Raw genomic sequence first — 57671 nt, forward strand, 5'->3', positions numbered from 1 at the left:
GAATTTAAAAAAGATGACTCCTGTTGGATACAGAAATCATCTTCTTGATGTTGCCTAACTTTTTTCAAAATGTCCTTTACAAAGGGTACAGATTACTATGAACAGGCTACCTTTTTATTATTTAAATGTATCCCGCATGAACGGGAAAATAAGTTAGTTTTCGGGATTAACTACCCGTAAAAGCCCGAATGCTTCAACTTTATTATGACTTAATATGTATACCTTGTTTCTTTATTTCTGCATCCAAATGCCTACTATACTTTTCCACGAAGTTAATTATACTGTCGAATTCTTCCTCGGTTACTTGCTCAAATACAGCTTTATCCCGCTCTTGAAACTCTTTGTGCAGTTCTTCATGAATTTTATAAACTTCTTTCCCTTGTTCGGTAAGCCTAAAATAAATTTCTTTCTTATTTTTCGACTTTTGATAGCTTTCAATAAGGCCTTTTTTTATGAGCTTCTTAGTCATTCTACTTATTGCACCGCGAGTCACATAAAAAGCCTCTGCAAGTTGTGTCACGTTAGAATCTGTATTGTTTTCAATATATTCAATACAATGTACTTCAGAAGACTTAAAACCCTTCAGACCTGCTTCCATCTTATCCTTATTTAGCCAAACCATCTTATTATATAATTCCCTGAAACCGTTCATGACCTGTTCTTCCTTATTCATGGCCTATCCTCCTAACAGCTCATTCATACATTAAAACCATTATATTAAATTTCTGTTTCTGTTTCGACAATATTGATATAATTATTTGAGTTATCTTTGAATAGAGACGATTACATATAATAATTTACTATACAGTAGACAAAAAGTAAGAGCTAAGATTAGTTTTCTTAGCTCTGCTTTCATAAAATTTATGTTATTTAAATACTATTTCACTTCATTAGCTACAAAAAATTGCTCACAAACACTTGATATACGTTGCAAGTCTACGTTCCCACCAGATATAACCGCTACTACTTTTTTCCCTTTTATATATGTATCCACTTTCCCTGCAAGTAGAGCAGCAGTAGCTAATGCACCTGCACCTTCTACAACGGCTTTACCACGCTGTAATAAGTCTTTCATCGCTACTTCTAATTCACCTTCTGACACTGTTACAATATCATCTACTAATTCTTTTACAACTTCAAAAGTTAAATCACCTGGTATTTTAACTGCGCAACCATCTGCTATAGTAGGTGCCTCATAATGTTCTACGATTGTCCCTTTATCATAAGATGCCTTCATCCCATGAACATTTTCAGCTTGTACACCAATTATATTGATTGATGGATTAAAAGACTTTAATGCAACAGCAATTCCAGAAATAATTCCACCTCCGCCAATTGGTACAATGACCGTATCAACATCCCACATATCATCAAGAATGTCCAAACCAATTGTACCTTGACCAGCCATTACCTCTACATCATCATATGGATGTAAGTATGTTTCACCTGTTTTCCTAATAATCTCCTCACATTTTGCCTTCGCATCATCAAAAGTTTCACCATATAAAATCACTTCTGATCCGTATCCTCTAGTTGCTTCAACTTTCGCCTTCGGTGCAGAAATCGGCATCACAATTTTACTCTTAATACCAAGTAAATGAGCAGATAAAGCAACTCCTTGCGCATGATTACCAGCGGAACAAGCAATTACGCCTCGCTCTTTTTCTTGATCTGTCAACTGTGACATTTTATTAAACGCACCACGAAATTTAAAAGAACCCGTTAATTGCATATTTTCTAATTTCAAGTGAATTTCTCCGCCTGTTTTACTAGTCAAATAAAATGATTTTACTAAAGGAGTTTTACGAGCATTTCTTTCTAAAATGTTTTGAGCTTTTTTAATGTCTGTTATATGTAATGGTAGTTTTTTAGTTATCATGCTAACACCTCTTCTAATAATTTATAATCTACTGTTTGTCTCATTTTTAAGTTTTCGTAAGTAATAATCCCTTTATACGCAACCAACTATGTTCAAAAATCATTGCTCATATATGTACGCCATTCTTTAATGTACATCTGTGTAAACAATTCAACATCCTTTTCATATCACGTTCTTTGTAATGATTCAGGCATGCAATTTGGATCCAGTTATTCTTTTGTAAATACGCTGATTCATAATGAACAATATATCCTTGTAATGCTAACGCATCACCTAGCTCCTTAGAAGACTGATCTTCATTTAATTGAATGGTAACTATAATTGGCGCGGCATGTTCTTTAGGTGAAACAAGATTTAAACCCATAGTAGTAATAGCTTGTTCAATATATGTATACGTCTCTTTTATTTTTTTAAATACCATTTCATCTTCAAGTATTTTTAATGCTTCTTGCAATGCATAAATTAAATTCCATGAATGGGAGTATGGGATACTTTCATTTTCTTCGTACATACCAATGTCCATATAAGCAGGTACTGCCTCGTTTACTTTTACAATTGAAAGTAAACGAATTTCATATACGTTTTCTCCATGTTCTTGCAAGTAAAAATCTAAATTTGAAATTTTATGATCTAATGAGAATGGTCGTTTTCCTCGCAACGCAACCATACCTACTAACTTATCACCATCTAAACAAATTAAATAAGTATTTTCTTCATGAAAACGATCTATACGAACATGCTCTTTCGTTTCTTCATGTTACGGAATTTCTTCTACAAATGTTTTATAATTCAATTTATGTATACTTTCAAATTCCCAAGCTTGATCAGCAACTTTATAAATTAACCCCATGTTGTATCTCCTTTATGTATTTAATAAAAATTATAAGTGGAGATTAACTCCACTTATTAAAAGTTCATTTCATTCTCGATTTACATATAAAATAAGTACAATGATAAGTGCACTTAAAATAGTCGTAACAATAGAGTAAGAATACAAAATCATGCAAACTGGTAAACAAGCGATTGTAATTAGTCCGGGCTTAGTAAATCCTTTAAAGATTAAATAAAATATAATGAAAACAGCAATAAGAGTAAGCGCTATCAAATAATCAAATGCAATTAACCCTCCAATAAATGTTGAAATGCCTTTTCCGCCCTTGCCTTTAAATAAAATTGGGTAAATATGTCCAAGTATAACAGCCAGTAAAGCTAACATTACAAATGTAGAATCTTCAAAAAGGTATTTTGCAATAGAAACTACGATTGCCCCTTTGATCGCATCACCTAAAAATGTAGCGACGAAATACCCTTTTCCATATACGCGCCCCATATTTCTTGCGCCAGGATTACCACTTCCTTCTTCACGAATATCAACATTATGTTTCCATTTCGTTACTATATAAGCGGTCAATATGTTTCCAAATAAATAAGAAGCCACCAAATACAAAAATTGCATACTATTAATCATGTAATCATTCACTTTCTACATGGGAGTACTTATACAATATTCAATGACTATGTATATTGTACTTTTTCTTGCTTTACATCCCTTTGTATATTTTAACATCATATTTTTACAAATCATACAAAAATTCTCATACTTCTATTTTATAAAATATACACCCTTCATTAAATGATATGTTCCTTTCACTGCCATTTCTGATGGTGATACGAATATAACTTCTCTCATACTTTTCTCACAGCATTTCTTAAATTCAGCATATATCTCAGGAACGAAACGCAATATACTGCCACTTACTGCAATTAAAGGTGATAAATCAAACTGCATCTTGTTGTAAATATTCACCGTAATTATCGTTAATTCCTTAGCCGCTTGCAGAATAATTTTATGTGCATCATCATTCTCATTCCTCGCTTCCTCTATAATTAATGGTGCAATTGCTGCAACTTTATCTTTTGAAGAACTATATACTAGTCTTTTTATATGAGATGATGTTAAAAGTCGAAACTCGTCTTGAATCCTTAAGCTTAATGGACAAAGTCTAACTCCTTGATCAAATTGATTTGCCATTCTCTTTAAACCTTGTAACGCAATCCAATATCCGCTTCCTTCATCGCCTAAAATATGTCCCCATCCACCACTATACTCGTACACTTCTCCTTTCTTTCCAATACAAATTGCGCCTGTACCGCCAATCGTTAAAATTCCATCCTTCCCTTTTAAAGCAGCTGCATGTGCAATCACTGCGTCATTAAAAACTTCAATTTTCGTTTCATATTTCTTTATTAATCGTAATGTTAATTCATTTGTATTCGCTCCACTTATACCCGCTAACCCTAAACAAATACAAACGCAATGCCCATCAATTAAAGCTTTCTTGCATTGATCGATCGCCTCCATAATATGCGAAACTGCTTTTTCATAATCTATTAATATATTTCCAAACCCACTCGTACCTCTTACAACTTCGTTTCCGTCTTGATCAAATGCAATTGCTTCTGTCTTCGTGCCTCCACCATCTACTCCAATCATATACTTCATATGTCCGCCTCATTTTCATCATCTTATTGGAGGGAATGTTATATTCCCTAAAACTACAGATTGCTTTGCACCTGTTGCGCTTGGCACATTACTCGGATTACGATGATGCGTTTCGTTTGCTAATATCGCAAAGGCGATTGCTTCTTTCGCCTCTGAAGAATAGCCTATATCTTCTTGAATGAATATCGCGCACTTTTCTTCATTCAATCCATTTCGTATCATGTCAACAAGTGTACGATTATAACTGCCCCCACCACCTAAAATTACTTCATCGATTTCATAATACGGCAGAATAAACTCCTTATAATGATGAACAATTGAACTTGCTGTAAACATCGTGACAGTCGTCAAAAGATTTTCTTTACCATGCTTTTCAAACCGCTTCAATAATTCACTTACAAACTCTTCTCCAAACTGTTCTCTACCAGTTGATTTCGGTGGATTCATTTTCAAAAATGGATGGTTCATACAATATGTCAAAATTTCATCTACAACTACTCCTTGTTTTGCAATCCTACCATTTTGATCATATGGCAACTGAAATAATCTTTGACATACATCATCGATTACCATATTTCCTGGGCCAGTATCAAAAGCAATTACACTCTTATTACTTCGTTTACTTGGAATCACTGTAACATTACCAATCCCGCCAATATTTTGTAGTAATCTATTTTTAGTTTGATGGCGATACAAAATGACCTCTGAATATGGCACAAGTGGTGCACCTTGTCCCCCTGCTGCCATATCCATTGTTCGAAAATTAGAGATAACCGTAGTGTTCGTTTCATATGCTATAACTGCTGGTTTTCCAATTTGCAATGTCGAAGAAATACTATTGCCTTCTTGCTTTGGCTGATGATAAATCGTTTGTCCGTGAGAACCTATTAAATCTAATTGTTCCAATGACAAATCAGCCTTTTTACAAACTTCCTTCACAGCATTAGCAAAACATAAACCAAGCTTAAAGTTCAAACTGCATATCAATTGAACATTAGATGTATCAATTGATAAAGCCTGCAGTATCTCATTTTTTATATCCTTACAAAATGGAACAGTAGTAAAATGAATGAGTTCGACCTTAGAATCTACACCGTTCCCTTCTATATGAACGAGCGCTACATCTATTCCATCTAACGATGTACCGGACATTATCCCTGCAATATACATAAAATGCATGCCCCCTATTCACTAAAAAACAATTATGTAAGTAAACAACGTACAACCTACAGAAAACAATATAAATCTAATAAACAACTGGACTTTCGATACAAATGTGCCATCAATGAAAGAAACAACGATCGTAAGCAAAACACTTGCCGCAATGCTTGTAACGATCCATATACTATGCATTTGTGATAGATTTAGCATTCTTAATAAAGGTACGAAAAGTAAATTCGCACATATCACTCCAAATAACAATAAAAATACACCTTTATAGCTAAATTTTATATTCATTCCATTTCACCCTCTCTGGACTTAATGTGAAAGAAGTGATAGACAAAATGCCTATCACTCAAAAATAAAATATAAAACTTACGGATTAACAGATTCCCCATCACCATTTTTCTCAATTTCAAGCATGTTTTTGTCGTACATTTTAAAGAATGGTAAATAAATAAGGAATGATATTGCTATGTTTATAAAAACTAATACAATTGCACGCCAATCTCCACCTGTGGCTAAATATGCACCAATTGGAGCTGGTAATGTCCATGGAGGCATTATATGTGTTGGTGTAACAAACCCCATCGCAGTTGCTGAGTATGCAATAGTTGCTGTTACTAGTGGTGTAATGATAAATGGGATAATTAAAATTGGGTTTAGTACAATTGGCAATCCAAAAATAACAGGTTCATTAATATTAAAGATACCAGGCACAATACAAGTTCTTGATAATGCCTTCGAATATTTTGATCGACCAAATACAATCATAGCTAATACAAGTCCTAACGTCGCACCAGAACCACCAATCCATATAAACCATTGGTATAATGGTTCTGGTGAAATGAATGGCAACTGATTTGCTCCACTAGCAACTGCTTCACCATTTTTCCCTAAATATACTTCCCATAATGGCCGGGCAACAGTTCCAACAACCGACACACCATGGATTCCGAATGACCAAAAAAATGTAATTAAAAATACTGGAATGATTACACCGAAGTAACTATCACCAGCTTTTACTAACGGTGCCGCTAATTTATCAACTACATGATGTAAATCAATACTAAAAACGACAGTTACTAAACTCATTAAAATAATTACGAATGCAGCAGGTATAAGTGCTTCAAACGAACGTGAAACAGACGGCGGTACTTGTTCTGGCATTTTAATCATTACATTTTTCGTCTTACAAAATCTTAAAATCTCTACTGATAAAATAGATACGATCATCGTTACGAATAATCCATGCCCCCCGAGATTTGTCATCGGAAGCATAAATCCTTTTTTATCGATTAATTCGGGCGTCAATGTTAAAAGTAGTGAGCATACTGCTAACTGTGCCCCTGATAAAGCATCTAACTTATAACTTTTCGCTAAATTGTATCCTATACCAAATGCTATATATAAAGACATAATAAACATCGTTAAACGATATGGTATTAATATACTTGTTTGATTTTTCAATGCCCAAACTGATATGAAACTATCTTTCGGTAATGGTGGAAATGCTACTATTAAAAAGAAACTCCCTACGATAATAAATGGTAACGCCGAAATAACTCCATCACGGATTGCTTGTAAATGCCTCTGTTCAGAAAGCCTTGCCATCGGTCCAGATAAGTTTTTATCAAGAAACGTGACAAACTTATTCATAACGCTTCCCCCTAACTAATTAATTCATTTACAGTTTTTAATAAAGTCGGTCCACCAAGCGGCGTGTATGCTTGCGGCGGAATAATACCGCACGGAATAGATTCTTGTTCTGTAAGTTTTTTTACAGCGTCAAATCGATGTCTAACTTGAGGTGCAACCATTACAACATCCCAACCATTCTTTACTTCTTCCTCCACCTCACTTGTTCCAATAGCATGCACTTCCATGTTCATACCTTTTTTCTCTGCTTCTTTTTTTAAAGCGTTTACAACAATTGCGCTGGACATTCCTCCAGAACAAACGAATAAAACTTTCATTATTGAATCCTCCTATACTTATAAATTGTTTCTTTCAAATGAAAGAAAGTTTCACTTTACTAACAAGCATATGAAGAAATGAAACGATTTAGTTATACTGAAAGTAAATTTCACTAAAAATATTTTTCCTATTAAATTAATGTTTCAATATTTATTTTTCTCAATTGCAGTGCCAACCTAACATCATATATTATTTTAAATAATCGTATAATAGGGAGGCGTATAAATGATTATGAAACGTTTAGTAATGATGTGCTGTATCGTCATATTGTTTACTCCTTTCTCTTTCATTTCCCCTCACTCTACTTATGCTGAAGTAAATACTACTTACAAAAAACATGAATTACGCGCTGTATGGATAGCATCTGTTCTCAACATTGATTGGCCTTCAAAAACTGGCTTACCTATTGAAAAGCAAAAACAAGAATTTATAAGACTATTAGACGATGTAAAAAACACTGGTATGAATGCAGTCGTTGTACAAATTAAACCGACTGCTGATGCTTTCTATCCTTCAAATTACGGTCCTTGGTCTGAATACATTACGGGTACACAAGGAAAAGACCCTGGATACGACCCGCTCGCATTTATGATTGAAGAAGCACATAAAAGAAATATAGAATTCCACGCATGGATTAATCCATACCGAATAACGATGAATCACACTGATATAAATCGATTATCAAATAATCACCCTGCAAGACAACATCCCGATTGGGTTGTGCCTTACGGCGGGAAGCTATATTACAACCCTGGTATTCCAGATGTGAAAAACTTTATAACGGAAGGCGCTTTAGAAATCGTAAAAAATTATGATGTTGATGCAATTCATATGGACGATTATTTTTATCCTTATAAAGTAGGTGGCGAAGAATTTCCTGATCAAAAAACATTTGAATCATATAATAATGGGAATTTTTCAACTATCGAAGATTGGCGTCGCAATAATGTAAATGAACTCGTAAAAGGTTTAAATACTGCTATAAAACAAGAAAAATCATACGTAAAATTTGGCATTAGTCCATTTGGCGTATGGCGAAATATAGCTGATGATCCAACTGGCTCTAACACAACTGCAGGTCAAAGAAACTTTGATGACCTTTACGCTGACACACGTGAGTGGATACAAAAAGGATATATTGACTACATTACACCGCAAATATATTGGAATATAGGTTTTACACCTGCTGCATATGATATATTAGTAGATTGGTGGGTAAAAGAAACCAATAATAAACCCATTCACCTATACATCGGTCAGGCGGCCTATAAAATTAATAACAGCTCTGTCCCTGCTTGGTCTGATCCTGAAGAATATCCAAAGCAAATCGCTTTAAACCATCAATATCCACAAATAAAAGGTAGTATGCATTTCAGTTTAAAAGATATAAATAACAATCCACTTGGAATTAAAGATAGACTCTCAAAAGACATATATAAACACCCTGCATTAATTCCACCTATGCCTTGGCTTAATCATGATCCACCAAAACAACCTACTTTAAAAGGTGCCATTCCAAGAGATGAAGGTATTGCTATAGGTATCATTGATGATAGAGAGAATGACTCTGCTTATTACGCAATTTACCGTGTGAATGGAAAAAATGAAGTGGATATACAAAACCCAAAACATTTACTTACTACTGTAAGAAAAACAAAACTTGGAGAAATTTACGTAGATAAAACGGCTATTTCTGGAGAAACGTATACGTATGTGGTAACTGCAGTTGATCGATTGCATAATGAAAGTATTCCTTCTAGTTTTACTACCGTTAAGGCAAAATGAAATCTCAAAAAAAAACGCCTTAAAGCTGAGAAATACTTAGCTTTTAAGGCGCCTTTTTTATTTATTCTTAAACTTCTCAGTCGCTGCTCTCATCTTCACATTCAAATCATGATCAATGGAGTCACGAATATCACGCTCTACTACTTCCATTTCTTTTTGGAAATTTTGCAAGTAGATTTTTAATTCTTCTTCTTTTTCAGGACGTTGTGATGGTGGTAATTGTACCACTAATGATAACATCGCTGTTAAATCTTTCATTAAGAACGTTTCAAGTTTATGTTGTTGTTCAAACATACGTTGTTCTTGATAGTACGGAAGTGCATTTAATACTGAAATTGTAATGTCATCAACCGTTCTTTGTAGTGAAGGATTAATCGAGCGTTTATATGCTTGAATTGTATTTAATGCATCTGGATATCGATCATAGAAATACAATTTATAAAACGATAAGTCTGTCGGTTTAGCAGTTTGCTGTGATTCTTGTCTCAAGAAATCTTTCACTTTCATTGTTGCAATATCAATATCTTCATTCGTAAGCTTTTTCGTTGTTTTTGCCATCACATGCACTTTTTTCTGCTTTTCTTTCGGTAACATTGAGAAAACTTGCTCTCTCGTACGTTGGCCCGATGAACAGAAAAGTGTATTTAATGTATTTTGTTCTTTTTTCCCTTCTGTACGAATCCAGCGATAAAAGAGTGGGTGCTGCGTAAATTCTTGTAAAAACGGTGTTGATTTGTTCGATAATTTTTCAATAGAATCTTGCGCTCTCTTATATGGTTTCGTCCATGAAAAATAAAGTTTACGTCCGAAGTATACAACTAAAACAACGACAGTAAATGCGATTAAAAGTAATGATCCTAATAGTAATAATACTCCTTGAATGAAACTCATTTTTTCACCTCCTCTAAAAGTCTGTTATTTCCTTGGACGCTGAATGAGTTTCTGCTTCATCTCATCATTAAATGTATCTAGTTCAATTACAAATTTCTTACTAGACTCAATAATACGTTCTGACGATTTCTCAGATGCTTCAATAGCGGCAAATACATTTTGGAATGATTCACGTAATTTATCCATGCTAATTGCAGGATTTTCAAGGAGTTTTGTTGTTTCTTCTGTATTTTGTTTTAATGCTTGTGAATTGCTTAATACCATTGATTCAATCGCTTCATTTGTTGCATTAACAGCATCAATTGTTTTACGTTGATTTGTTAATGCAAGCTGTATTGCAGCGGAAACCGTTACAACGTTTTGCGTCATCGTAATTGCATTACGAATTGCCTCTGATAGCTTTTCATTATTTTTCTTAATGATGTCTACAGATGCGATAGATTGTAATAATACACTTTTTGCTTGTTGCATATTACGAGTACGCACAAGTATCTTTTCTAATGCATCATTTATTAACGGAATATCCCTTTGACGTTCTGGATTTTGTTTCTCAGCTTCAAGCATACCAGCAAGTTTTCTTCCTAAGTATACTTGTTTATCAAGAGCGTGAATTTTATCGTGTGATTGCTCTTTTAACATTTCAAGACCAACCGTATCCTCTTGCAAGTTATCACGGCCAATGAGAAGTGACCTTATAATCTCCTCGATTTGCTTATCTATAGATTGATATTTATGCACGTAATTTTCAAGCGGATTTTTCTTAAACACTTTAAACATAAGTTTCTTCATACCAGTTGCTTTTAATGAGTTTGGATCAAGTTCTGATACCACTTTTCGTAATTCTAACAATGTATTTGGAATTTCTTCATTCTTTCCATTCATCATCGCTGTCACAGGACGTTTTAAAGCTGATAGCGTTTGTCCTGCCGCTTGCTGCTCTTTATCCCCTAAGTCTCCAAGCTGCGACAATACTTTTGATAAATCTGTATTTTGCTCGCTATTCAACTTTTGTACATAAAGATCTGCTTCTTTATTCAGTTCTTCAAGTTCTGCATCTTTTATTACTGTATCCACTACTACTTCTACATTATTATCTTTCACAATCGATACAGGTTCTTTTTTCTCGAGTTCAGTCAACAAAATCGCTCCTTTATTTATATGTGCGAATTTATGTGCACTATATTTCATCTAATATATCGTATTTCATATACATTTTTGCTTGCTTGAAATCGATTTTTCAAGAAATACCTGCTTATGCAGTCATTCCCTGTTTCATAGTATAAGTATACCTGTTCTCGTCATTATTTTCCTCAGACTTAAGACCTAGAGAACAACATGCTGAAGACGGATTCTTCACAGCTTACCTTACTTATCACCACTGACTATTAATTTGAAATTCCATTTAGTTACCTTCTTAAATTCATACAATGCTCTATCTTTTGACATATACTATCTTTCAATGTGATAATTATATTAGGTCCACTTCTAATTATTCTTCCGCGCAACAAATGCTCCCTTTTGAAAAGCTAATAACACGGTTTCAAACGTAACGTCTTCTTCAATCATCTTTATAAATCCAGCTAATTCCCCCGCATGAGAAGTTGCATTATCAATTACAAGAAAACCTTTTGGCTCTAAAATACGTTTTATATGTTCCCACCACCACATGTATTGCGTGCGCTCTGAATCTAGGAAAATAAAATCAAATGAACGATCTACTTGCGAATCTAAAAATGCCCCAGCCTCTTGATTATGAATATCGATTCTCTGTGTAAGATTTGCCCTTTCAAAATTTCCAAGTGCCTCTCCAACCCGTTCTGAAGAAAGTTCTACAGTTATAACATTTCCATTTGTTTCTTCTACCGCATTTGCTAGCCACAATGTAGAATAGCCATTTGAAGTTCCAATTTCTAAAATTTTTTTTGCATTGCACCCCTTTACTAATACTGATAAAAACTGCCCCATTTCACGAGAAATATTTCTTAATTTTTCTTCTCTTTTTTCTTTATTTCGATCATGCTCTTCTCCATATTGTTCAAGTTGCAATAATAATGAATCTAGAGTATTCATTTTCTCCATCGCCTTTCCAAGCAATATGATGAAAAAGTACATGATGCCCGTCTACTTTTCATTATATGCGAAATGCACCCCTTTTTCCTGTTATACGACAAAGAATTAAAATTTTTTATAGCATATTGTTTCGTTTTTTGGTAAAGTTAATTTCTACGTGCAATTATTTAATTCACATTATTTTACAATCAGTTTTCAATTATAAGATAATCTAAACCCCATTTAAATGAATCGGTATTTCTAATTCAACTAAGCGCCCTTTTCGGACGCATTTTCTTTTGTTTATATATTTCTGTAAGAAAGGATGCTTACACATGAACGTGATTAACTTAGATGCTGCTAGAAGACGTAAACAGCATAAAAAACTAATGATAACTATACCGATTATTAAACGCATTTATGAAGAAGACGGGGAAATTAAATTCGAGGTAGCCGGCGAAAAAGATGTACCTCTTGAAATGTTAGAAAAATAAAAAAAAGACGCACTTCTAAAGAAATGCGTCTTTTTTATACTATTACATTTAAGTGCATAAGTTTTTCAGGATTAACCATCATATAAATGTTTGAAATTTTCTCATCCTCAAATATGAATGAAAGTACATACGTCACTTTATTATTTATTGTAACTATAACGCCTGGTGCACCATTTACTATTTTGAAATCAACACTATACTTTTCTGGCAATCGTTTTGCAATTCCAAAGAACAAACGTATAATTTTATCTGCAGAATAAATCGGATTAATTGCAGTTGTAACTTTACCACCACCATCTGCTTTAAATATCGCATCTGTTTTTAAAACTTCTAACATACCTTGCGTATCCCCACACTGTAATGATGATACAAACTTTTCCACATAGGCAGCCATTTTCTTCGTACTTAATGTTGATTGCTTCGGCTTATCTAAAATACTTTTTCGTGCGCGTTGAAAGATCTTCCGGCAATTCACACTACTCTTATCAACAATTGAAGCTATTTCCTCGTAGTCATAACTGAAAACCTCTCTTAATATGAAAACAACCCTTTCTACCTCAGACAATTGTTGTAAAAGTAATAAATATGCCGTAGAAATTGATTCTTTCATTACAAATGACTCTACTGGCTCATCAGACTCTTCCACAAATGGCTCTGGTAACCACATCCCTACATATACATTACGTTTATGCGCTGTCGAACGTAATGTATCAATTGAACGATTTGTCGCCATTTTACACAAATATGCTTTCATATTTTCTATAGATTGAACATCCTCTATATTATTTACCGCGATAAATATGTCATGAACGATATCTTCAGCGTCCATAACACTCCCAAGGATTCTATATGCTAATGAAAATAATAATGGTTGATACGCTTCATATAATTGCTCCGTTTCCATGATGAACTGCCTCACTTTCTAATTGCTTTAAAATGTGTAACGCTGCACGTTTCCCGCTTGCTACCGCAGCATCAGCTAATATTTCATCATGCCCAGCCCAATCTCCTGCAACGTAAACACCTGGCATTTCAGGTATATTAGGGCCCGGTTTTTCAACACGGTCAATATGAGGAAAATCATGTACTACCGTTATTTTCGGTAAATATTGCTTTGCAACAACTTCTCTTTTCCAATTAGGATGTAGCAATTCCATCGTATTTTCTAACTGTTCTTGATCATCATGAAAATGATTTATCTCAAGCATAGGATTATGGTACTTAATTAAACTCACTACAAGTGCTCCATCTTCACTTAATTTGGCTGCTCTTGATTGATTCGTGAAAAATATAGGTTGATCTAATCCCAATGCAAAATGATGCAAAGGATTCGGTAATTGTTTTAAACCAATATCTAACGCTGCCACGGTCACTTGTATGGATTGTTCACTCCATTTTTGCAAACTTGTTCCTTCTGTACCTTTTATAATTTTACATGCCTCTTTCGGTGGGGTTGTTACAATAACTGCCCCTGCTTCAAATACTTCATCGTCAAAACAATGTATTCTTTGTTTTCCTTCACAATGCTCTATTTTTAAAACATGCTTTTTAGCCAGAAATTGTACACCACTAGTATTCGCTATTCCTCTTAAATTTGTTATTATCGTCTCCCAACCACCATCTACATAAAGTACTCCTTCTTTCATAGAAAGCTGTATTTGCTTTAGTACGGAAGATGCTAATTGTATTGTAGGAGCATACGTATATGTTGTTGTTCGGCATAATGCATAAAATATATTTCGAACCATTGGATCTTTAATTTCATTTTCTGCCCATGTAGTTAGGCTTATTTTCGGAACTTTTTCTACATCTAAGTTTCCTAAATGAATCATAAGACGAGCGAACTGTACTTTTGCAGACCATGAAAGTAACGGTGTTGATAAAATAGAGCGAAAATCTGTTGGAATGGTATAAATATCCCCTTTCCATATTCCATGTGCTTTTGTAGATGGGATTCCATCTGGAAGATTCAAACCTAACTCATTAAAAGTTAAAAATGCTGCTCCTCCTCTGTATAAAGCATGTGCACCAAGATTCATGCAAATGCCATTTTTATTTATAGTCATCCCCCGACCACCAAAGCGACTGGATTTTTCTAATACAATAACTTTCCTTCCAGATTTCGCTAAATATATAGATGCTGTTAACCCAGCAAGCCCACCACCAACAATCGCTACATCAAATGTATTCATAATAAAATCCCTCCTTATCGTTCTACATACAAGACGAACGATTTAGGAGGGATGTGACATAAAAATAAAATTTTATTTATCTACTTTATTTCTTTTTTGTATTCGGTCATATTGCATACGAAATAACTCAATTGCGAATGGAATATCCTCTTCACTCTTTATATAATAACTTATCCATCCTGATTCAGGTAATACGTGATGTGGTTTCACTAACCCTTCATTCACTAATTCATCTCGCTTTACCTTCGGAAATGGTAAATCAACTAACTTTTCACCATGAAGATGACCAAGTTCTTTCTTACCATAATTTATTTCAATACCACCAAATCGATGAGGTTTTTCAGAAACACCCGCCCAGCTGAGCACTTCATTTCTAATCGTTTCACTAAATGACATGAACATTCACTCCTTATTATTGATTGATGTAATTTTAAATTAACACGTTCATTACTTTTTTCCATCAATCCAAAGTATGAATGCGAATACGAATATAGTTTAATCTCAATAAACTTTATTTTTTTAAACAATAATTACAATTTCAAAAGGTCTTTATCATATTATATAGAATTATTATTAAAAATAATTTTAAAGGATGGATATATATGTGCAAGGTATTATTACGAAAGGCGAATTATCTTCAATCTGAGGAATTAACACTATTTAGTTTGCAGAGCAAGCACACGATGGACAATACCGTCAAACTGGAGAACCATACATCATTCATCCTTTCGCGGTTACAGAAATATTACTAAATTATAAAGCTGACGTCACAACATTAATTGCTGCGTTATTACACGATGTTGTAGAAGATACAGAGCATTCTCTAGAAGAAGTTAAGTTATATTTTGGTGCGAACGTTCAATATATTGTAGATGGATTAACAAAAGTTAAAAAACAATGTGGTCAAAAGAAAGCATTATACGAAGCAATTAATTTTAAAAAGTTATTACTGGCCTCTCAAACAGATATACGTGTTGGTATTATAAAAGTTATAGACCGCCTTCATAACATAAAAACATTGAGTGTTAAAAAGCCTGCAAAACAAGTAGCTTATGCAAATGAAACACTAACACTCTTTGCACCACTTGCAGAGAGATTCGGTTTATATTCAATCCAGCATGAATTAGAAAATCTTGCTTTTCAATATCTACATAAGGAAAGATATAAAAAAACACATAATCTTCTAACGGAATATGCGCCACGCATTCAAAACAATATAACGAATTTAAGAAAAGGCATACTTTCTTTTTATGATACTACCCTGTCATTTGAAATAAGTTATGAACTCAGCCCTATTTACTCTGCTTACTCACAACTACAAGAATCTCAAAACGTATCAAGTGTTTCACGAATATGTATCACCACTGCAAGTGTGCTAGATTGCTATAAAATTCTTGGAATGATTCATCAATTATACAAACCAACTATAAACTATTTCGAAGATAATATCGCTCTTGAAAATAGCCATTTTAATAACAATTTAAAAACTAAAATAAATATGAATGATACTGAACAAACAATTATCATTCAAACGCAATCAGCAAAAACATTAAAAGATAATGGTATTTTTTATTTATTGAATAGTAGAACTGTAGATGTTCAAGCAATATCTTATAAAATAATGAATGATACAATTGTGAATAACGATTTATTAACTACAGATCCAATCGCCTTCCACAATTTAGTATCGTATGAACTATTCGAAAATATTATTACGGCTTATACTACAGATTTACAACCTATTTATTTACCAGATGGTGCTACAATTATTGATTTTTCTTTCTCTGCATTTCCAAAAATTGCACATAGCATGAAAAAAGTAAAAGTAAATGGGATGCCTGTTCCACTTAAAACAAAGGTATCTCATTTTGACGTCATCGAAATCCATTTCGATTTAAAACAAAACTTGGAATTAGAGTGGCTAAATTACGCCAATACTGCTAAAGCACAATTAATGATTCATCAAAAACTATCTTAAATAAAAGGCCAATTCCTTTCTATAAGGCATTGGTCTTTTCATATAACGTAACCATTAAAATATACGAAATAAATTTTAATATTTTTACTCCTAACCTAACATCAATAATTCCGACTTTCATTAGTTCGCTCTAATTTTTATCCGTATTTACATTATGAGAAATAAGAAGCACAACCTATATTATTTATAAAACAGGTGAATTTATTATGATACAGACAAATGCACATAACTAACACTAGGCACATATCCTAAAGTTGTATCCATACTTACCTATAGAAAGGCGGGTAATACAATTGACTTCTAATATCGACTACACTTCCCCCTCAACTAATTTCACTCATGATTTAAGTAAAAGTAATTTTTTTAAGAAAGATGCCCAAAATTATATAAACGTACTTGGCATTAAACAATTAAATACTTTAGAAAATACTTCTTTATTAGATATTTATTTAAGTACAGGGAATGTTGTAGAACCACATATTCATCAAAATGCAGCTGAACTTGTTTACTGTATTTCAGGATCTGCTGTTGTTTCTTTACTTAATCCATTTACGAATCAGATATTAAACTTACCGATAAAACCAGGGCAAGTTGCCAACATTCCACAAGCGTGGTGGCATTATGAAATTGCTTCAGCAGATAATACTCATTTATTAGCTATATTCAATGCCCCAACCCCAGAAGTTATTTTTGGTTCTGATATTTTAAGATTAACTCCTGCTAATATGATGGCTCATACTTATTGCCTCAATGAGCAACAATGGAAACAAGCAGTATCCCCAATTCAATCCACTACGGTAATTGGTCCTCCCGCAAACTGTAATCAAAACCGCGACATGATAAATCAGTCAACTCAGCCCCCTACTCAGCAACAAAATCTATATTACCAAGATTCTTATTACTTCCCTCTATACTGGGGGTATTAATTAGTATCATTTTAATAGAACCACCATTTATCTCCTCGGAAAATATCGAGGAGATTTTTTATCGTAACAATTAATAGAGTACATACATATAATATTTATATATTTAATTGGAGGTGATAGTACTATGAGTAATTATAACTATCGAAAAAACTACTCTAATAATAAAAATAGTAGCTCTTCAGCATCCTCTCAATCTTCGAACTCTCAATCTTCCGATTCCCAGTCACAAAGAGATTTAGCCGAGCAAGGCTATGTAAAGAAAAAGGGATGTAACTGTAATAAAAATAAATAGTTTATTACTAATTTGAGCAATGACATTTCACCGCTCATGATTAACAATTTAACCCACTAGTATATAGTTTATTTAATGGATGAATTCTGTTTTTAATAGAATCGGAACTCTGCAAAGAGTAGTATCAAATGCCTTAGAACCCTTGTTAATTCAGGGTTTTGGGCTTTTTTATTTATCATTTACATTGCAAGATAGAGCATAAATAAGAATACTACTGGGGCTAAGTGGGGCTAGTTTGGGACCCAAAATATAAAAGGCTGGCGTGTGTATAGAAATGGATAAGTGTAAAAAAACAATAAAAAACTCTGTAGATCTATAGTACATTTATCTTATTTGTAGTTAATATTTATTAGCTCTTCTTTCCTTCAAAATTTTTCATTGTTCCTTTATCTACCTAAGGGGAAAACTTTTTTTAATAATCCTGAGCAAATGCTAATTTCTCCACGCAATCCTTGCGTTTTTCAGATATAATGATATTTATTCTTATAAAAGTAAAAGGAGTTAATTGCTTTGAAAGAAAAATTAACCAAGATTCCTCTTCATTTACAGGACTTTCAAAATTTAAAATTGTTATTAGAAGAAATAATACAAGACGAAATAGAAATGATTGAAGGTTTTTCTAAATATACTTTACATATTTCTTCTAAAGAATCTAAAGTTACTATTAACCTTAGAAGTGAGTTTTTCCCCAATCCATACTTGGCAATTGCCGCTATAAGCATTATCCCAAGTAATCAAGGAAAAGGAAGTATTGTTCTTGAATGGTTTAAGACATTTGCGAAAGAAAAAGGCTTCAAACGCTTAGTATTACAGGAAGTTATAACTGAAGAAGGTTACCGCTTTGCATTAAAAAATGGATTTTCAAAACATGTTAGTTTGTACGAAGAAATGTTTGGAAAACCAAATCGTTTTGAAGGGGATTATGAACTATATTTAACATAAAGAATAAAATAAAAAGTGAACGAGTATTTTCGTAATCGTTCACTTTTTTACTTGATGGATTATCTAACATCACCGTTTTTTCCATTCCATAATAAAAACCGACATTTCTATTTTTTAACATAAACTTTCCTATCATAATTTAACAAAACTTCCTCACCAATCCCCCACACGAAGCAGAAATTCAAGAAAGCTTTTTGGAATCGATAATTCATAACCACCTAAAGTTATTTTAGTGACTTCAATGCCCTCTCTAATTATCATTTAATCACCCTTTCATTATTGAGTATTACTAAATCTCCTTAGTTTTATAGCAGCACTTCTAATAAGCTCATGGAAATGCAATATTTACAGTTGTTGTATGAAATTGGTATGATTTAGTTATTATTTCATAGGAGGTTATTTCATGAGTTATGATACAGTCGCATCATTGCAACGCATGCAACAATTACAGCAATCGGAAGTTGCCGCTGGGAAACGTTTGATTTTAAAGCGTGTAAGCTCCACCTTAGATATATGGATATTCATTCTTGCTGTTCTTTTATTCATTCCAACCCTTGGGTTCTCTTTGATGCTAGCTCCATTTGTTTACTTCGGAAAAGAACTTTTCACTAAAACATGCATGGTAAAAAATGTAGCAACAGGTGAGAAATTCAAAGTTGATAAACAAGATTTTAAGCAATATAAAAAGGCTTTTAAAGCAAAAGAAAAACAAGTTAGAAGAATATCTGATTTAGAAACTAATACAGTCGAAATAGACCATACTGACACGACCATCCACACTCATCATGAACCTAAAGTAGAAAGTATCAAGGAAGAAGTAGTAGAATTAATAAATACATATGTGGAAGAGCCTAGAACAGAAATTGAAGAAATCCTACCCGACCAACACACTTTAAACCCGGAACCGGAATCAGAACCAATTCCAACACCTTCCTCTTTACCAATTAAATTAGAAACTAATAACACTCTCACTTTTAACATTGCAGGGGTTACTTTTGATAATGACAAAGGTAAAGACATACAGTCACTTCTAAGAAGAATCGCTCGTGCAATTGCCAAAGAATATGATATTGAATCATATGGCGGATATACTAATAAAGAATTACTAGAAATGTGGGGAGAAGCATCAGAATTTGAAGATATTGAATTTGGGGATTATATCTCATTTGTAAAAGATCCTGATAACGAATTTGATAAAAATGCAATTAAAGTAATTGTTAATTTAAACGATAAGGAATTTCACATAGGTCATGTACCTAAGAAACGAAACATTGAGATTGGCAAATTACTAGACTCAGAATCAATAACAAATATTTCAGCTAACTTTGTAGGCGGAAAAACAAAATCAGTTGATTATGATGATGAAAAAGACAAAGATGTAGTTGTAATTACTGAACTTACATTAGGAGTTTTAATCACTTTACGCTTTGAGACTGAATAAAAACATGTAAGTCACACTCTCACGAGTTGTGGCTTTTATTATGTAATAATTTATAGGTTTTCTTAGACATTTCACCCCCCTTTATTTTTTTAAAAATGTTGTCTAACGATAGAGATGCCCCCTACGCTACCTATCCTCCCCAGAGGACAAATTTTAATTTTTGATAGGGGGCCTTTACAGCTTTGAAATACAATTTATTAAAAGTGCCGTGCACACTAATATTTAATGCAAAACAAAAAGAATCCATTTTGAAAAAATTAATCAAATTGAATTCTTCTCTATCAAATCTGTATTCAATTTTATAAAAAAGATTAATTACGCAAGTTGTACCTCTTCCGCTTGCATACCTTTTTGACCTCGTGCTGCTACAAAAGTGACTGCCTGTCCCTCTTTTAAAGTTTTGAAGCCATCTGCTTGAATAGCTTTAAAGTGAACAAAAAGATCATCTCCACTCTGCGGTGTAATAAATCCATACCCCTTCTCTTCATTAAACCACTTGACTACTCCATTTTGTCTATTCGACATTTACCCTTCCTCCTCTTTCTAAATAGACATACTCTTTATATCCACTTATATTTTCCTAAACTAATAGATTCTAGTTTTTATTACTAATTCCTTTATAGAATTATATATATTATTTCAAAGTTAGATCTATCCAAAATAACTCGGAAAAACCTTTTTTGATTTATCCTCATTTTCTTCTTTGATATGACATTTTGGACAAAGTAGCATTAAGTTGTTTATTTCTAATTTAAGTGTTTCATCTTGTTTAATTGGTATGATGTGATGAACATGAGCACTCCTACCAAAGACGAACCTTCCACATCGTTGACAGTATCCTTTCTCTCGTTCATATACTTGAGACCTGATATACTTCCATTCGTCTGTTCTATAGAAAGGTTTGTTTTCATGATGGTAGATGTTCTTCTTATCCTTCTTCTTCCTTGGTGGCTTAGCTCGCTTATGTTCTTCACAATAACGTCCTTTGCTTATCTTGTTACGGCAGCCGTTAAAGTCACAGTACTTCATGATATCAATTCAATGATGTCTTCTTTCTTTTTAACATCAGCTGGAATCTCAATGTTTAATTCATCAGCATACTCACGTAACTGTTTCACTGTCATATCATTAAAGAGTACTTCTTCTGTACTTTCCAGTGCAGGATCATCAGCCAACATACTCTCAGGATTTTCAGTTACTTCGAATCCTGGTACCTCACCAGTTTGTACAACAAACCTCTCTTTTCTTTTGAATCCCAATACTCTGTACCTGATATTGTTTTTCTAATTTCAGTAACCATTTACTTAACACCACCTATGTAATTTTGCATAATAAAAAGCACTCCATAAGGAATGCTTCTATTAAATCTATTAACCTAGGATTTCTATGAAAGTTTCACTAATAAAATCATTTAATATATCCTCTGTGAACTTCGCTCCGCGCCCTGTGCAATATAACTCATTATCTTGAAGTACTATCTCCTCCAATTTAGTCATATCACTACCATGGTGCTTTTCAACAACTATTATATTTTTTTGTTTATTAATAAAGAGTCGAAGTTGAGTACCTTCAATCTTTATATATTTATCATCGTCTAAGTTAATTACCACATACTCCTTTTGGCTAAATTCCGGAAACTCTTTACGCATCTTTCCGAAAATAGGATCAAATTCTTTAAATTTCTCCATTAGTACCTTTTCTTCACTATCTTCTCCAACATAAGCCTTCAATTTACTAATAGTTTGATCTAAATTACTCATTCATTCCACAAACCTTTCTACATTTAATATTGGAATTATAAACCAATACAATTGTATCATAAGCAGAACGTAGATTCCCATTAAAACTATTAATAAAAGAGCACCAACAACAAATACTACTTTACACATATAGATAAAATAAAAAGAGAAGCGAATTCGCCCCTCTTGATTGATGAATTGAATCAAAGCCGTATTTTATTAAAATTTAGTTATCTAAATAAGTTTTTTTATCACATCAAGTAACGTAGCCCAAAAAACAAATGATATTAAACTACCATAAAACAAACCTTTACCGAAGTTATTTTTTTCGACCATACTCTCCACCTCTTTTGTTACATTTACTTATAAAATAGATTAGATGTGTTAATTCTTAATGAATTTGATGTGAACTTAATAAGTTTACTTTCTCAAATGAAAAGAGAGACATTTGTTAGTCTCTCTTTGACATAAATGCAGTATTTCGATTAATTTTTCTCTTTATTCTCAGTTATATTAATCTTATTATTATCATTAATTTGATCAGATGGTATAGTATTTAATCTCATACCTCTAGATGTTACATCGATATGATTCCCTCTAGAATGATTTAATAATTGAATAGCAAATGTTTGATGACTCTTTTCTTTTGAATCTACAAACCTATCAGCTGCTACTCCTTGTAAATTACAATTTGTCGCTCCATAAAAAACAAATCCCGTACCATCCTCTCTTCGAATACGAGTCCCATATTGCCATCCATTCGCTTCCGTTAGTAAACCATACCCAACGATGTCACTTCCTGCAAAAACAAATCCATGTTTACTGTTATCTTGAGACTCTGAACCTGTTACTGCAACACGACTTGCTGTAATATGGAAGCCATCACCTTGGTCTGAATTTACCCTTCCAGAGAACCATGCTTTACAATTTACATACCTACTATTTGTAGCTGCATCACCTACAAATATACCGTAAATCCCACTTTCACCAGATGAGCAATCGGTAAACCAATTATCTTGAGCGTTTGAATGAATACCTATTCCATCACTTCGTAATACCTGTAACCCTTTAATTTGACTTTCTCCACGTCCCTCGATATACAGACCATCACCTTTTGTTTCTGAGATATAAATATTTTCAATGTAATGTCGAGCATCATGTTCTTTCAATAAGCTTTTATTTTTCATTTCCTCGGCACTACGTGTATTAATAAACTCAATTCCTCTTGCTTTTGATGATGATTGATATTCTCTATTTCCATCTATCGTAAAATCACGTAAATAGACCATTTGAGCCGTTTTAGATTTTAAAACTATGAGCGGTTTATCACTATTTGGCTTCGATTTTAAGATAGTCCCTTTCCCACTTCCGACTAGTTGTACATAAGAAGATATTTGAATTTGATCCAAGAGAAAAGTACCTTTTGGTATAAAAATAACACCTCCTGATTTCCCTAATGAATCTATCGCTTTCTGGAAAGATTTTGTGCTATCAGAAAAACCAGTAGAATCTGCACCTTGTTCTTGTACGTTAATTATAGTGTCTGTACTTATTTTTTTAGCTATTTCACTTATGTGAAGTCCATTTGAATCTTGCTTTATTAATTTAAATATAAAACAAGTCAATATTACTATTATTACTAGTAATCCTGTAATTGTTTTTTTCAAAATATCAACCTCGTTATTCTATAATCTTACTCTAGAATACATTGATTGCCAGTAAAGTTCCATTATTTCAAATGAATCGCATCAGGAAAAATAGTTCTTAAATGGTCATATCCTTGTACATGATAGTTATAAGATCTCTCAGATATATCCGGTTCGAAATCAAAAAGCCTCACATCGATAGCTGGCTTTTCTTCTAAAAAAGCACTTCTCGAAATGTAGAATTTCAGTTCAATTGTCATCGTTGTATTACCATTTAAATTTGTGATAATTGCGTACGCATTTTCTGCGATTAGACCGTTATTTAAAACGTATCTAGGTATTTGTAGCGACATGTTGTTTCCTCCTTTTAAGGTACATTTACTATGATTGTTCCATCTGTTTCGTTTGTAGGTGCTCCTTTTCTAATACGAAAGTTTTTAGACGAATCCACCCAGAAATGATAATCACCCATTTGAAAATGTTTTCCGTTCCACGTGTGCTGAGCGGTCTTTAAAATGGCATCTACCGCAAAGGGACCTCCTATTTCTATAGGAGTAAGTAGTAGTTCCCTGTTCTCATGATTGATTTTAAAATCCCATCTTGATCTAGTTAACTTATCGCCACTATACTTTTCTAATCGAGCAACCGTACTTTGTGCATCACTGTGATCAAAACGAAGTATAGGGCCAACTGTATGTCCGCTCTCTTGAGTTGCGCGCGCATATAACGGCGTTGCATTTCCTGCGTTTTCTATATTAAGTGCCATATTGTTTGCTTTTATTCTGTTTGTTACCTTACCTGATAAATCTACATCGCTAATATTGACGACGTTACCTAAATTCAATTGGCTTTCAATAATTGCAGATATTTTCATGTACATCGATGTGATTGTAATATTATTGCCATTTGCATTGTTTAGAAATTGAATTGCATATGCTTGTCTTGAGTCACTTACACCAAAACGATTAGAGGCTATTCCTTGAATATTGCAATTTTTAGCACCATACAGAACATATCCGGTTGCGTCCGGATAAACATTGCCACTAATATATTGCCATCCATTTGTGTCTGCAATTAATCCTGTCCCTACAATGTCATGACCTTTTATAACAAAACCATGTTTTGAATTATCTTGAGCTTCACAACCAATCAATCCAGTTCGGACTCCTCGCATATCAAAACCGTCACCTTGAAGCTGGTCTAACTTCCCACTAAACCACGATTTGCAATTGATAAAACGTGAATTTGAGTCTTTCTCACTAGAAATAATTCCTTGTAGACCGGATTCTCCTGCAGATAGCGATTCATACCAATTATCTTGTGCATCCAAATAAAAGCCATATTTATCACATCTTAATGTTTGAACTGCCTTAACCTGTGATTCACCACGTCCTGTAATTCTAAATCCAGTCCCTTTCGTTTCGTATATATACACATTTTCGATAAAATGTCGGGCATCATGTTCTCCTACAAGACTATCTTTGTACATAGCTGCTGATTCTATCGTGTTTATTAATTCTATCCCGCCAGCTAAATCACTCGTTTGATTCGCTTTGTTTCCGTCAATCGTTAAATTTTTGATTCCAATCATTTGCGACGTATCTTTTTTCAAAGCAATTAACGGAATATTGCTTCCTGATTTTTGTTTCAGAATAGATTTTCGTCCAGTCCCTCTCAAAGATACATATGATGGTATTTTTAATTGGGAGACTATAAATTTACCTTCAGGAATAAGAATTTCTCCGCCCTTACCTTCCAGACTATTTATCAGATTTTGTATCATTAGTGTACAATCTGTAGTATTATCACCGACAGCACCTGATCTTTTTATATTAAGTGAGATATCAGACAGAAGACTAGTCAGCTCCTTATAATCATCATCAGCTCGTTGCTTTAATGTTGTTTTTGTTACCCCATTCGCATTTGTTCTCGCTTGTGCTGCTCCAACAGATGAATCACCATCAATCACAATTTGGTTCAATTGCTTTTGTATACTATTAGATAATTCATTAGCTTTATTCGCGAAATCTTTCGCTGCTTCAGCTTCTGCTGCTGCTTGACTATTAATATCTTCTAATGCCATTTCATTTAATTCTTGGATTAATTTTTCTAAATCAGATAAATAAGATTCTGATGGAATGCGATTTGTCGTTGCGTCTGGTAATGTTATTAATACAAAATCTTGCGTTGTAGCACGTACTGTTTTATCTTTTTCGATTGAGAAAAACGCTTGTTTAGCCTTTCCTACAGCTCCGAACGTTTCAGCTTTGAATGTATATTCAAAGTAACCTTTTGTAGCATCAATCATTTTCACGCCATTATTATCACGAACAACTGTATTATCAGGCTTTGCACATTCAAAAAATACTTTTAGTCCTGTTAAATTATATGGACTTCCACCGTCTATTACATAAACATCTACAACATTACTTACTTTATCGCCAACCCTTCCAGTGACAATGGAATTGAGTTGAGCGTGTTGGGTTTTATTTATATCTAGAATTAATTTAGTTTTCATCTTCTGTTACCTCTCTTATTATTTCTGCTGCAATTACTTCCTTAGTAACTTTCTTCCTAAAGCGCTTCTCTCTATTTATTTCATGTTATTCGTCTTTTAGGTATAAATACATTAGACAGTTACGTAAAATAGCATATATAACAAACTGGAAAGCCGTTTTTCATATTTTCGTTATTTCTGGCTTTAAACGGAAAAGAACCCCGGATAACAGGGTTCATGTGTTAACCTTCAATAACTAACGTTTCGTTTACTTCTTTTCCCTCAACTTCAATCGCTGGATTTTTAAGCACTTTTTGTTTGCCACTCTTTTTCGGCGCGTCCAGGACATCAACTCTCTTTTCAATCTTCACTGAATAGTCGACTCCAAGTATAGGAGATTTTAAATTACCCCATTTTGTACTTGTTTCCCATTTGTTATAAATCTTTCTTTGTACATACTGTAATACTTCATTTACTCGCTGATCTTCTGATTCGTTCAGATCATCATAGTAAAAAGTATAATTGTCATTTGGGTTAAAGTTGCTTTTGTTACGTGATAAAGCATTCTTTAACCAGTTTTTAAGTTGTTCGTCCCTTTCTTCCTTTAACAAATCCATACGACCGAATAATACTCTCCCTGCATCTGTTAGCGGCGTTAGTTCAATATCATAAGTATGATAAGCATGTTTTCTTTCTCGTGCCGATAGAATTTTTTCATATATTGTAATCATTATTGTAATACCTCCGATTTCGTAGATGTAACCATTCCATATAGTTCACAGTAATACCCTCCGTAAGTCTCGTTACAATGCATTAACTTTCTGTGAGCTTCATGCATTTCATTTAGTTCTACATTAATAGCGGTAATTTCATCAGCAATAGATGTTTCTAAGTCATCTTTTCGTTTGCGTAACTCGATATACAGTTTGTCCATTTCTTTGATATCTTTCTTAATCACCTTCGCCGCCTGGGCTTTGTCTTCTTCGCTAAAAATAACCGTTGGCGTGTAACCGAATTTCCTTTCGGCTGCATACTCTTTTTTTAGTTCTTCAACGATCTTTGTAATGTGGTCATATTCATCACGTGACGTAACGTTTCTTTGACACTCTTCCGCTAATTTTAGCTTTTCCAGGACCGGAAGGCTTCTTTCTTCTGTTTTGATTCGTTGATAAAATAATTCTTTCAATTTTAAACTTTTCTCTAAATGTGCCATGTTTTCATGACCCCCTGTTATATTATTTTTTATATATAAAGTTCTTCATCTTCTTCGGTCTCTTCAATGTCTATACCTAAAAACTCCAGTAACTTTGACATTGACGTAATAACTTTTATTAATTCCGTAATAGAATCATTCTTTTTGGCTGAACCTGTTGCACCCTTTACAGATACGCCGCGCTCTTCAATATCTTCAATCAATTTGTTTTTGATATCGAAAAATTTCATGTACGTATTCACCATGTCTACGAATTGCATTTCGTTTTCTAGACCTTTATCTTTCAATTTAGACATCAGTAAATCATAAAGCTTTTGGCGATTTACATTTGCCGATAGTTCTACCCACTTGTAACGGTAACGCCAATTGTTTAGCGTACTCTCTTTGACTTCTAATTCTGCTGCGATTTCTTTAAATGAGTATTTTCCGCTTTTATACATTTCATAAGCTGTTTGTTTTTTGTCTTCATTTGAAATCATACTTTCATCACCCTTTCATCACTTGTTTTATTGTTTTTTCAAAATGAAAATTACTATTTGACGTATATATTCGAGTTGTGATAATCTAAATTTAACGAAACAAACATTGATTTCATGCGGTTTATAGGTTCATAATTAACAATTTAATTTACCAATCAAAAACACGAATGTTTTCCTGAAAAAATAGGAAAGCATCTTTTTTTGGCCTTTTTTTCTATTTTCCACGCGCGGAAAGCAAAAAATAAAAAGACAAATCTCCCCCCCGCGTTGCCTGGTCCCCCATCAAATTGTTTCTAGAAAAGTTACCGGGGGGTATTATATAAAAATTTATTTTTAATTTTTGTTTACAAATGAACAATTCAATTCTTGTTTAATTAATTAAATAGCTTTTAAAATATTTTATTTTCCTTCCACAGTTCTCTTTCCTCTTACCTTTAATCTCTCAGCAAACTTGATTCTTCTCATAATCTCAGCATGTTTCACTTTAATATAATGCGTACTGTAATTTAATTTGGTTCCTATGCCTTCTAATGTCATTCCATCAATATATTTCAGCTTAAGTATCTGTTGTTCTAAGTTTTTGAAATTACTCACTATGTCAACGAGCTGTTGCAATTGTTCTTTCTTAAATGTGAGCTTCTTCTTAAGTTGATCCAGTATCTTTTCTGTTTCTTCATTGCCTGTATCAATTGATAATATATCTTTACCCCAATTGCTCTGACGTTTTAATTCAGCATGTATTCTATTTAACTTGTATTCCAAATAAGTGATTTCTTCTTCTAACATTTGATATTCTTTAAGGCAAACCAATTACGTATCACCTACTTAGGCTCACTCTTTGTAACAACCTCTTTACCCGATAGCTTCATCTTCTTAAGGACATAGCCTGTACGAATATAAGGACTATCCTCCTCAAAACAATGTGCATCCCTGTGTCCTTCACCTGTTCCGTGATGATGAAACTTTCTACAGTACTGACACCATGTACTAAGATTTCCTTTTTCATCACGTTCAATTGCTAATACGATTGGAGCTTTTTTAGTTGCCATTGACTTACCTCCATTTTTTTTGGTAATACGTGCTTATTACTCTTTGTTAAAACCTTGAAATGCTTACGGCTCTAAGCTTTATTACCTTTTCTATAAAAAACTCAGTAGTAAGAGTAATAATAAATTTTTAGACGTATTACCTTATTTACCCTTACTCCCACAAGGGATTTGACTTATCAGTAATAAAAGTAATACATTTTTAAAATCAAAATACTTACATATATAAAACTGAGTTTTTTTTATTGCTGAAATACATGTGTATATCAAAATTCTTATTACTTTTATTACTCTTATTACTTTTATTGATTTCCCCTTGATTTATAAGGGTATTGGACAGTAATAAGAAATTTAAAATCTAGTAATTCCCTATTACTCTTATTACCACTAATCCGAAAAATCTCTATTAGTTTCATGAAAGTCAAACCCTAATTCTTCTACAAGTTCCATATTTAATGGAATACTATTAAACTTCTTACCTTTATGACTAACAAGTTTGTAATCAACTATTTTACTTCCTTTTTCAAATGGAATTGTCATTCCCCTTTTTAACCATTCACGTCTTACTTGCTTTTCTTCAACACCTAAGAAATCAGTAGTATAAGCTGGTGTCAAAAACAACTGTTTTTGTTTATCCTTATAAATCGCTTTAATAATTTTCGGCATATAATCATAAAATATTCCCTGTCTACTACTATCCAAATCCGTAAGTATCTCTTCTAAGAACTGCATAGGCTTGTCTATTGCCTTATTTTCTTCTGCTATATCGTCAAATAATGACGATATAGATTTCAGATCAATATCAAATTCCAATTTGCTCTTTAATATACTTCCTGTAAAATGGACTGCAGCATAATATCCAGCTAATCGGCTTAATACTTCATTACCTTTGGCTTTATCTACATAGTGTTTTCTAAACTTGTGATACTCTGGAGTAAGCTCCTTCTTATGTTTCAACCAAACTTTTAAGAACTCTATTCCTATCGCTCCGTAGTTGCTTTCCATTGCTTCATGAAGTTCCATGATATTGCTATGATCTTTCTTTAACGGCTGGTCAATTAATGGAATAATCCTTGCAGCCGCTCCACCTTGATTTTTTGCATATTCGTTGAGAGATACTTCACCTGTACTTAATAAAATATTGTGCCAAGTAAACTCCCGCTGACTACCTTTTAAACTTCCCCTTCCTTTTGAACGTCCTCCACTGAAAGAATAAATAACATCTTTTAAAATACGTTCATCGGCTTTTCGTGTATCATCCAGTAATAAAGGAAAACTGTTTAAATATGCTGATTTTCTCTCGATAGATACTTTTGTGGCATTCCATTCACTCATTAAGCTCTCATTGCCCCAAACACTTGCAGCTACTTTTAATGTAGTAGTCTTCCCTTGCGAGGTCGTTCCGCTTAAATCAACAATGAAAGGTTGCAAGCGTAAATCTTTAATAATGACACTCGCAAAACTAGAAAGTACAAAAAATACTGCCTTAGGTTGCTGCTTAATTCGTTCAAACACTTCTTTTTTCCAAGTATCACCTGTTCCTTTTACTTCAAAGGCTTCAAGGAGTTGTTTCTCACCATGATCTATCGCCATAATCTCAACATCTTTAGTAACTAAAGGATGGATAAAAGTATCCTTTATATGCCCTAAACGTTCTACCGCATAATTTTGTTCTATATTATTAATCAATAGATATTGGTCAAAATAAGTAATGATTTTTTTAACGTTATTATCATTAACAGAAAAACCTTTATCACTTAGTTCTAATAATTCTTTTCTAATAGCAATAGTAGAAGCTGGTACAACTTCTCTTATCGTTCTATTGTTTTCCTTCCACTCAATTTCATAGAGTACTTGTGGACGCTCTATGTTATGGAATTCCTTTGTAATATATGGTGTTTTGCGAGATACGAGTTTTGTTATCTCATTTCCATCCTTATCCTCTCTTGTCTCAAAAAGTGTACCTTTATTTCCTACTTTAAAAGGCTTAGGAATGATTTTTTTTTCGTCTTTACCTTCGGCATGCGTTTCAAAATTACTGTCAGATATATGCTGTCTTTTTGACAGGTCTGGTTTCCATTGAATAGCTGACTGCGTAAGGGTCTTTAATTCGTTATAAGGAAAATCAGTTTTATCTAAAAGAAAATACTCATATATAAGCTCCATTGCCTGCATTATTTCCTCGTTAGGAACATTCCACGCTTTTAAATGTGTAGCAAACTTATACAGTGTGTCATTTCTGCTCCCTGAGTTTTCTATAGGTACTGGAAACATGTAATCTTTAGATTTATCTGTATTTCTAACAGGTATTAAATAGTGTGGTAATTCGTCCAGCTGATCTATGCTATTAGTTGCTATGTAGCGTCCTTCTGTGTTGTTTGTAGGAAAAACAATATATCCTTCTCCAGCTGTACGGGTATCAATAACCACACCTATTTGAGAGAAAAATTTCGTAATCTGTTTAATGTCTTGTGTCCTTTTCTCTTTAGCTGCAAAAACAAATTGCCATCCGTTTGGTGTTTTTATCGAATGGTGATGCCTGTTCTCTCCTTCAAGCAAATCTTTCACAAGCTCTCCTTGAACCTGGTCATCCACATCTATGATAATCCGCTCCTGGGGAATAACTGCTCCAATCCATCCGCCTTGGTTTATCCATTTATTTATTTCTAAATTATCTAATCCCTGGCTATCTTTCCACTTACATACTGGCGTTTTCGCTTTTTGATACCTTTGATTTCCATTTGCATATCCAGTAAGCTTGATAATTTTTGCTCCAGGTAACATTTCATCAATTCTTGTTATATAGTGCGGCATGGTAACTTTCAAAAATGAGCACCTCCTTTTCTCTTAATAATGTTTTTAAAAGGGACTATCATACTTGCTTTAACATTCGGTTAATTTCTTCTAAAACTTTGATTGCTTGTGGATCACCGTTCTCCGCTTTTTCTAAAATCATATGTAACTTGTCTTCACGTATTTCAGCAGTTGTCATTAACCTATTCACCTCAATTGTTTCCAAATCGACGTTGCTATAAAATATCAAGCAATTTGAATTAATAAGTATTATCCACCTAATCTTTTATGGACTTTGTTTCCTATGCACACGCCAGCCAAAGCGTTGTTGCTTACCATTCATCTACAATTTCCGTTATTACTTCCAGAGCTTGCTTATAGAACCACCAACGTTTTCTGTTGCGACGTCGCTCTATTAATCTCATACGTGGATCAGATAAAATCTCATCTTCTAGGAATCTCTTACTCATTGATGTAATTACTGCTAATTTTTCAAGATCAACCATCAATAAGGTTTCGTGAAGTTGTTGATCTATTTGCTGCAGTATGTATTCCTTAATGGCTTTTTCATCAATATTTACTTGCACATTTGCAGGAATCATATAATTACCTCATCTCAATAATTTCTTTATATAAACAATTCTTATTTACCTTTCTGTAAATCGTTAAACAAGTTTAACAAGAATTATAAAAAATTTTTTCCACATCCTCTTCAAGTGAACGGGCTATTGAGAGTGCAATGGAAACACGTGTATCACCACCCTTTTCAATATTATAAAGAGTAGTTCTGCTCACACCAGAGCGTTTCGCCAATTCAATCTGCGATATTTTCTTTTTTTCTCTAACTTCTCTAAGTTTGTTAATCACGTTTAACACCTCTTGCTAATAATATATCATGGTGTTAAACTTATGTAAAGCACGATTAACAAAAAAATAAGGAGGTAATCTAATGGATGATTTCGGACAACTTTTAAGAGAACTTAGGGGTAATCATTCTTTAAGGGAAATGGCAAATTTGATAGGAATTAGTCATGTACAATTAAGCAATCTAGAAAAGGGTGTTGATCCTCGGACGGGGAAAATCAATCGCCCATCCCTTGAAACAATAAAAAAGCTAGCCAAAGCTTACAACTATGATTACGAAACACTAATAAAGAAGGCTGGATACTTTTTTATTTTCGATGAAAATAATGCAATGAGTGCAGAGGAATGGGAAAAAGCAGAGGAAGAATGGAAGAAAACAGAGGAATATAAAGAAATAGAGGAAGAAACTCAACGAAAATGGGAACAACACTGGGAAGAGTTAGAAAAAAAAATGAAGTTTGAAAAACAAATGGTAGATACATTAAATAAATTGAACGACTCCAATCTACACCTCCTAAATGAAATGGCAAATATCATGCTTAAAGCACAAAACTAAATTTACACATGTTTTTGAATAAATCCAATACCTATCCATTCCTATGCATACGCCAGCCAAAGCAATGAAAGGAATGGTAATGGTGAAGTTACACAAGTCAGCAAAAGAACCCGAAATATACTATTATTTCAATACAAAGAATGAAAAACTGTGGATGTATCGTCACAAGTATTATGACAACACAGGAAAAAGAAAAGAGAAGAAAAAAAGTGGATTTAAATCAAAAAAAGAAGCCATCAAATCTCTTTTAGATGTGAAAGTTACAACACTACGTGGTGAATCTAAACAAGTTGAATATGATCAACTAACCATTGGAGAGTGGTTGGATATTTGGTATACCACCTATAAAAATAGTTGGAAACCAGCATCTAGGGCACAACGTGAAATAGCCATCCGCTTACAAATGAAACCATTGCTTGGCCATTTCAAGTTACAAACTTTGGATAGAACAACATATAAGAGAGAATTTTTAAATGTACTTGAAAAGAAGTATAAACCAAGTACAGTTCATTTATTCCACACCCTATTTAAGATTGCTATTAATGCAGCTGTAGAAGATGAAATATTGTCTCGCAATCGCTTCACAAAAATCAAACTTTCAAATCGCGAAACTATTAAAGAAGAAAACAATAATTATTTCACACCTGAGCAATTAGTTGAATTTTTAACAATAGCTAAACGCGAAGAAAATTCCACGAACTATACATTTTTATTAACCGTTGCATACACAGGGATTCGTAGAGGTGAAGCCTGTGGTTTAGAGTGGAAAAACATTGATTTTGATAATAAAACATTAACTATTGAACGCACTAGGGATAATAAAGGTATACGATCACCCAAAACGAAAAATAGCTATAGAACAATTTTAATAGATGATGTATTAGTAAATCAATTAAAGATATACCGAAAATGGTGTATGAAGGTAATGTTGTCTTTTAGATACAAGCTAAAAGATGATTCTTTTATATTTACATCATACCAAACTGGAAAACCTATAACAGATGGCTGTGTTTTTTATGCATTTAGAAGAGTATTAAATAAAACAAAGCTTCCTCCTATAACAATACATGGCTTACGTCATACACATTGCACTATATTATTAAATCAAGGTTTAAATGTAAAAGTGATTGCCGAACGTTTAGGGAATTCTCCACAAATGATTTATGAAATTTATGGTCATGTATTAAAGGAAATAGAATCCGTGTCAGTAGAGTTATTTAGTCAGAGTTTAACAAAAAATGGGGCTAATTTTGGGGCTAGTTAATAATAAACATGCTACAAATACTGATATAATAAGGGCTTTTGATACTATCGAATTCTATTTTTAATAGAATTCATCTTTTTTGTTTCTATGTAATTTTTCAAACCATATAACTTATTCCATAAACAATAAAGTGTAAATCATAAATTTTGATTTTTCTTATATACCAACTTATCAAATAGTAATTTCTCAATTGATTCATCACCTATCTTCCCATAAAAGATAGCCCCTCCTAATAAAATTAGGAAGGGCTATATACAAATGCCTGTTTAAATTTCAAACAAACATTGTAACAAGTTAGACGATATTAATACCTGCACTTACAAATCCAGCAACTGCAGCTATTGGACTAGCAGCTGTTAATGAAACATATAATAATACTTTATCCCCAGCGGCTACCGGAATTGCTTCAGGTATGATACCTGATGCTGTGTCCAAAATAGCTATTATAGCAAATGCTGGTGTTAATAATAAAGGTGCTCCTTGTACTGTAAACGTATTACTTGCTGCTGGTGCAGTTAATATTTGTATCTGCACTTGAACAGGTGATAATGGAGCTAATGCAGCTGTTGCACTAAAGAAGCCAGCCAATGACGTAATAGTCCCTGCGCGTGGTGCTACAAATGCATAATCACCTATCCCTAACGCTAATGTGATACTTGTTCCACCAGTTAAAGCAACTCCAGGCTGACTAAATCCAAATCCAAGAAGAGTTCCTGTATTAGCTACTAATGCGTTCACTAACGCAGATGGTGTTGTACCTGAAGCAAACGGAATAATAGCTCCGCCACCAGTTGCTCCTGTTGCTCCTGTCGCTCCTGTTGCTCCTGTTGCTCCTGTTGCTCCTGTCGCTCCTGTTGCTCCTGTTGCTCCTGTTGCTCCTGTTGCTCCTGTTGCTCCTGTTGCTCCTGTTGCTCCTGTTGCTCCTGTTGCTCCTGTTGCTCCTGTTGCTCCTGTTGCTCCTGTTGCTCCGCCTCCTGTTGCTCCTGTTGCTCCTGTCGCTCCTGTCGCTCCTGTTGCTCCTGTCGCTCCTGTTGCTCCTGTCGCTCCTGTTGCTCCTGTCGCTCCGCCTCCTGTTGGACCTGTTGGACCTGTTGGACCTGTCGCCCCTGGAGTAGCATTGATTAATTGAATTAACAAATTAAAAAGAAGTTGTAAAGTTGCAGAATCAACATTTGAGTTGCAGGATATAGGGATAAGATCTAAAGCGAAGAAGAATTGTGCAAGGGCGCTATAAAATTGTTGCAATAATGTTGACAATTGTCCTAAATTAGGTGCTGGAGATTGTAATAAAACTATAATACTTTGAGTTAATTGTTTCAAAAAATTAACTTCTGGAGAAGGTAATAAGGAATTTAAGAAAATTAAAAATTGATTAAATAAATCGAGTAACGCTAATCTGTTTGCATTACTTGGATTTGCAAAAAATGCTGAAATAGCTGATACTAATGAGTTTAGTAAAGTAATTAATTGACTTAATTGTTCCCTAGTAATAGGAACTGACTGTGGATTTTTACAACAATCTGCTGAAAAAACAATTGGATTGCAGTTATTATGACCAAAACAATTATTATTTGACATTTATTTCCTCCTTACTTTTCTTATAGTTGAGTGTTTTCCTATTCTAAGAACTATAAAAGATGCGATTGTAAAAAGTAGTTGAGTTATATGTTTCTCTTAAAATAGGAAACATGAATTATAATCAAACTTGAAAACGTAATTTAATTATGTTCATGACTCACATATTAATTATATGTTTTTAATAATTGACTGCTTAGATTAAACACCTAAACTTAAGAGTTTATTTTATTTTTCCACGTTTATCTATTAGGTCCAAAAGCACATTTTCATTTAAAAATTAAAACATAAATAAATCATTAGCATATATTCCACAAATAACAACATCATTCTTTCAAATAATTAACAATGATACCTTTACTAATATTGTGTTCCTTCTATAAGAATACAGCCGTTTCTATTATAAAAAACTTTCATACAATATAGTGGACAAGTTATTCTATACTTCGTTCAAAAAAATAATTAAAGGAGTGAAATTTAATTGCCAATCATTCAACCATTTATCGCTTCTAGGAGATTTACATCTACACTAGGAGCTGGAACAGGAACAGGTGCTGCTTTTGCAATTGCTGCAACAGCTTGTTTAAACGATGCCGGTACTACTGCAACTGCCTTTCCGACTTTTACGTATTACAACCTCTATGTAAACGGCATAATTCAACCTAGCGTGAACTCCAGTGTCACCACAGGTCCTACTGGTGCTATTACAATTCCTGGCGGAGATGCATTAGACGGTGGAATCCCAATAACAATTGAATTTATCGTCACTTAATTTTAACTAATGTAATTTAGAACAAAAAAAGACAGATTTCTTTTTCCATTAAGAATCTGTCTTTTTTAATTAATAATAATAAATTGTAATATAATTGATGACCCTTGCGAAGGTGGTTGATTATCCAATAAAGTTAGTTTACCAGTACTAACTTCATAAAATGGTTGTGGTTGCAAAATTCCATTAATAAACAAATTTATATATGAAACCTCACTAGGTGATAATATATTCGTTGTCCCATATTGAGCTATCCCATCTGCATCTGTATATATAAGTTTCTCTCCATCTGAAAAAGTATAATATAATAAATTGGTTGTTGTTATGGGACCAATAACCCCAGGTTCTCCTGTTGGTCCCGTTGTACCGGTCGGGCCTGTTACACCTGTGGATCCCGTTGTGCCGGTCGGGCCTGTTACACCTGTGGATCCCGTTGTACCAGTCGGGCCTGTTGGTCCCGTTGTACCGGTCGGGCCTGTTACACCTGTGAATCCCGTTGTGCCGGTCGGGCCCGTTACACCTGTGGATCCCGTTGTGCCAGTCGGGCCCGTTACACCTGTGGATCCCGTTGTGCCAGTCGGGCCTGTTACACCTGTTGGTCCCGTTGTACCTGTTGGTCCCGTTGGAATATAAATTGGGGGAAGAACTGGAAATGTAGGTCCAATATTTCCAGGTTCTATCATAGCTTTATTTATTGATAATTTATCATCTCGCTTCAATTTAATACCTCATTCCACATTTTTGTCTACTAATTTATATAATAATAACTCTATCATTTCAGAAAAATTCCATAACTAATCTTTTTTTCATTCTCAAATGATTTTTACATATATTAAACATTTACCTTTGCTATAACTACTATTGAACTCTTCCATTCCACTTCCTAGATCTATTTTTACTCCCGCAATATCAACTTCAAATTATAATAATAATAATTTAATTACCAATTTATTTGCTTGTAATACAATTTCACTTCAATTATTCGGCATATTATCCATCTTTAATTTAGTTGAAGGTGGTTCAACAGGTACCTTTCTAACAATTATACGAATCGATTAAAAAATGATTCATTCTTTTTTTAATAAACATTTTTAGATACTAAACTAGTAACTATCACGACAGTGATTAAGCAACAAAAACACATTTCACTATATTCATAGTAGTAACTATCTTTACTAAATTTTCCGTATATATATTATCAATTTACACTGCGCCCATGCTGATGTTACATTAAATAAGAAGACAGTTTCTCCTTTACGAACCATCTCAATACGTATTTGAGAAATATTCTCCAATCCTATACGCGAGAGCAATACTGTGTTGACACTCAAATGAGTGTCTTTTTTTGTAAATTGTAATAAATAAAACCATCTCTTATAGATGGTTTTATCAAAACATATCTCTTTATATTTTAAATAAAATAGCAAGTTTATGAAGCTGGATAATAAATGGTCATACTTAACCGAGTTAGCGTTCGTCCGGAATTATGATAAGAGTGCGGTCTATCCGCCTTAAAGCGAATTGAATCTCCGCTATTTAATGTATATTGACAATCATTTATTTCAATTGTCAATTCTCCCTCAAATACCGTTATAAATTCTTCGGTCCCTTCTTTATGGCCTTCCGAACTTAATTTTCCTTCCTTTTCAATTTCAACCGTATAGATTTCAAAGTTCCTATCATCTTGAAAAGGAAAAGAAGGATACACTTTATATCTCCCATTGTCTTCTGATAATACTTGAACATCGTTTCGTAAAACCACTTTCGTATCAGGCTGTGGATTATTAATTAAAGACGTAAAAGACACTTTTAAACCATTCGCAATTTTCCATATCGTTGTTAGTGTCGGGCTTGAATCTCCTCTTTCAATTTGTCCAATCATCGTTTTACTCACACCCGTTAATTGGGAAACCTTTTCTAAACTTAATTTTTCTTTCTCACGTATTGCCTTTATATTTTTCGCCAAAATAAGTTGAATTTCTTCCATAAAAAACACTCCTATACTATATACAACATAACGACCGTTATTTATAATAAAAAGCACACGTTATATTGTTCTTTTCGGTCATTATAACACACGAAAAATACTTAGGGGGTTTTGAAATGCCTTTATTTTCTTTTTTATTATTTGTTTTTATTAGTAGCTTCACACCCGGTCCTAACAATTTTTTAGCTATGACATACGCAAATCAACTTGGTTTGAAAAGGAGCATGCAATTTTGCTTTGGAGTAGCTTTCGGTTTTTTCCTCCTCACTTCTTTATGTAGTTTCTTTAATATCGTACTAATTAATATTTTACCCAAAATCGAATTACCTTTAAAAATTTTAGGAGTAGCATACATGCTATATCTAGCTATTAAAATACTCACTAGTAAAGGCAGTACAGATCCCGATGAAAAAGATAATAAAAACTTATTTACAGTGGGGATTTTTCTTCAGTTTGTTAACCCTAAAGGGATATTATTCGGACTGACTGTAGTTTCTACTTTTATTCTCCCTTACTACAATTCATATTCCAGTTTTCTACTTTTTTCATTATTTCTAGGTGTAGTCGGTTTAATGAGTACATTTAGTTGGAGCCTGTTTGGTTCAATATTCCAAAAACTTTTATTACAACATACTCAATTATTTAACATCATTATGGCTGTTTTATTGGTTTTCAGCGCTATATCAATCGTTATAAACTAGCTCTATACTCATTCCGGTTACTTATAAACTACCTTTCTATATATTTTTAAAACTTAGATTGTTTTTAATAGTAATCTATTTCATAGTTCTAATTCATTCATGGGTTGAGGTGATACTCTATATACCATTTGTGACATATCGAAACGAACTAATTCCGATATGTCACAAATGCTTAAAGTTTTTACCTAGTCAGCTCAAATCTCCCACCTATTTATTGGACTCTGCTCTATTCACTCCTTAAGGCGGGAGTTTTCTGCAAAAAAATAATAACGTATAGCTTTAATCGAAGCGGATTTTTGTTCATTTCCCACTAAATATAAGCTGAAACCAAACTGACTTGCCCCCCAACATAACAAAGCAACAAACACCGAATCAATCTTACTTCAAATTTACTCAACTTCATACCACCAGCCTTTATGATCAAGCCTACCTCTTTTCACCTAGTCTGCAAAAGTACGCTGTTAAAACATTCAGTGAAAGACTATTCGGATGGCAATGTTTGCAAATACAAAAAATGCGGTTTCTCTTATCACGAGAAACCGCATTACATCAATATTTTTATTAAATTTTAAACTGACTCGTATACAAATCAAAGTAGAATCCTTTCTCTTCCATAAGAGATTCGTGATTTCCTCTTTCAAAAATACTACCATCTTTAATTACAAGTATTTGATCTGCTTTTTCAATCGTTTTCAGCCGATGAGCGATTACAAAACTTGTTCGCCCTCTCATTAAATTATTTAATCCAGATTGAATTTGTAATTCTGTTCTCGTATCAATATTAGATGTTGCTTCGTCGAGAATTAATATATCTGCATCTGCTAAAATCGCTCGTGCAATCGCAAGGAGTTGTTTTTGTCCTTGACTTAAATTCGAACCTTCTGAAGCAATTTCCGTTTCATATTGATTCGGTAGATGTTTTATAAAAGAATGTGCTGATGCTGCTTTTGCTGCTGCAACTACTTCTTCATCACTTGCATCTAAACGTCCATATCGAATATTTTCCATAATCGTTCCTGCAAATAAATACGTATCCTGTAAAACAACCCCTATTTTACTCCGCAAAGAATTAATATCATAATCCTTTATATCTTTTTCATCAATGCTAATTTGCCCTTTTTGAATGTCATAAAAGCGAGTTAACAAATTAATAATTGTTGTTTTTCCTGATCCAGTTGGACCGACTAAAGCGATTGTCTCCCCAGGATTCGCCTCGAGACTCACATCTTTTAAAATCATGTTGTCCTGTGCGTATCCAAATGAAACTTTCTCAAGCCTAACATGTCCTTGTAAATTTTGTACAAGTACTGCATCTTTTTTATTTTGAATTTCTGGTACTTCATCCATAATTTCAAAGACACGTTCTCCTCCAGCAACTGCCGCTTGAATCGTATTCATTAAAGTTGCAAATTGACTAAGTGGTCTTGAAAATTGTCGAGAATAATTAATAAAAGCTGCAATGACACCTACTGTTGTCATTCCGTTTAATACCATTACCGATCCAGTTCCAATTACAAGCCCCATTCCTAAGTTATTAATAAAGTTCATACTTGGAAAAATAAATGCTGAAAACGTTTCAGCCTTCGTTGCTGAAATTCTTAGCTGTTCGTTAATTTCATTAAAGTTATGTACGGTTTCTTTTTCTTTTCCGTATAACGTAGTTACGTCTGCGCCTGTAATAGCTTCCTCAATAAATCCATTTAATTCTCCTAAATCCTTTTGACGCTTCGCAAAGTTTTTCCCACTATAAGCAACTAGTTTTTTCGTAACGAAAAACATAATAGGTACTGTAATTAAAGTTACAATCGCTAAAATCCAATCTAATGAAAACATCGCAATTGTTACACCTATAAACGTTAACGCTGATGAAATGATTTGCACAACACTTTGTGTCAAAGCTTGATTTAAGTTATCAATATCATTTGTCACACGGCTCATTAAATCACCTTGAGAACGTACATCAAAGAATCGTAGAGAAAGTGTTTGGATTTTTTCAAAAATATCTTGTCGTATTTTTTGTATAGTCTTTAATGCAACATTAATCATTACAAATGTTTGTAACCATGTTAATAATACGGTTATCCCATATATTGCAATGAGTAGCATGCACATTCTGGCTGTCCCGCTTAAATCCTTCGGTACAATGTATTCATCAATGATGACCCCCATATAATATGGCCCAAGTAAACCTAGTAATGTCGTGATAAATACAAGAATAATAACGAACATAAGAGATGCTTTTTGATACCCCATATAGTTCCATACTCGCATTATAGTTCCTTTAGTATTCTTAGTTTTCCCCGTTTTCGGATTGTTACGTCCACCTTTATTTCCAAATTGTCCTTGAAAATTACGCACGCTCTTCCCCTCCTTCTTGCTGCAGGCTACCACCTTGGGAAAGATAAATTTCCTGATACACTTCACAAGTTGCCAATAAATCCTCATGCGTACCATTTCCAACTAATTCACCGTTATTCAAAACGAGGATTTTATCAGCATCTATAATAGAAGATATTTTTGATGCAATTAAAAATGTCGTTGTGCCACTATATCTTGTCCTTAATGCTTCCTGTATTACAGCTTCTGACTTCGCATCAACTGCCGATGTAGAATCGTCTAATACAAGAATAGATGGCTTTCTCACTAGGGCTCTTGCAATAGATATACGTTGTTTTTGACCACCAGATAGATTGGTTGCACCTTGTGTTAAGTTATATTCATAAGAGTCTTCCAGCTTATTGATAAACTCAGTCGCACAAGCAGATGAAGATGCTAATTCCAATTCATCATAAGTTGCATCTTCTTTGCCATAACGTAAATTCTCTTCTATACTGCCTGAAAAAAGAAGTGCCTTTTGTGGAACGAAGCCAATGGAAGCACGAAGTTTTTGCAAATCGTATGCTTTCACATTAACATCATCTATACATATTTCACCTTGATCAACATCGTAAAGTCGTGGCAATAGTTTCGCCAATGTAGATTTACCACTTCCGGTCGATCCAATAATCCCTATTTTTTCACCTTTACGTACAGTAAAGGAAATATCTTTTAAAACATATTCATTATTTTTCGTATAACTATAGCTAACATTTTTAAACTCTACATTACCACCCACTTGCTTTGGTTCATATACGTCGCCTTCAGTTGTAATATCAACTTCAGTATGTAAGACTTGTTGTACACGATCAGCTGATGGAAAAGCACGGGCAATTTGAATAAATACCATACTAATAGACATAAGTGACATTAAAATGATATTTAAATAGTTAATAAAAGCTAAAATGGCCCCTACTTGGAGTGTACCGTTAAAAACTTTCTCGCCACCAATCCATAAAGTTGCTACAATTCCGCTATTTACAACTAGCATAATAATTGGCATCATCAATGAAATAATTTGTATTGCACGAATATTTATTTCGGTTAAACTTGTATTAACTTTCTCAAACTGTGCGATTTCATATTTTTGTCTTACATATGCTTTTATAACACGTACACCGGATAAATTTTCTTGTAGCTTTGTGTTTACTTTATCTAATGCTTCTTGTACTCGCTTAAATGAACCGCTCGATTGACCTGCAATCAATACAATTGCAACTAATAATACGGGTACCACAACAAGTAAAATTGGAAATAGGTCTCTCGCTGTTACAAAGACTATAATGATACTTCCAATAAATAATAACGGTCCACGGACAAGTACACGTAACGTCATCGTCATTGCCGATTGAATAGATGTAATATCATTTGTCACGATTGTTAATAATTTACCTGTTCCAAATGAATCACGATTTTTGCTAGAAAATGTTTCTATTTTCGCAAACACATCTTTTCGTATGTCTGTAGCGAAATTAACAGCAGCTTTTGTAGAATACATCATACAACCAAGTCCTCCAATTAAACCGATTGCTGCTGCTCCTATCATAAGAAGCCCCATTTTTATTACATAATTCAAATCCCGGTTTGCAATTCCAACATCAATAATATGTTGCATTATTGTCGGTTGAATTAAGTCCATCGCAACCTCAAGTACCATAAATAGCGGTCCAATAATAGCGAAGAACATGTATGGTTTTAAATACTGTAACAACTTGCGAAATGATTTCATACACAATCTCCTTTTTTCATGAAATTACCATCGAATAATTTATAGTCCTCCTTATTTGAGCAATATAGTCTGTAATTTCTCCATTAGTCCTATTATATTAGGCAAATTAATATTTAACATTATTAAATGATAAGTTTTAAATCATTTTTAGTCAATAAAATGGAACTTTAATCTACCAGGCATTTTCACTGCCAGTTGATGTGAATACTCTTTAACTTAATAAAAACCGCATTCTCATTTAGTAAGAATGCGGTTTTCCCATCTATATTTGTTCAATTTTAAAATCGAAAACCTCGGTCTCGAATCCATTATTTTCAGAAGGACTACACGTATAAAAACCAATTTTAACAGGCTCATTACCTATGTCCTCCATCAAATGAGCGATTCTTATTTGTTCCCATCGCTGACTCGTTTTCACATATATTGTATAATCGCCAAGTTTTCGAATAATTCGAAAACGTAATTGTTGCTTAGCAAACTCATTTGGATAGTCTTGCGTTGACCAATCAGAATAGCCATTATTCGTTACGACAGCACCTAAATGTGATGGGCCCTCAGGAATATATTCTAAAGATGTTTTTAACCAACACTTCTCAGAAATCATAACAAATAAACCCGCTTGATCGTATGTCGCATTTGGATTCATGCGCAATTGAACCTCAGCCTGAAAATCTGTCATTATCTCATCATAAAATACATGGCCATTCATTACTTCAAAACCATAATGGGTTTTCAGCCAAAAATCTGTTTCTTCTTTCGAATGGACAATGAATGTATCATTGTCTTCAAGTTTGTAAAATTTAGGTGCGTTCATTACAGTAAGTTGCTCAATATGATTTGGTATATATGATGTTTTCATAATTCCTCCATAAAAAAGCATTTAAATTAATATTTAAAACTCAGTTAATACCGGGAATTTATAACCTTTAAAATCTAATTCTTTATTACTTCGAACCATTAAATACTTACTAGTCTGTAATTCTGTATATTGTACATCATCAATTCCTAATTGATCTGGATAGAAATAAAATTCAATCTCCGTAAATTCCCCAGAGATTTCCTCACATAATTCATCTAAAATCGGAATTACCGGCGCAAATACTCCAAATAATTTTAGTTTTTGATTTTCTACTGTAAAAACAATCAGCGCATCTAATTTCTCTGAATAATAAAGGTTTTCATTCCATGTTGAATCATACATATTTAAATAAAACGAAGAGCGGTAATTTAACGTTGAAAATTTATTAGAAAGCCTTTGGCCATTTTCAATAATCTCATGTATTAATTGTCTATCCTCTTCATTATAAAAATCTAACTTTTTAAGTTGAGAATCTTTGTAGCCTTTATTTTCGTATGATACTGTCATCAAATATTCTTGCACAATTTGAAAACCAAATGGTTTATATAGTTCCGGATTTTCAGTAAACAAGACCGCACACTCGCATTGCTCATCAATTTCCTCTATCATCTTACTAAACAATTGCTTCATTAATCCTCGTCTACGATAATTCGGATGTGTCATTACTGATTGAATACCCGTTGCATTTATTTTTTCACCATTAATTAAAAGCGGAAGTGAAAATGCCGCAACATTTGCAATCGCATTATCATCTTGTAAAAATGATAATGCTTTATATGTATAATCCCAATACCCTTTCTCTGAAAAATCCTGCAATGTTTGGCTCGTAATCCCAAACACTTCTTCAAATAAAGGAAATAACTGTTCTCTTCTCGGTTCTTCTAATAGCAAGTTTGCCATTTTTTCAACATTCCCCATTTTGTCCCTCCATACGTCGATTCCATTAATTTAGATATACTTATATGACCTACTCTCAAAAAATAGGCCTTTCAAATCAATATAGTATCATAAAACTTTTAAAAATGGTTTAATTTATTTTATGTTTTGATTATTAAAAAACAAGTCGAATAAACTAGTATTAAGATTTTTGAATAATATCATGTTTATTATATAACAAATGGTGCTTCCTACTTATCTTTCCGATAATAGAAATACACCATTTTATGCAAATATAATTCACCTATTCTTTGGTTCCCTCAAGTCGCTCCTTCGTACTAATTTCTTCTCCCTTCACTCGCTTTTCAAACGTCTTTCTCCAACTAGTAGACAGTGCATTTACTTCTAAAATCCTTTTTAATCCTTCAGAGTTTTGTTTTTCTTTATGCATTATGCGATTCGCAAACAAAATTGACACACCTTTTGGATCAGGCTTCAACAATTTTAAAGTATCTACCGGTAATATCCACCCTTCTTTTAATACTCGAAAATAAAAACCTGTGTATCCTGTATCTTGAAAATATAATGGCAACTTTGGAATATTATATTTCTTCGCTAATTTAAAACAAGGTTGTCTTGGCTGCGTTACTTGTACAATCGCTTCTCCGAGTTGAAACGTGTCACCAATACAAACATCTTCTTCACGCATTCCGCTTACTGTTATATTTTCACCGAAAGCCCCATATACAAGTTCCTGATTCAATTCTTTTTCCCAGTACGGATAGTGATCACCAGTATAAACACAAACCGCTTTATCTACCCCTCCATGATGAACTAAATCCGCCTGTCCATCTCCATTAAGCTTTAAAAATGATAAAAAAACAGGTTCCTTTACTTGCTTTTTATTTATCCCTGTTTGAATTAACTTCCCACCATACATAACCTCTTTTGGCAGTCCTATATTTAGAGATAGGACTTCATATGCTTTAGTCATTCAAATCCCTCCTCTTACTTGCGGCACAACTTTTCAAAAGACTCATTTATTATTTCAAATCCTCTATCTATTTCTTCGTTTGAGATAACTAGAGGTGGTAAAAAGCGTAGTACATTATCAAATATCCCCGCTCCAATACTTATAAGCCCATTCTTCCAAAAATCTTCAATTAGCTTTACTGTTAGTTCTTTTGCAGGTTCTTTCGTTATGCGATTCGTTACAAGTTCCATTGCAACCATCGCACCGATTCCACGAACATCACCAATCATTTCGTACTTTAATTGCATTTGATGTAGATGTGACATTATTCTATTTCCAATTTGCTGAGCCCTTTCAACTAGATTTTCTTCTTCCATTATTTCAAATACAGCAAGACCGGCTGCACATGATAACGGACTCCCGGCAAAAGTTCCACCAATTTGTCCTCTCCCAGGAATGTCCATCAACTCCGCACGACCGACAATAGCACTTAATGGTAAACCGCCAGCAATTGATTTTGACAAAGTCATTATGTCAGGTTCTATATGAAAATGTTCCGTTGCAAACCATTTCCCTGTTCGGCCAAATCCAGTTTGCACTTCATCCATTATCATTAAAATACCGTATTGATTACAAATTTCTCGTAATCGTTTTACAAATGAAATGGAAGGAACAATAAACCCACCCTCTCCTTGTACTGGTTCCATTACGATCGCTGCTACTTTTTCAGGTGATACTTCTTCTAAAAACTTTTCAAACTGATAGATGACTTGAGAATCCACTTCTTCAGGAGAAACTCCTTCTTCAGCTCTGTAATAGTACGGATACGGCAATATATGCATGTCTGAAACGAACGGACCAAATCCTGCTTTATATGGATTTTCTTTGGTCGATAAAGACATTGTCATTAATGTTCTCCCATGAAATCCTCGTTCAAACGAAATTACTTTCCTCCGCCCTGTTACTTTACGTGCGATCTTTACAGCATTTTCAATCGCTTCCGCACCACTATTGGCAAACATCGTTTTTTTCTTACTTGTACCTGGCACTTTCTCATTAATTTTCTCCGCTAAAGTAATATAATTCTCATATGGAGTTACATGAAAACAAGGATGTATAAATGATTCTGCTTGTTTTTGTACCGCTCTTACAACTTTCGGATGACAATGTCCAACATTTTGCATACCAATTCCACCAGCAAAATCAATAAACTGATTTCCATCTACATCTGTTATTATCGCTCCCCTTGCTTCTTTTACATATAAAGGCGTTAAATGATATATTCCTTTCGGTACAGCCTCCTCATACCTTTTTTGAAGTACTTGTGAATAACTGCCCGGTAATACATTAGATTTCAACAATTCTTCTTCACCTCATCTAATTTTTTAATCAATCCATTTCTGATAAAGTGATTATATATCCCACAAAACCATTGTTCAATTCAATTATTTATATAATAATGATAGGTATATCCTATGATTAAACTTGAGGTGATTTCAATCGAATTACGACAATTAGAATACTTTTTAGCTGTTTCGAAAGAATTACATTTTACAAAAGCAGCCGAGAAATTAAATATTTCACAACCTTCACTAAGCCAACAAATACGTGCATTAGAACATGAAGTAGGCATGCCACTTTTCGATCGAATTGGTAAAAAAATATCTTTAACTGAAGCAGGAAGAGTTTTATTATCGCACAGTAAAACAATCTTTCACGAAGTCGAACAAGCTCGTTCTGCCATTCAAGATTTAAATGGATTACATCATGGTTCCTTAACAATAGGATCTTTGTTAACCGTAGTAAATTATTTACTACCACCAGCTATATTAGATTTCAATAAGCAATACCCAAATATCGAACTCTCTGTGTTGGGGCTTCGTACAGGAGAAATTCGTGAAAAATTATTACAAAATGAATTAGATATTGGTATTACATTTCTCCCGGTGCAAGATAAAGAGATTGTTTCTATCCCACTATATAAAAGTGAACTTACATTAGTTGTGCCAACCAGCCATTCTTTAACTGAACGTAAGTATGTATCTATTGATGAATTACAGGACTATCCTTTAATTCTTCTACCTAAAAATTTCTATTTAACAGAACTAATTACATCTCATTGCCAAAACTTTAACTTTAAACCAAAGCCAATTTTAGAAATTAGTACAATGGAATCTTTAATTCAAATGGTCGCACAAGGTATGGGGATTACCGTGTTACCAAAACCGTATATAGACTTTTTGCAAAGTGAGCACATACAAGCTATTAAAATTGAAAAACCCACTCCAACAATAGAGATAGGACTTATTTATAGAAGAGATAAATATATGTGCGCTGCTACCCGGAAATTTATTGAGCAACTCAAAATAACAGTACATTCTTTACAAAAATAAGCATAAAAAGAGATTATCCTATGCAGCCGTTACACAACGATCTATTAGAATAATCTCTTTTTATAATGATATAAAACATTACATTTTATGGTTTCTTTTCTAATAACCTATTATTCATTATAAGTGCTAAATTATTATCGTATTATTAAGCTACACATCAGCGATATTTTATGTCTATTTCGTATAGGTGTTAGCAAGTCCGTTTGCAAACTTGTTAGCACACTTTTATAAAAATTATATAATGCTTCACAAAGTAGGAATCCGTTTCGATTAATCTTTTTTCAAAATGGATTCCTTTTTGTCTCTTATCAATATTCAAATGTTACAGTAGTACCATTAAAACCATCAAAACAATTAGAGCAATTAGAGCAACCACCACAACCAAAACAACTAAAGCAACCGAAGCAACCAAAACAACGGAATCCACCACAACGACCACCGCCACAACCGCCACAGCGACGAGCATCATCTGTAATATAGTAATATGGATATTGGTTTTGCTGGTCCCAATACACAATATTTCCAGACTGATAATCATTAAGGCTTAACGCTTGTAGTTCTTGTTGAAACTTATTCATTTTCATGACCTCCGTTTATAAACTACAACCCCATCGATGCTTTCCTATATTTCTGTTCGTTAAATCTAAGTAGAAATAGCGCTATAAAGTGACACTTTAATCAGTGGGGAGTGTTCATCCCCCACTGATTATTAGCCCGCACCAGTAGGGCGTTTACAGGTAGCCTGACTCCCACCTAACTTCTTTGCTCGTCGAATTTTGAGGTGGGAGTTTTACTGCCCACAAATAGCGGGATAAACTAAGTTCAATACGTACACCAACAAAATATGACCTATCACTAGAGGATGCACCTTGTTCATATGCCTATTTTTAGGTTGTTTTTACTATGGGCTCATTTTTATAAAGTGACACTTTAATCAGTGGGGGTTTTGTTCATCCCCCACTGATTATTAGCCCGACTCCCACCTAACTTCTTTGCTCCAGTCGAATTTTGAGGTGGGAATTTTACTGCCCACAAATAGCGGGATAAATGGAAATTATAAAATATGAATTTAAACAATAACATTTAGATTTATGTCGTCATTTTCTAGTTCTATAGTCGTATATTCCATAATTTTGTTTGGTCATCTTCGTATTTCCAATAAGCAATCCCATCTTTATTTTTCTTCGCTTCAATATCTGCTATATTAGAGCTAATTTTATAAGTATTTATAATTAGTGATTTCTGCTAAGAAAAATCTATTTTTATGAATGGCATATCAGCGATGTTTTATGTCTATTCCGCATACATGTTAGCACTTTTTTATATTTCTTCTATTGCATACACCTTCATAATTTCAATATATTTCCCCTTATCACATGGACATGGTTGCTCTCTTCTATATGATTCTTATCGTCACTTTTCATTTTAGAAAAAAGAACGATGCCCCCGCTTGAGCCTGTTCTTCTTGATTTTTCATCTGAACGCACAATGCTTTGTAGTTTTTCAGCTCCTTCATCACAAGTCTTCGCATCTCTTTTTCATCTACATTTCCAAAAAAATACAATTGATTTGTACGATACGGTTCCCCTCCGTTCGATCTACTTACTTATAAAGGATTATTTTATTAAGTTTTATTTCCACTAAACAATCCAGTCTCTTAAATGTATTAAGAGGCTGAAAAAAATTCAAATCAGATGCCCGTTATATGGAATGCGCGTCATATTAATAAAATCATATGTCATAATATTTTCTATGCCTATGATTACATGTAAAATAAGAGCATCTTCACTTTATTCACATATACTTTGAAAGAAGAAACATTTCTGAACATTTCATATTAAACATATAACCATAAATACTTTAAACTCAGTTGCTAATATAGATTATCAAGACATACCTAACATTTAAAATTTTTTTAGAGGAGTTATTTATGAGATATAATAATAAGTCCAACTCACCAAATTCGTGTGATAAGTTTCAGCTCCCCTGCTTTATTTCTGTATCCTCTTGTAATCAAAGTAATTGTTGTACACCTGTTTTTTTCTCAAATTCTCAACAACAAGAATTATTGCAAATAATAAACCAATTAAACCAAGCTATTCTTTCTTTCTTTCTTCACAACACCAAATCCTACAACTAGACATATACTCCAAATAGCATTACAGGCATTAAATGATTTATTAATAGCAGTACAACCAAATACACCAAATAGAAATTTAGTTTTACGAACTATAAACCAATTAATCAATTCCTTACCTACTGCATCTCTCACTCAAATCTCAGCATTATTCCAATTTCTATTCCAAAACTTGTCTTCGCTTATTAGTTGTTCAAATATATCGGACCCCTTGTTGCAGCAGACATTTAGCTTAATTTTACAAGGAGTCTTGAATAGTTCACTATTAAACATTACTGGAACGACGGGACCTACGGGACCTGAAGGGCCTACTGGACCTCAAGGCGTGCAAGGTATTCAAGGAACTGAAGGGCCTGAAGGGCCTACTGGACCTCAAGGCGTGCAAGGCATTCAAGGAACCGAAGGGCCTGAAGGGCCTACTGGACCTACTGGACCTCAAGGTGTGCAAGGTATTCAAGGCATTCAAGGACCACCAGGACCTACTGGACCTCAAGGTGTGCAAGGCATTCAAGGGTCTGAAGGGCCTGCAGGACCTGAAGGACCCACTGGACCTCAAGGCGTGCAGGGCATTCAAGGAACTGAAGGGCCCGAAGGGCCTACTGGACCTCAAGGCGTGCAAGGTATTCAAGGGCCTGAAGGACCACCGGGACCTACTGGGCCATCGGGAGATTGTGATTGCCCACCGGGGCCAACTGGACCGACGGGACCTACTGGGCCTACTGGGCCGACGGGACCTACTGGGCCTACTGGGCCGACGGGACCTACTGGGCCTACTGGGCCGACGGGACCTACTGGGCCTACTGGGCCTACTGGGCCGACGGGACCTGGATGTAATTTCCTTGTTTATGCTACAAACGCAGGAGCCATTGATGATCCTGCAGATGATACAGTATCTGTAATTAACACCGGAACAAATACAGTAGTCGATACAATCACTGTAGATAATGCACCTCTCGAAGTAACAGTTTCACCAAATGGGACTCGTGCTTATGTTACTAATATTTTTTCTAATACCGTTTCCTTTATTGATACTGCCACTAATACAGTTATCGCTACCATCCCTGTTGGAACTAATCCAATTGGTGTAGCTGTTTCTCCAAATAACACAACTGTTTATGTTGGAAATCATGGTAATAATACAGTTTCTGTTATTAACGCTGCTACCAACACAGTTGTTGGTACCATTAATGTTGGAATCGCTCCGCAAGGAATTACTGTTTCTCCAAATGGGACCTTTGCGTATGTTGCAAACGAATTAAGTAATACAATTTCTGTTATCGCTACTGCTACCAACACAGTTGTTGGTACCATTAATGTCGGTATTCGACCTAGGATAATCGTCTTCACACTAGATGGGACTCGTGCTTATGTCACAAATCAAAACAGCAATACTGTTTCTGTTATTAACACCGCTACAAATTCCGTTATTGATACAATTAACGTAGGTACCGAACCTGTTGGTATAGCTATTACACCGGATGGAGCTCGTATTTACGTTGTAAATAAAGTAAGTAATAATGTATCTGTAATAAGTACATTGACAAACACCGTCATCGATACCATTCCGGTTGCACTATCACCAGACCAAGTGACTATCATACCAGATGGCACTCGCGCCTATGTTACAAACCAAGCTAGTAATACTGTTTCTGTCATCAATACTGCTACAAATACGGTTATTGATACGGTCCCAGTAGGTGTTGCTCCAACTGGTATAGCAACCGGATTTATTTGCGAATAATATAAAAAACAGAGAGACACTAATCATATTTCTCTGTTCTTCCATTAATCCCCATCATATCCGAGCAGTTAGCTTTTGCTAGCTGCTTTTTTTATAAATAATAATTAATTTGCCCAAGAGCATTTCAAAATATTTTCGTATGATATGGTGTATTCCTTTCTTTTGAGTGAATGATCTCGTCATGAGAGCACTTTATTAAGTGCTCTTTTCGTGTTTCAAATACATACAAAATAAAATTTTTATATTAATCTTAATTACACATTTAATTGAATATTAATTCATCAGATACGAATCATTTCTTATAAGGGCGCTCTGTACTTGCGCCCTTATATAAATACTCAAATTTATTCCCTCGCATATTTTTATAAATTGTATACAGTTCCATATGGAATTGTTGAAACAGAAATTCCGTATGGTGTAATATGATGCATTGGATAATAATACTCCATAGATGAATAGTACGGTTGTATGCCTTGCTGTATTTGTTGCATTTGCTGCTGTGCTTGTAACGCTTGTTGAACAGCTTGAATTGTACTTTGCGCTCCACTATACGTAATACCCGCCGTACCATACGGACGCATTCCATCTCGGGTATCAAAATATGAATAAAACATTAGTATTCAACTCACTTCCATATAAGTTATTACAAAGTATATTATGAGTATTAATTTCAGTGAGTGTTAAAAACTAGTCCACTAGCTTTTATTCAAATAACGTTTTTGTTCAACTGCCTTTTTTTAATCTCCACGCCTTATCAAAATATAATCTTATATATCTTTCAATTTATTATGATGCAAGTGTCTACACTAAATTGTTAGACAAGCATAAAATAAATTAAGTCTAATAATAAAGGAAAAATAAATATGCAAAACCGTTACATGCTTACAGTCAAACTCACCTCATTTAACGGGACAACGCTGACTGGCATTACTATAGAAGGTATCACGTTGACAGCGAACGTCACGTTAAGAACAACCTATCATCAAGCATTTCTCAATCGATTTCCTCCTCAGGACCCAGTTCGTCCCCTAGTCGTGAACTATAACGTAGCCGTCAAATCTGGCAGAAAGTCTGCTATCTTGAATGCCGTGACGCAGCACGCGAATGCTGGGGTAAGCGCGCAGGTCCGTCTGGATTCCTGCAACAATACCGTGGCATCCTTCCGTCCCGTTCCCTCAATAATATAAGTCAGATACCCGTCACAATAGGATAACGACTGTGACGGGTACGAAGCTGTTCGAGTGAATAGCCCTCAAATTTGTCCCCATTCCATTTCCCTTCACTCCTTGAATATTTTTCCAAAACCAATACATACTATTTTCAAGCCGCCGTATCCACGGCTAATACTTCTTTCTTTTGTTACAGCAGAAGCAGGTAGATTCGTCACTTATCTGCTTTCTCTGTATATTTTTTAAAATATCGAAAAGACTACCTACAAGCTGTTTGAACTAGCAGCTTCACTCTTCTTGTAATGGGAAAGCAATTTATCACAATTAGCTAACTCATTCGACTCACTGGCAGACAACCAAAATTGTTGTCTGCTTTTTGTATGGAATTTTTCATTTTGCATATACTACTTTTGAGCCTGTTTACCAATGCAAGCCATTTTGGTGTTTTGAATTCCGACTAAGCTTTTTTGTTGCATAGATTATTACATCTTTGACAACACTGGTTAAAAGCGCGTTTTCTGGTTATTCGTAGTTCTAGTCCAGAATAATTTTTCTCCTATAAAGGACAGTAGGTACGACTGCTCGTCCTTTTTTACTTATATCGCATACTCTCCCTTTTGACAGCTATGAACCACATTGCCTTCTTCATCGAAGTAAGCAATTTCCCAATAAGGGTGGCAGTTGTACGCTTCTATTTCCCCATCGAACAAATTAGTTTTCTAGTTTCCAACGATCGTACCCCACTTGCCAGCTACATTTACTCGTATACCCATGTAAGCAAAATGTAGATTTCCGTGGTTCTGCATTTTCTTGAAAGCTTTTTCCGCGCTGTACATCTGCTTGATGTCAAAAAAATCTTCGTTCTCGCACTTTGCAAACTTCATGAATTCTGTCATTGGCATTTGATATCTCTTTAACTTTAAGGGTATATTCTCATGTCTTACCCAATATGCAAGAAGATGCAGCGAAAACATTCGCGAAGAGTATATTTTAATATGTGTTTGCAAAATGTTTGCAAACACATATCGAAATGCTCAAAAGCATTGATTTAAAGGCATCTATAGCACATTGAAATAAAACATTACATATAAACTCATATAATTTTAGTGCACCTTTTTTGAGATTGGAATATATTTTGTAAAATACGCCCCCACTAGCAACAATACGATTGAGACTAGCCAAGTAAAAATACCACCAAAATGAAGCCAATATGCAAACAAATTTAAGATTACAATTAAAAAGCAACAAATAGAAGTTAATGAACTTTTTAATCCTTTTATCCCCGCTTTTTTTCTTTTTTGATATGTTATATACATCGAAGCGACTAGAAAAAGGATTAGAACAATTGGTAACATAGCTTGTAGCAATGGCAATCCCTCCTGTCTATTTCCGCCTCTTCATTTCACCATCTTATTCCTTTTTAATCTTTAGGAGTCATTTCATTTTTCTCTTCTCTCCAAAAGTCAGCATAATTTTTATTTTTAAAGTTCACATTCACTTCGGAAAACGGAAGGCTTTCTCCAACTTTCAAAGAGTACCACTCGTTTAAAAGTGGCGATCCGAAGCAAATATTCAATGTACGATCCTGTAAATCAAATAATACAGAATGTAAAGTCCCAAACCACTCTTCATAATTATGCACCGTCACCCCGATAGGATATTCTTCTTCTACCAATCCTTTTAAAGATTCCATGCTCACCTGCTCATTTCGATTTAAATGCTCATGTAAAATGTGATATCTTTTTGTAGATTGTTCTAATTTCCTATTATTTAATTTCTGAATAGGTGAACTAACTGCATGGTTTGTTGATACGATAAAAGCTTGGCTTTCCTCATTAATTGTTGTTATTGATTTATGCCCGTCAAATATTTCAATATGTGCTGCGTTTAAAGGATCCGCTACAATTATATTAATATTACTTGCTATAGGCATTTCTTTTATTAAAGATGTAGCTTCCTGCGTATTTCTACATTTCTCCAATATTACTCGAATTACCGCAAAACATTGCAAACCATTTACCATCGGTTTTCTTAAACCTTCAATATTCCCTACAGGTTGACCACATGCTGAAAATGTAATAGATAACCCATGTTCATTAACCCCTTCTGTTCGGCCAAAATATTGAGTAGAAAAGCCACTATGTGCATATGCCCCTTCCACATGCGTCGAACAAAAACGCATATCATCTATTTTGGGTGATAAATCAAAATTTCTTAGTACATATGTATGCTTTAAATCAGTTTTTTTAGGTAATACTGCACAATGACTACAACCTGCTTTTAATAGTGTCTGATAATAATACATCATATTCCTTGAAGGGATTTTCAACACTTCACAAAAGCCTTCAATTTCTTCATTAATTCCTGGACAATATTGTTTTAGTACATTTCTAGATTCTGTCCAATGGTTATCCGATATTAAATTTTCTTGCTGTATAAATTGTGGAATGAGATACGGATGTTTCTTTACGAATTCCCCTTGTTGCTTACCAATTTCATAATGAGTTCCTTTTAGTGACGAAAAATACCCCTTTATTTGATACACCTTAAATTCCCCCTCACATTGAATATATCCATATCATACCAAAATCATTTTGTTCATTCTTGATGTTTTTCGCTCTTTTCCACATACATTAACAATCCTTTTTTCTTTTCAATCGGGTCAGTTAATAACTATTTGATACCTACTCAAAACATTGTTAAAATTACTGTAAGAACAAGCATTCGAGAGGTTATTAGGATGAGTACAGTATTTCGAAACTAGTTAAAATAATATCAAAGGGATGCAAATGGCCATATTGTTCAGTTAAAGAAAGAATATTTTTTAATGATCCATTTATCATGATAAGAGAGGAAAGTATTTATGAATAAAAGCAAACCAGTTGACGAATTAACTATTGAAGACTTGAAACAAAACCCAATATGGGAATGGGCAATAGATGAAGAGGAAAACGAAGAGTGCGATGAAACGTGGGTAAAACCAGTGGAAACAATAAATTTTACAGAAGAATTAAACGGTTCAATAGTACTTGGCGAATTAATAATACATATTGATGAGAAATTCCCTATGATGTGTAGTATTGATATTGAAAATAATGAGGTATTAATTAGTTCCATTGTTTTTATAACGAAAAAGAAGATGAGTATATTGCTATAGAAGATGTAGTGAAAAAGGTTGAAATGCCTTTATCACTTAATATTAATCTCACAATTAACGGAGAGCCTAGATTTTTAAAATTCTCTGCAGATAAAGTTGATATTTATAAAAACACTATAAAAACTAACTTAAATTAAATTTTAATTGAAGTAAGAGGAAAATACTCATTAAGTAAAAAACAGGAAACCATTATAATTAACGGTTTCCCAAATATCCTTCTATTTTCAATATTTATATAAATCCATACTAAATAATCCCATTTTCCACCAATGTCTCTGCGATTTGAACTGAGTTCCAAGCAGCACCTTTTAATAAATTATCAGAAACGATCCAAAGATGGAATCCTTTTGATGTATCAGGATCTTTACGTATTCTACCTACAAATGTATCTCTTTTACCCTCTGCATATAATGGCGTTGGATAAATTTGTTCACTAGGATTATCTTGTAAAATAACACCTGGTGCATTCAGTAGTACTTCTTTAATTTCTGCAACGGTCGCTTCTTTTTCAAGTTCAATATAAACTGATTCAGAATGCCCCGATACAACTGGAACTCTGACGCAAGTAGCTGCCATTTTCAGATTTGGATCTTCTAAAATTTTCTTCGTCTCTTGAATCATC

Annotated in this window: 54 protein-coding genes and 6 pseudogenes (1 of these 60 running past the window's edge); 16 read left to right on the forward strand and 44 right to left on the reverse strand. The window is 33.9% G+C overall.

The window, feature by feature from the left end:
* Positions 1 to 202 precede the first annotated feature (202 nt).
* The 9 genes and pseudogenes from ABH960_RS02985 to ABH960_RS03025 all read right to left on the reverse strand — a co-directional run bounded on the left by ABH960_RS02985 (position 203) and on the right by ABH960_RS03025 (position 7519).
* Complete coding sequence (locus tag ABH960_RS02985; RefSeq protein WP_113936509.1) at positions 203 to 673, reverse strand: MarR family transcriptional regulator; 471 nt, start codon at positions 671 to 673, stop codon at positions 203 to 205.
* A gap of 204 nt (positions 674 to 877) precedes the next feature.
* Positions 878 to 1879 (reverse strand): bifunctional threonine ammonia-lyase/L-serine ammonia-lyase TdcB, encoded by a 1002-nt coding sequence (tdcB, locus tag ABH960_RS02990; RefSeq protein ID WP_404442650.1) that lies wholly within the window; start codon positions 1877 to 1879, stop codon positions 878 to 880.
* A gap of 106 nt (positions 1880 to 1985) precedes the next feature.
* A pseudogene (locus ABH960_RS02995) lies at positions 1986 to 2729 on the reverse strand (GNAT family N-acyltransferase).
* A gap of 69 nt (positions 2730 to 2798) precedes the next feature.
* Positions 2799 to 3347 carry a glycerol-3-phosphate 1-O-acyltransferase PlsY gene (gene plsY / locus ABH960_RS03000; protein WP_002085555.1) on the reverse strand — a complete coding sequence of 183 codons (549 nt, stop codon included), beginning with the start codon at positions 3345 to 3347 and terminating at the stop codon, positions 2799 to 2801.
* 135 nt (positions 3348 to 3482) lie between these two features.
* Positions 3483 to 4382: a BadF/BadG/BcrA/BcrD ATPase family protein gene (locus tag ABH960_RS03005; RefSeq protein WP_113936511.1), complete on the reverse strand. Its 900-nt coding sequence runs from the start codon at positions 4380 to 4382 to the stop codon at positions 3483 to 3485.
* 18 nt (positions 4383 to 4400) lie between these two features.
* A complete protein-coding gene (gene anmK / locus ABH960_RS03010; RefSeq protein ID WP_404442654.1) occupies positions 4401 to 5552 on the reverse strand; it encodes an anhydro-N-acetylmuramic acid kinase AnmK in 1152 nt (383 codons plus the stop codon).
* 21 nt (positions 5553 to 5573) lie between these two features.
* Positions 5574 to 5840 carry a hypothetical protein gene (locus ABH960_RS03015; RefSeq protein ID WP_016095317.1) on the reverse strand — a complete coding sequence of 89 codons (267 nt, stop codon included), beginning with the start codon at positions 5838 to 5840 and terminating at the stop codon, positions 5574 to 5576.
* Positions 5841 to 5918: 78 nt separating this feature from the next.
* Complete coding sequence (locus ABH960_RS03020) at positions 5919 to 7202, reverse strand: PTS sugar transporter subunit IIC (RefSeq protein WP_002069275.1); 1284 nt, start codon at positions 7200 to 7202, stop codon at positions 5919 to 5921.
* A gap of 11 nt (positions 7203 to 7213) precedes the next feature.
* On the reverse strand, positions 7214 to 7519 hold the full coding sequence (locus ABH960_RS03025) for a PTS sugar transporter subunit IIB (protein ID WP_000865888.1): 306 nt from the start codon (positions 7517 to 7519) through the stop codon (positions 7214 to 7216).
* Between the two features lie 226 nt (positions 7520 to 7745).
* Here ABH960_RS03025 and ABH960_RS03030 point away from each other — a divergent pair, with 226 nt between their 5' ends.
* Complete coding sequence (locus tag ABH960_RS03030; RefSeq protein ID WP_404442659.1) at positions 7746 to 9305, forward strand: glycoside hydrolase family 10-like protein; 1560 nt, start codon at positions 7746 to 7748, stop codon at positions 9303 to 9305.
* Positions 9306 to 9362: 57 nt separating this feature from the next.
* Here ABH960_RS03030 and ABH960_RS03035 read toward each other — a convergent pair whose 3' ends face one another.
* The 3 genes from ABH960_RS03035 to ABH960_RS03045 form a co-directional block, all read right to left on the reverse strand.
* A complete protein-coding gene (locus tag ABH960_RS03035) occupies positions 9363 to 10196 on the reverse strand; it encodes a DUF3974 domain-containing protein (RefSeq protein ID WP_113936514.1) in 834 nt (277 codons plus the stop codon).
* A 24-nt stretch (positions 10197 to 10220) separates the two neighbouring features.
* Positions 10221 to 11333, reverse strand: a complete 1113-nt coding sequence (locus tag ABH960_RS03040) for a toxic anion resistance protein (RefSeq protein ID WP_002119468.1) — start codon at positions 11331 to 11333, stop codon at positions 10221 to 10223.
* Between the two features lie 348 nt (positions 11334 to 11681).
* Positions 11682 to 12275 (reverse strand): O-methyltransferase, encoded by a 594-nt coding sequence (locus ABH960_RS03045; RefSeq protein ID WP_113936557.1) that lies wholly within the window; start codon positions 12273 to 12275, stop codon positions 11682 to 11684.
* A gap of 305 nt (positions 12276 to 12580) precedes the next feature.
* Between ABH960_RS03045 and ABH960_RS03050 the strand changes: the two genes are divergently transcribed.
* Entirely contained in the window at positions 12581 to 12739 is a 159-nt protein-coding gene (locus tag ABH960_RS03050; RefSeq protein WP_002085567.1) for a hypothetical protein, read from the forward strand.
* 34 nt (positions 12740 to 12773) lie between these two features.
* Here the strand turns inward: ABH960_RS03050 and ABH960_RS03055 are convergent, their stop codons facing one another.
* From ABH960_RS03055 to ABH960_RS03065, 3 genes are all read right to left on the reverse strand, one after another.
* Positions 12774 to 13643: a sigma-70 family RNA polymerase sigma factor gene (locus ABH960_RS03055; protein ID WP_404442664.1), complete on the reverse strand. Its 870-nt coding sequence runs from the start codon at positions 13641 to 13643 to the stop codon at positions 12774 to 12776.
* Positions 13621 to 14931: a phytoene desaturase family protein gene (locus ABH960_RS03060; protein WP_404442667.1), complete on the reverse strand. Its 1311-nt coding sequence runs from the start codon at positions 14929 to 14931 to the stop codon at positions 13621 to 13623. Before ABH960_RS03060 ends, ABH960_RS03055 begins: the two co-directional genes overlap by 23 nt.
* 72 nt (positions 14932 to 15003) lie before the next feature.
* Positions 15004 to 15327 (reverse strand): luciferase domain-containing protein, encoded by a 324-nt coding sequence (locus ABH960_RS03065; protein ID WP_002069261.1) that lies wholly within the window; start codon positions 15325 to 15327, stop codon positions 15004 to 15006.
* Between the two features lie 206 nt (positions 15328 to 15533).
* On the opposite strand from ABH960_RS03065, the pseudogene ABH960_RS03070 reads away from it, so the two are divergent.
* The 4 genes and pseudogenes from ABH960_RS03070 to ABH960_RS03085 all read left to right on the forward strand — a co-directional run bounded on the left by ABH960_RS03070 (position 15534) and on the right by ABH960_RS03085 (position 20510).
* Positions 15534 to 16909, forward strand: a pseudogene (locus tag ABH960_RS03070) (HD domain-containing protein).
* Positions 16910 to 17202: 293 nt separating this feature from the next.
* Positions 17203 to 17835 carry a cupin domain-containing protein gene (locus tag ABH960_RS03075; RefSeq protein WP_002136296.1) on the forward strand — a complete coding sequence of 211 codons (633 nt, stop codon included), beginning with the start codon at positions 17203 to 17205 and terminating at the stop codon, positions 17833 to 17835.
* Between the two features lie 802 nt (positions 17836 to 18637).
* Positions 18638 to 19069: an N-acetyltransferase gene (locus ABH960_RS03080; protein ID WP_404442671.1), complete on the forward strand. Its 432-nt coding sequence runs from the start codon at positions 18638 to 18640 to the stop codon at positions 19067 to 19069.
* A 403-nt stretch (positions 19070 to 19472) separates the two neighbouring features.
* Positions 19473 to 20510 carry an HIRAN domain-containing protein gene (locus tag ABH960_RS03085; protein ID WP_404442674.1) on the forward strand — a complete coding sequence of 346 codons (1038 nt, stop codon included), beginning with the start codon at positions 19473 to 19475 and terminating at the stop codon, positions 20508 to 20510.
* 315 nt (positions 20511 to 20825) lie between these two features.
* On the opposite strand, the gene ABH960_RS03090 is transcribed toward ABH960_RS03085, so the two are convergent.
* From ABH960_RS03090 to ABH960_RS03160, 15 genes and pseudogenes are all read right to left on the reverse strand, one after another.
* Positions 20826 to 21035 carry a cold-shock protein gene (locus ABH960_RS03090; protein ID WP_286099340.1) on the reverse strand — a complete coding sequence of 70 codons (210 nt, stop codon included), beginning with the start codon at positions 21033 to 21035 and terminating at the stop codon, positions 20826 to 20828.
* 126 nt (positions 21036 to 21161) lie between these two features.
* Positions 21162 to 21539, reverse strand: coding sequence for an HNH endonuclease (locus ABH960_RS03095; RefSeq protein WP_404442677.1), 378 nt, complete (start codon positions 21537 to 21539; stop codon positions 21162 to 21164).
* Positions 21536 to 21810 (reverse strand): annotated as a pseudogene (locus ABH960_RS03100) (hypothetical protein). The gene ABH960_RS03095 and the pseudogene ABH960_RS03100 overlap by 4 nt, the downstream one beginning before the upstream one ends.
* Before the next feature lie 70 nt (positions 21811 to 21880).
* Positions 21881 to 22270: a DUF3942 family protein gene (locus ABH960_RS03105; protein WP_404442680.1), complete on the reverse strand. Its 390-nt coding sequence runs from the start codon at positions 22268 to 22270 to the stop codon at positions 21881 to 21883.
* Between the two features lie 464 nt (positions 22271 to 22734).
* A complete protein-coding gene (locus ABH960_RS03110; protein WP_404442683.1) occupies positions 22735 to 23916 on the reverse strand; it encodes a right-handed parallel beta-helix repeat-containing protein in 1182 nt (393 codons plus the stop codon).
* Positions 23917 to 23978: 62 nt separating this feature from the next.
* Positions 23979 to 24248: a hypothetical protein gene (locus ABH960_RS03115; RefSeq protein ID WP_404442686.1), complete on the reverse strand. Its 270-nt coding sequence runs from the start codon at positions 24246 to 24248 to the stop codon at positions 23979 to 23981.
* 14 nt (positions 24249 to 24262) lie between these two features.
* Entirely contained in the window at positions 24263 to 26413 is a 2151-nt protein-coding gene (locus ABH960_RS03120; RefSeq protein WP_404442689.1) for a BppU family phage baseplate upper protein, read from the reverse strand.
* Between the two features lie 221 nt (positions 26414 to 26634).
* Entirely contained in the window at positions 26635 to 27123 is a 489-nt protein-coding gene (locus ABH960_RS03125) for a hypothetical protein (RefSeq protein WP_404442692.1), read from the reverse strand.
* Complete coding sequence (locus ABH960_RS03130; RefSeq protein ID WP_404442694.1) at positions 27123 to 27605, reverse strand: DNA repair protein Rad50; 483 nt, start codon at positions 27603 to 27605, stop codon at positions 27123 to 27125. Before ABH960_RS03130 ends, ABH960_RS03125 begins: the two co-directional genes overlap by 1 nt.
* A 29-nt stretch (positions 27606 to 27634) precedes the next feature.
* Positions 27635 to 28084: a terminase gpP N-terminus-related DNA-binding protein gene (locus ABH960_RS03135; protein ID WP_098291864.1), complete on the reverse strand. Its 450-nt coding sequence runs from the start codon at positions 28082 to 28084 to the stop codon at positions 27635 to 27637.
* Between the two features lie 399 nt (positions 28085 to 28483).
* Positions 28484 to 28894, reverse strand: coding sequence for a sigma factor-like helix-turn-helix DNA-binding protein (locus ABH960_RS03140; RefSeq protein ID WP_404442698.1), 411 nt, complete (start codon positions 28892 to 28894; stop codon positions 28484 to 28486).
* A gap of 11 nt (positions 28895 to 28905) precedes the next feature.
* Positions 28906 to 29133, reverse strand: a complete 228-nt coding sequence (locus tag ABH960_RS03145; RefSeq protein WP_048375994.1) for a hypothetical protein — start codon at positions 29131 to 29133, stop codon at positions 28906 to 28908.
* Between the two features lie 384 nt (positions 29134 to 29517).
* Positions 29518 to 31956, reverse strand: a complete 2439-nt coding sequence (locus ABH960_RS03150; RefSeq protein ID WP_404442701.1) for a DUF927 domain-containing protein — start codon at positions 31954 to 31956, stop codon at positions 29518 to 29520.
* Positions 31957 to 32255: 299 nt separating this feature from the next.
* Entirely contained in the window at positions 32256 to 32525 is a 270-nt protein-coding gene (locus tag ABH960_RS03155) for a hypothetical protein (RefSeq protein WP_070168798.1), read from the reverse strand.
* A 73-nt stretch (positions 32526 to 32598) separates the two neighbouring features.
* A complete protein-coding gene (locus ABH960_RS03160; RefSeq protein ID WP_000608803.1) occupies positions 32599 to 32790 on the reverse strand; it encodes a helix-turn-helix transcriptional regulator in 192 nt (63 codons plus the stop codon).
* An 82-nt stretch (positions 32791 to 32872) separates the two neighbouring features.
* On the opposite strand from ABH960_RS03160, the gene ABH960_RS03165 reads away from it, so the two are divergent.
* Complete coding sequence (locus ABH960_RS03165; RefSeq protein ID WP_201038341.1) at positions 32873 to 33343, forward strand: helix-turn-helix domain-containing protein; 471 nt, start codon at positions 32873 to 32875, stop codon at positions 33341 to 33343.
* Positions 33344 to 33422: 79 nt separating this feature from the next.
* The gene (locus ABH960_RS03170) at positions 33423 to 34607 is read left to right on the forward strand and encodes a tyrosine-type recombinase/integrase (protein ID WP_483862322.1); all 1185 of its coding nucleotides are present in this window, start codon (positions 33423 to 33425) and stop codon (positions 34605 to 34607) included.
* Between the two features lie 294 nt (positions 34608 to 34901).
* On the opposite strand, the gene ABH960_RS03175 is transcribed toward ABH960_RS03170, so the two are convergent.
* Complete coding sequence (locus ABH960_RS03175; protein ID WP_404442708.1) at positions 34902 to 36185, reverse strand: exosporium glycoprotein BclB-related protein; 1284 nt, start codon at positions 36183 to 36185, stop codon at positions 34902 to 34904.
* Between the two features lie 478 nt (positions 36186 to 36663).
* Here ABH960_RS03175 and ABH960_RS03180 point away from each other — a divergent pair, with 478 nt between their 5' ends.
* Complete coding sequence (locus ABH960_RS03180; RefSeq protein ID WP_002136293.1) at positions 36664 to 36954, forward strand: DUF4183 domain-containing protein; 291 nt, start codon at positions 36664 to 36666, stop codon at positions 36952 to 36954.
* Between the two features lie 65 nt (positions 36955 to 37019).
* Here the strand turns inward: ABH960_RS03180 and ABH960_RS03185 are convergent, their stop codons facing one another.
* Positions 37020 to 37670, reverse strand: coding sequence for a DUF4183 domain-containing protein (locus tag ABH960_RS03185; RefSeq protein ID WP_404442711.1), 651 nt, complete (start codon positions 37668 to 37670; stop codon positions 37020 to 37022).
* A gap of 136 nt (positions 37671 to 37806) precedes the next feature.
* Here ABH960_RS03185 and ABH960_RS03190 point away from each other — a divergent pair.
* Positions 37807 to 38010, forward strand: a pseudogene (locus ABH960_RS03190) (BclA C-terminal domain-containing protein); the annotation flags it as partial.
* 370 nt (positions 38011 to 38380) lie between these two features.
* Here ABH960_RS03190 and ABH960_RS03195 read toward each other — a convergent pair.
* Positions 38381 to 38995, reverse strand: coding sequence for a helix-turn-helix domain-containing protein (locus tag ABH960_RS03195; protein ID WP_404442714.1), 615 nt, complete (start codon positions 38993 to 38995; stop codon positions 38381 to 38383).
* 59 nt (positions 38996 to 39054) lie between these two features.
* Between ABH960_RS03195 and ABH960_RS03200 the strand changes: the two genes are divergently transcribed.
* Complete coding sequence (locus ABH960_RS03200) at positions 39055 to 39639, forward strand: LysE family translocator (protein ID WP_113936520.1); 585 nt, start codon at positions 39055 to 39057, stop codon at positions 39637 to 39639.
* Positions 39640 to 40200: 561 nt separating this feature from the next.
* Here ABH960_RS03200 and ABH960_RS03205 read toward each other — a convergent pair.
* From ABH960_RS03205 to gabT, 6 genes are all read right to left on the reverse strand, one after another.
* Entirely contained in the window at positions 40201 to 41997 is a 1797-nt protein-coding gene (locus ABH960_RS03205; RefSeq protein ID WP_002085618.1) for an ABC transporter ATP-binding protein, read from the reverse strand.
* Positions 41990 to 43744, reverse strand: coding sequence for an ABC transporter ATP-binding protein (locus ABH960_RS03210; RefSeq protein WP_002168397.1), 1755 nt, complete (start codon positions 43742 to 43744; stop codon positions 41990 to 41992). The genes ABH960_RS03205 and ABH960_RS03210 overlap by 8 nt, the downstream gene beginning before the upstream one ends.
* 262 nt (positions 43745 to 44006) lie before the next feature.
* Positions 44007 to 44603 carry a DUF1349 domain-containing protein gene (locus tag ABH960_RS03215; protein WP_002127357.1) on the reverse strand — a complete coding sequence of 199 codons (597 nt, stop codon included), beginning with the start codon at positions 44601 to 44603 and terminating at the stop codon, positions 44007 to 44009.
* Positions 44604 to 44636: 33 nt separating this feature from the next.
* Positions 44637 to 45521: a GNAT family N-acetyltransferase gene (locus ABH960_RS03220; RefSeq protein ID WP_078179104.1), complete on the reverse strand. Its 885-nt coding sequence runs from the start codon at positions 45519 to 45521 to the stop codon at positions 44637 to 44639.
* A 262-nt stretch (positions 45522 to 45783) separates the two neighbouring features.
* Positions 45784 to 46473 (reverse strand): MOSC domain-containing protein, encoded by a 690-nt coding sequence (locus ABH960_RS03225; protein ID WP_078179071.1) that lies wholly within the window; start codon positions 46471 to 46473, stop codon positions 45784 to 45786.
* 14 nt (positions 46474 to 46487) lie between these two features.
* Positions 46488 to 47813, reverse strand: coding sequence for a 4-aminobutyrate--2-oxoglutarate transaminase (gene gabT, locus ABH960_RS03230; protein ID WP_404442720.1), 1326 nt, complete (start codon positions 47811 to 47813; stop codon positions 46488 to 46490).
* 129 nt (positions 47814 to 47942) lie between these two features.
* Between gabT and ABH960_RS03235 the strand changes: the two genes are divergently transcribed.
* On the forward strand, positions 47943 to 48845 hold the full coding sequence (locus tag ABH960_RS03235) for a LysR family transcriptional regulator (RefSeq protein WP_404443316.1): 903 nt from the start codon (positions 47943 to 47945) through the stop codon (positions 48843 to 48845).
* 308 nt (positions 48846 to 49153) lie between these two features.
* Here ABH960_RS03235 and ABH960_RS03240 read toward each other — a convergent pair whose 3' ends face one another.
* A complete protein-coding gene (locus ABH960_RS03240; protein ID WP_404442723.1) occupies positions 49154 to 49423 on the reverse strand; it encodes a heterocycloanthracin/sonorensin family bacteriocin in 270 nt (89 codons plus the stop codon).
* 1352 nt (positions 49424 to 50775) lie between these two features.
* Between ABH960_RS03240 and ABH960_RS03245 the strand changes: the two are divergent.
* Positions 50776 to 52723 (forward strand): annotated as a pseudogene (locus ABH960_RS03245) (YVTN family beta-propeller repeat protein).
* A 362-nt stretch (positions 52724 to 53085) separates the two neighbouring features.
* Here ABH960_RS03245 and ABH960_RS03250 read toward each other — a convergent pair.
* Positions 53086 to 53337 (reverse strand): DUF3947 family protein, encoded by a 252-nt coding sequence (locus ABH960_RS03250; protein ID WP_404442726.1) that lies wholly within the window; start codon positions 53335 to 53337, stop codon positions 53086 to 53088.
* A 1454-nt stretch (positions 53338 to 54791) separates the two neighbouring features.
* Here ABH960_RS03250 and ABH960_RS03255 point away from each other — a divergent pair.
* Positions 54792 to 54886, forward strand: a pseudogene (locus ABH960_RS03255) (tyrosine-type recombinase/integrase); the annotation flags it as partial.
* Between the two features lie 109 nt (positions 54887 to 54995).
* Here ABH960_RS03255 and ABH960_RS03260 read toward each other — a convergent pair.
* Together ABH960_RS03260 and ABH960_RS03265 are read right to left on the reverse strand one after the other, a co-directional pair.
* A complete protein-coding gene (locus ABH960_RS03260; protein ID WP_404442729.1) occupies positions 54996 to 55259 on the reverse strand; it encodes a hypothetical protein in 264 nt (87 codons plus the stop codon).
* 53 nt (positions 55260 to 55312) lie between these two features.
* A complete protein-coding gene (locus ABH960_RS03265; protein ID WP_404442732.1) occupies positions 55313 to 56437 on the reverse strand; it encodes a C45 family autoproteolytic acyltransferase/hydrolase in 1125 nt (374 codons plus the stop codon).
* 318 nt (positions 56438 to 56755) lie between these two features.
* On the opposite strand from ABH960_RS03265, the gene ABH960_RS03270 reads away from it, so the two are divergent.
* Complete coding sequence (locus ABH960_RS03270; RefSeq protein ID WP_404442735.1) at positions 56756 to 57049, forward strand: hypothetical protein; 294 nt, start codon at positions 56756 to 56758, stop codon at positions 57047 to 57049.
* Between the two features lie 8 nt (positions 57050 to 57057).
* Positions 57058 to 57186: a hypothetical protein gene (locus tag ABH960_RS03275; RefSeq protein ID WP_255220432.1), complete on the forward strand. Its 129-nt coding sequence runs from the start codon at positions 57058 to 57060 to the stop codon at positions 57184 to 57186.
* Positions 57187 to 57295: 109 nt separating this feature from the next.
* Here ABH960_RS03275 and ABH960_RS03280 read toward each other — a convergent pair whose 3' ends face one another.
* Positions 57296 to 57671 carry the end of an aspartate-semialdehyde dehydrogenase gene (locus ABH960_RS03280; protein ID WP_404442738.1) on the reverse strand. The gene runs 668 nt beyond the window's last position, so only the last 376 of its 1044 coding nucleotides appear in the window; its start codon lies off the right edge, out of view — the gene reads right to left on this strand; it ends in the stop codon at positions 57296 to 57298.

This window comes from Bacillus sp. RC252, assembly GCF_044909215.1.
Taxonomy (GTDB): domain Bacteria; phylum Bacillota; class Bacilli; order Bacillales; family Bacillaceae_G; genus Bacillus_A; species Bacillus_A mycoides.

Excerpts from the sequence above, each read along its gene's own strand:
- ABH960_RS02985 (WP_113936509.1), bottom strand. The coding sequence starts at position 673 with ATGAATAAGGAAGAACAGGTCATGAACGGTTTCAGGGAATTATATAAT.
- tdcB (WP_404442650.1), bottom strand. The coding sequence starts at position 1,879 with ATGATAACTAAAAAACTACCATTACATATAACAGACATTAAAAAAGCT.
- plsY (WP_002085555.1), bottom strand. The coding sequence starts at position 3,347 with ATGATTAATAGTATGCAATTTTTGTATTTGGTGGCTTCTTATTTATTT.
- ABH960_RS03005 (WP_113936511.1), bottom strand. The coding sequence starts at position 4,382 with ATGAAGTATATGATTGGAGTAGATGGTGGAGGCACGAAGACAGAAGCA.
- anmK (WP_404442654.1), bottom strand. The coding sequence starts at position 5,552 with ATGTATATTGCAGGGATAATGTCCGGTACATCGTTAGATGGAATAGAT.
- ABH960_RS03015 (WP_016095317.1), bottom strand. The coding sequence starts at position 5,840 with ATGAATATAAAATTTAGCTATAAAGGTGTATTTTTATTGTTATTTGGA.
- ABH960_RS03020 (WP_002069275.1), bottom strand. The coding sequence starts at position 7,202 with ATGAATAAGTTTGTCACGTTTCTTGATAAAAACTTATCTGGACCGATG.
- ABH960_RS03025 (WP_000865888.1), bottom strand. The coding sequence starts at position 7,519 with ATGAAAGTTTTATTCGTTTGTTCTGGAGGAATGTCCAGCGCAATTGTT.
- ABH960_RS03030 (WP_404442659.1), top strand. The coding sequence starts at position 7,746 with ATGATTATGAAACGTTTAGTAATGATGTGCTGTATCGTCATATTGTTT.
- ABH960_RS03035 (WP_113936514.1), bottom strand. The coding sequence starts at position 10,196 with ATGAGTTTCATTCAAGGAGTATTATTACTATTAGGATCATTACTTTTA.
- ABH960_RS03045 (WP_113936557.1), bottom strand. The coding sequence starts at position 12,275 with ATGGAGAAAATGAATACTCTAGATTCATTATTATTGCAACTTGAACAA.
- ABH960_RS03050 (WP_002085567.1), top strand. The coding sequence starts at position 12,581 with ATGAACGTGATTAACTTAGATGCTGCTAGAAGACGTAAACAGCATAAA.
- ABH960_RS03055 (WP_404442664.1), bottom strand. The coding sequence starts at position 13,643 with ATGGAAACGGAGCAATTATATGAAGCGTATCAACCATTATTATTTTCA.
- ABH960_RS03060 (WP_404442667.1), bottom strand. The coding sequence starts at position 14,931 with ATGAATACATTTGATGTAGCGATTGTTGGTGGTGGGCTTGCTGGGTTA.
- ABH960_RS03065 (WP_002069261.1), bottom strand. The coding sequence starts at position 15,327 with ATGTCATTTAGTGAAACGATTAGAAATGAAGTGCTCAGCTGGGCGGGT.
- ABH960_RS03085 (WP_404442674.1), top strand. The coding sequence starts at position 19,473 with ATGAGTTATGATACAGTCGCATCATTGCAACGCATGCAACAATTACAG.
- ABH960_RS03090 (WP_286099340.1), bottom strand. The coding sequence starts at position 21,035 with ATGTCGAATAGACAAAATGGAGTAGTCAAGTGGTTTAATGAAGAGAAG.
- ABH960_RS03095 (WP_404442677.1), bottom strand. The coding sequence starts at position 21,539 with ATGAAGTACTGTGACTTTAACGGCTGCCGTAACAAGATAAGCAAAGGA.
- ABH960_RS03105 (WP_404442680.1), bottom strand. The coding sequence starts at position 22,270 with ATGAGTAATTTAGATCAAACTATTAGTAAATTGAAGGCTTATGTTGGA.
- ABH960_RS03115 (WP_404442686.1), bottom strand. The coding sequence starts at position 24,248 with ATGTCGCTACAAATACCTAGATACGTTTTAAATAACGGTCTAATCGCA.
- ABH960_RS03120 (WP_404442689.1), bottom strand. The coding sequence starts at position 26,413 with ATGAAAACTAAATTAATTCTAGATATAAATAAAACCCAACACGCTCAA.
- ABH960_RS03125 (WP_404442692.1), bottom strand. The coding sequence starts at position 27,123 with ATGATTACAATATATGAAAAAATTCTATCGGCACGAGAAAGAAAACAT.
- ABH960_RS03130 (WP_404442694.1), bottom strand. The coding sequence starts at position 27,605 with ATGGCACATTTAGAGAAAAGTTTAAAATTGAAAGAATTATTTTATCAA.
- ABH960_RS03135 (WP_098291864.1), bottom strand. The coding sequence starts at position 28,084 with ATGATTTCAAATGAAGACAAAAAACAAACAGCTTATGAAATGTATAAA.
- ABH960_RS03145 (WP_048375994.1), bottom strand. The coding sequence starts at position 29,133 with ATGGCAACTAAAAAAGCTCCAATCGTATTAGCAATTGAACGTGATGAA.
- ABH960_RS03155 (WP_070168798.1), bottom strand. The coding sequence starts at position 32,525 with ATGATTCCTGCAAATGTGCAAGTAAATATTGATGAAAAAGCCATTAAG.
- ABH960_RS03165 (WP_201038341.1), top strand. The coding sequence starts at position 32,873 with ATGGATGATTTCGGACAACTTTTAAGAGAACTTAGGGGTAATCATTCT.
- ABH960_RS03170 (WP_483862322.1), top strand. The coding sequence starts at position 33,423 with ATGGTGAAGTTACACAAGTCAGCAAAAGAACCCGAAATATACTATTAT.
- ABH960_RS03175 (WP_404442708.1), bottom strand. The coding sequence starts at position 36,185 with ATGTCAAATAATAATTGTTTTGGTCATAATAACTGCAATCCAATTGTT.
- ABH960_RS03200 (WP_113936520.1), top strand. The coding sequence starts at position 39,055 with ATGCCTTTATTTTCTTTTTTATTATTTGTTTTTATTAGTAGCTTCACA.
- ABH960_RS03210 (WP_002168397.1), bottom strand. The coding sequence starts at position 43,744 with ATGAAATCATTTCGCAAGTTGTTACAGTATTTAAAACCATACATGTTC.
- ABH960_RS03215 (WP_002127357.1), bottom strand. The coding sequence starts at position 44,603 with ATGAAAACATCATATATACCAAATCATATTGAGCAACTTACTGTAATG.
- ABH960_RS03220 (WP_078179104.1), bottom strand. The coding sequence starts at position 45,521 with ATGGGGAATGTTGAAAAAATGGCAAACTTGCTATTAGAAGAACCGAGA.
- ABH960_RS03225 (WP_078179071.1), bottom strand. The coding sequence starts at position 46,473 with ATGACTAAAGCATATGAAGTCCTATCTCTAAATATAGGACTGCCAAAA.
- ABH960_RS03240 (WP_404442723.1), bottom strand. The coding sequence starts at position 49,423 with ATGAATAAGTTTCAACAAGAACTACAAGCGTTAAGCCTTAATGATTAT.
- ABH960_RS03250 (WP_404442726.1), bottom strand. The coding sequence starts at position 53,337 with ATGTTTTATTCATATTTTGATACCCGAGATGGAATGCGTCCGTATGGT.
- ABH960_RS03270 (WP_404442735.1), top strand. The coding sequence starts at position 56,756 with ATGAATAAAAGCAAACCAGTTGACGAATTAACTATTGAAGACTTGAAA.